Origin of the sequence: Prevotella sp. SGI.167, from assembly GCF_050313615.1 — a bacterium.
GTDB lineage: Bacteria > Bacteroidota > Bacteroidia > Bacteroidales > Bacteroidaceae > Prevotella.
In genome coordinates this window covers 1-57,109 of sequence record NZ_JBNPLT010000006.1, presented here as the reverse complement: position 1 = coordinate 57,109, position 57,109 = coordinate 1, and the positions used below count along the sequence as shown (strand labels likewise).

The following is a 57,109-nucleotide window of genomic DNA, read 5'->3' as shown; positions in this document are numbered from 1 at the left end:
CTAAAATGAAGAAATCTTCTACTTTTTTTGGAAAAGCAATGCAAAAGTAATAAAAAGATTTGGAACATTCAATAGTTTTTTTTATCTTTGCCAAAAAATAATAAAGATTATGCCAGAACTAAGTCGTTTTTTCGGAATTATCATTGCCATGTTTGGAGATGATCACAATCCTCCACATTTTCATGTGAGATATGGAGACTACGAAGCCATTATTACCATACAAGATGGAATCGTAAAAGGAGAATTGCCTAAAAAGGTACTTAAAGACGTATTCAAGTGGATGGAGATTCATCAAAACGAACTTGAAATGAATTGGAAGCGATTACAGGAAGGCAAGGAAATAATAAAAATTGAACCTCTTAAATAAGTTGAATTATGGTTGACATTGATTTAATAAGAATCGTTGATGTTGATTACATTAAGGATTATACCATGGACTTAAAGTTCAGTAATGGCGAAACAAGACGCATTGACTTTCTCCCATTACTAAAAGGCAATAAGCGAGAAGAACTTAAAGACATGAATAAGTTTATTCAATTTGGACTTACCCATTGGACTTTGGAATGGTACAATGGAATTGATTTTGCCCCAGATTTCCTGTACAAACAAGGGAAAAAAGTGGCTTAATAAAAACATCGGTCAAGCAAAGAGCAAGCCAATATGGTTTTGCCTTCGCTTGACCGATTGTCATATATTCATTGTTTTAAGAGAGTTTCTTTCTGTAAAAAGCTACATGAAGCGATTATAATCTCATAAAGAATCCGTGTAATCTCTCCCGATGTCCTTGAAATTACATGGCAACGCAGGAATATCTGTGTCGTGATGTAGGAAAGATTACGTCGCCATGTGGTAAAGTCTACATCGGGACGTAATTTTTGGGGGTATCTATAAGGTTTCATATCAGATTCTTTTTTGATTTAACATCGAGCTTATACGCACACGAAAAAGTATTTTCATATACATCAGTTTTTCTTTTTTCTGTTACTTATTATCTATACAGTTGAGCCAAGCAAAAAACTAAGCAAAACATAGATTATTTTCGAAAAACCTATGCAAAGGTAATAAAAAAACTAGAAAAAGCTTGCCCTTTCGAATAAAAAGTGTACCTTTGCAGCAAGAAACAACATCATTATTATATTATGGGTAAACGAGCCATTATAGAAGCTTTACGCCATTATTTCAGCACCCAACCCGTACTGAAAGCCTGGCTGTTCGGTTCTTTCTCCAGAGGGGAAGAAACGAAGGATAGCGATGTCGATATTATGGTTTCTTTGGACAAGAGTAAACCTATAGGTTTAAAATTCTTCGGCATGTGGAGTGATTTGGAAGAACTCTTAGGTAGAAAAGTTGATTTGGTCTCAGAAGGAAACTTACTTCCTTTTGCACAGGAATCAGTAGAACGTGATAAAATCTTAGTATATGAGAGAACGAAGTAGAGATAAAAACCGCCTAGAGCACATGCTCCAGGCGATAGAAAGAATCTGCCGATATACAAAAGGTAAAAACTTTGAGGATTTTATCGCAGACGACATGATGTATTACGCAGTAGTCAAGAACATCGAAATTCTTGGAGAAGCATCGAATATGCTAACTGAAGAATTTCGGCAAGCGCATCCTAAGACTCCTTGGAAACAAGTGAACGGCATGAGGAACTATAGCGTTCATGAATATTTCCAAGTTGATAACAACGTTGTTTGGGATGTGATTACAAACGACCTTCCGATATTAGAGCAACAAATAAAGGAGTATCTAACTGAAGAAAAATAAAAACATCGGTCAAGCAAAGAGCAAAACAATAAGGTTGTGCCTTCGCTTGACCGATTGTCATATATTCATTGTTGTATTGAGAGGGAAATCTATTTAATCGGCTCTGCATGGATACAATAGTAACTCTTCAAGGGATTTTCCTTATTCTTTTTCAAGATTAAAGCAACTAAACATCCCTCATAATCAGAGTTCCATTGCACAGGCGTATAGCCCTTCCAATACATCACAAGGTCTGCATCGGATGGCAAAGCCTTGAAACGATTGCGGTACTTCTCTCTGTTCGAATCATCTACCACAACACCCTTACCGTACTGACCATAATACATATCCATCAGATCAACCAGCATCCTCTTTTGCTCAGACAGCACAGCCTCATGCTTCTTCATGCTTTCCGGATCCTCAGAATCCAACAGCATCCCTGATACAATGTATTTCAACTCAGAATATGGCTTTTCCGGAAAATCAGGAGAATAACGAGGAGAGACTATCCGGAACCGCTTGCTCTGGTCGAAGATGCAATACAAATCATAGTCTTCATTAGATGGATTCAGCAAATCAGAAGAACCGAAATCGTAACCCATGAAACCAGTATTATAGATATTGAGATAGATGCCGGAAGAATAAACCACACGTCCACCCTTATAGCCATCAGCAACAATCAATGTTCTATCTTCCTCCGTCATAGAAGTATTACGATTGATCTGAAAAAGATAAGTGCTAAGGTTGATTGACACAGCAGACCAATTGTATTCATTTTTGAGACTCACTACCCTATCTGGCATTCCCTTACAAGACCATACAATGGAATCATAATAATGATAATAAGGGTTATCTGATGAGTTATTGTTCAGATAATCTGCCAAATCCAAACTCAAAAGTCTGAATGACTGAAATTTACTATATCCATCACCCATTCCATGCGCATCCTTAGAATTGGCATATACACACCGAATATAATAACGGCAATCATCCGGTACTTTTTCAGTTTCATTTGGCTTGTCTTCTTCATCACTCTTATCAATAGTATAAGTATTCTGCACATCAATCAGTTCTAATGAAGATAAACGCTGATATACCACCAAGCCATAAACAGCTTTTTCCTGATTGTCAGCTACTGTCACCGAACCAATCTTCTCCATCACATACAGGTAAGCTTCATCTTCATGAAACTTCACATCCAGAATTTGCATATAATCATCTACCTTACCAGCCTTATTCGTTTTGATGACAATGCCCGTCGCATCATCATACGACCAATCCTGCTTCTTGAAACAGAATGTACGTGTATCCTCATCACGATAATAAGTCATCAACTGATTCTCAGATAAAAATTCATAGACCTTCGGACTATAATCCTTGATGCCTTCACGATAATCAGTTTTCGCAAGTTTACCGTTTTCCTTCATCTGATAGATGCCGACAGGTTGCCAGCCATAACTTACAAGCCAAGAATTCAGAACATTCCTTTCTATATCACAGACAGGAGCCTTTCCATCTAAGATGCAATACCCGTCCTGATTTAAAACAAAAGACTGGTTGAACAGTTCCTTGTCATTCCAAGGAAGGCTGTCCAACTTATCATCATCACTACTACAGCCAGTTAGCATACAGATGCCAACCACCATGAATATCATCCATAAACAACGCTTCATATACTTTCTGTTTTTTTTATAATCTGTTCTTTTCTGCATTACCAGCACCCGTACCCTTGTACTTGCTTCTACTAACATTAAACTTATAGCTGAATGAGCACATGAACATTCGGGTATCCGTATATTTTCTGGTATAGATATCGCTGGTACCATATACCAATCTTGTGGAATTGCGCATCGTCGCAAAGAGGTCATTGCCCGCCAAAATGACATTCAGGCGGTCGTGAAGAAAACTTCTACGCAAAGAGACGTCCACTCCTCCTTGTGCCATATAAAGCGGAAGCGCAGAATGGCCCTGCGTGTTCCAACTCATATCAAGATTAAGCGTCCAACCGCATGGTAACGAAAACGCATTATTGAAAGAGCCGATGAATATCGGTTTGCTGTATGCCTTACCACCAATGGTCAGGAACTGCTTTCTCATACCAGCGTCCAACGTAGGATGCCACCATTCTATCGTCGGCGATGCTGTCAGTCCCACGTAACAAACCTGAGTATGATTCAAATTACGAAAGGTGTACATACTGATTAACTCATTGTCATGATACGGTTCTATCACCTGATAGCAAGGATCTACAAGATAACGCCAGTTGGCAAAAAACTGGAACCATTTATATCCCAGATTAATCCCTATGCCATGTTCGAAGGTTGGCTTGAGCAATGGATTTCCACCCTGATAATAATAGCGACTATTATATAGCACGTTACTACTTAACTGACTATAGGAAGGACGACTCACCGTCACCTTATAAACCATATTCATTTTCACATTCCCGATAGGAAAGGTCAAGGACACATTCGGAAAGAAATGGTCGTACTTACGACTCTGATTGGGCACGAAATAATCCTTATTCTCCTCGCTCCAATAATCACCACCTGTATTATAGTAATTGGAAGAAACATGTTCGTATCTGAGGCCAGCATTCAGTTCTACCTTGTTCAGTCTCAATCCATAAGAAACAAAGGCTGCAAGATTACTTTCCTTCACCTGGTCGTCCGTCTTGCCTGGCAAGTCAGTTCCCTGTTCATCTATAGTATAAAGATTGGCACGGCAACTTTCGGTAAACTCATTACCAACCTTCAGAGTACCTTTCCATACCGGAAAGCTCAGTACCAGCTTAGATGCATGCATCCAACTATCAGCTGTGAAATCAGATTCTATCGTACGAGAATCTCCGCCCTCAATTCCTGTTTCTTCAGAATATTGAGTCTGTCCTGTTTTGCGAAGATATATTTCCCCATTCCATTCTATGCTCACCTTTCCTATCTGTCCGGCATAATAAGCCGTAATATCCTGCGTAGGTCGGCTTTTGAAACGACAATACATATCATTTGTATAGCTTTCTGTCTTGGAGCCATTCTTCCAGACATCCATCAGCGAATTCCATCCACCCCGACTATAAGGATTGATGTTCACCTCGTAAGTGGTACCCACGGAATGCCTATCATTGAAAACATAATTAAAACCAAGACTTCCACTGGTATAGTAACTCTTGTTTTTGATAATCAAATCTTCGTTGATATTCATGAGCGTCTTGCCGTAGAGTCTGTTATCATTATGCTGATCCTGATAGCCCTGAGACAAACCGCCATACAAATTGGAGAAGATATCCAATCCCCGATAGCGATAGTTCAAATCGAGTACTTCACGATGATTGTCCTGATGATTGCGCTGATAGACTTGCCGATAAGTCAATCCCAAACCTTCTCCCTTTTTTCTTGTCGTCTTGATTCTGATGACTGCCTGATAGGTTGCATCGTATTCAGCACCCGGCTCGGTTATCACCTCTACATGTTTGATGTCAGAAGAACTCAATCTATCGAGATCAATGGTTCCCTTGATTTTCTTGTTATCTATATAAATCAAAGGTTTACCTTTGCCCAAGACTTCTATATCACCGTTCTTCTGCATCACTCTCGGAAGATGTTTCAAAACATCTTCTGCCGAGCCCATTTTCTCCAAGGATGTACCTTCTACCTGAGCCACCAATCCTTCAGAAGTCATTCTGAAAGGCTGTCGATGTCCTTTCACTACAATTTTCTGCAGGTTCATTGTTGCCTCTTTCAGAGTTATTGTCCCTATCTTGCCTATATTAAAGGTATTGCTTGCCGTAATATAGCCCACGCAACTTACTCTTACTATCACCTTTCTCGCCTCGCAGGGAATCACGAACTGGCCGTTCTCATTCGTCACGCCGCCATTTATCAATGAAGAATCACGGACATTCAGCAGGGCTACATTGGCGAAATCTACAGGGCGTTTCTTATTGTCGATGATGCGGCCTATCATCTTAGTGGGAGTCTTCTGCGTACACTCCACTATGATATTATCCTCCACCTGCGTCATCCTGATGGGATAGAATCCTATCAGCTGCATGATGGCATCGGGAACGCTCTGGTTTCGGATGCTCTTGGTTACCCTGAAATCCTCCAGCTCATCATACACGAAGTTGATGGTATACTTATGCTGGCGGGCGTTCAAATCCTTCAACGCCGCAGAGAACGACACATTTTTATATTGTCGGGTGATGCGCTGGGCTAATATGGTTTGAAAAACAGCCACACAAGTACAAATCATAATCCTTTTTTTCATATACATCAGTCTTTCTATTTTCTGTTACTTATTATCTATACAGTTGAGCCAAGCAAAAAACTAAGCAAAACCTAGATTATTTTCGAAAAACCTATGCAAAGGTAATAAAAAGCACCATAAAACCAAGTATTTTGAACTATTATTGCAAGAAAAACCTGCAAAAACTTGGAACATAAAAAATAAAATCGTATATTTGTGGCAAAAATGGAAAGATAATGAAAACGACAAACGATTATATTACCATACTTCGCAAATACCTGAGCACCAAAGCAGATGCTTATGGCATTACAAAGATTGGAATCTTTGGATCTGTGGCTAGAAACGAACAGACCGAAGACAGCGATGTTGATGTTTGCGTAGAAATGAAAAAGCCAGACTTATTTACAATGGTTCACATCAAGGAAGAACTGCAAGAGCTCTTTGGTAAGCCTGTAGATATTGTCCGACTTCGCAATAACATGAATCCGATGCTTTTGAAGCAAATTAAAAGAGATGGAATCTATGCATGACGAAGAACTCTTATACTATTCACTCAAACGAATAGCTTCGACTATTGAAAGAATCATCAATAATTCTCAAGCGATTGATGATTCACAATATTATGTACTTTCTCCTGCTGGCATGGAACGCCTCGAAAGTACCTGTATGTTGCTCCTTGCAATAGGAGAAAGTATCAAAGGTATTGATAAAATGACTCAAAAGCAGCTTCTTCCTAACTACCCAGAAGTAGATTGGAAAGGAGCTATGGGAATCCGTGACATTATTGCTCATCACTACTTTGACATAGATGAATCTATTGTCTTTGATGTAGTCAAAAACAAACTCCCTGGAATGTTAGAAACAATCAATAAGATGATAGAAGAATTATAAAAAACATCGGTCAAGCAAAGAGCAAGCCAATATGGTTTTGCCTTCGCTTGACCGATTGTCATATATTCATTGTTTATTAAGAGAGTTTCTTCCTAACAAAAACTACAAGCGGCTCTTTTCTTCATTACCAGCACCCGTACCCTTATACTTACTGCGCTTGGCATTGAAATTATACGTAACCTGCAAGGAGATGTTGCGTGTGTAGTTGTAGCAGTCTTTCATGGTACCCGAACCCTGTCCATACATCGTCCAACGTTCCTTTGTAGTCTTGAAGATGTCATTTGCAGAAAGATAAATGATCCATGTGCGATTGGCAAACGACTTGTCGAACCGCAGATCGACGCTGTAATTACTCTTCCTCATAAGAAATCCATCTGCATTGGGTGTTGCTGCATTCAGGCTGATAGCTGCGTTCATGGTTTCTGAAAGAGCGAAATTATTGTTGAGCGAACAAGACAGCAAAGGTCTGCTTAATGCCTTGCTGGCACCATACTTCCTGGTATCGAAAAACTGCTGGTTATAATTGAATCCCCACGTAGGACGGAAGATGCCGAACTTTGGCGAAACATTGACAGAAGCATAAAGCAGCTGCTTATGGTCGAAATTCAACGACGTACTATAAGCAAATTCCTTTCCAGGATAGATATACTTGGTCCACTCTATCACATCCTTCAGATATTTATACCCTGTGGAAACATTCAGCCACTTATATGTCATCATTGCCTCAACATTGAACACCTTCTCCGGTTGCAAGGTAGGATTTCCGCCTTCATAAAGGAAACGGTTATCAAACTGCATGAAGTTGCCCAACTGTCGATAACTTGGACGACTTATTTTCTCGTTGACATTCAACTGCCAATTCCAGTTACCTTTGTTCCATGATATGCTGAGGTTAGGAAAGAAGTTGCTGTATCTTCTGCTCACATCATCCTGCTTGACTCCACTAGAGAAATAGTCGCGAATGATATTCTCGTAGCGCATACCCAAACCAATGGTCCACTTGCTGAGGGACAGTTCATATTGTGCAAAGCCAGCAACATTTCTTTCATGGATATCCGTCTCTGTAGATGGCACCAACTGCTCTTCGTTCAGGAACGTTCCATGAGAGTCGGTCTTCGACAGCTCTGTTCCTACAGACATATTTCCTTTCCACAGAGGAATATTCACAACCAACTTGCCTGCCCACATATCGCTATTCTGACGATTGCTTGAGTGTACCTCCTGATTGCCCAACTCCTTGCTGCTTTCAATACTCTCATCACTACGTCTGTCATTAACCGCATAGTATGTGGCATTGAAATCGATGCCTACCTGCCCTATCTTTCCCACATAATAGATGTCCGCCTGATGTGAACCGAGATGAGGTTTTATAACCCCATTCTGCTGAATGCTACCCTGTGCCACACCGTTCAGAAACACATCCTGTTGGCTAGCACTATTCGACCTGCCATTCAACATGCCATAGTAGCGATAAGAGCCACCGATGGAATTGCTATCATTAAACGAATAGTCGGCTGAGAGTTTTTCCGACAAGAAGCGGTGGTTGGTATCCGAATGAAGATGCTGGTCATTGTGATAATGCTTGTCAGGCAAATTTATATCTGTTTTCAGGTGATTATCCTCACCAATATGATAGTCATCCATCCATAAACTATTGGCTATCTCGAATTTCTTGGTCTGATACCGGGTGCTGATAAGCTCGTAATCCGCCATCCATTTGTTGTATTTACCCAAAGCATCCGCGCGTAAACTGAACCCATTGGCACGGCGCTCTTTGGTACGGATACGAATTACCGACTCCACCTCGGCATCATATTCTGAACCTGGACTTGTAATCACGGAAATCGACTTGATATTGTCGGGAGTGATGTTTACAATCTCATTATTGTCATTCACTCGCTTGTTGTTGATATAGACAATCGGTGTGCCTTTACCAAACACGGATATCTTTTGTCCATTCACAGAGACACGTGGCAACAGGTTCAGGACATCAAAAGTGTTTGCCATCTTAGAAAGCAAGGTATGCTCTACGGCAACCTCCACTCCTCCAGGCGACATTTTATACTGAGGTCTTTCACCCTTCACTACAACTCCCTTGATAATCATCGTTTCGGGCTGCAATTTGATGATTCCCATTTCCGGATTGCTGTATATACGTCTGATAGTCTTATAACCAACGTATGTGATACGGGCTAACACCTTCCGGGAATTACAAGGAATGACAAAACTTCCATTCTCATTGCTCACACCATGCCCTACGATTGTAGAATCAATGGGCGACAACAAGGTTATATTTGCATATTCGGCAGCATTGCCACTCTCATCTACAATACGTCCCTTATAACGAAGTGTTGTCTTCTGCATACACTCCACCATGATATTATCCTCCATCTGCGTCATCCTGATGGGATAGAATCCTATCAGCTGCATGATGGCATCGGGAACACTCTGGTTCCTGATGCTCTTGGTTACTCTGAAATCCTCCAGTTCATCATACACGAAGTTGATGGTGTACTTATGCTGGCGGGCGTTCAAATCCTTCAACGCCGCAGAGAACGACACATTATTATATTGTCGGGTGATGCGCTGGGCAAAAGACTGCTGAACTCCAAACAGCAGGAAGAGAAGAAGAAGCTCTCTGATAAGCTTGCCGCTAACGGGCATTGGTTTCCAAAAATCTCTCATAAATATATCCTCCTATCTTATTTCACCATCAATGTTCCGTCAATATACTCTATCTGTATGCGGTCGAAAGCATTCAAAATCTCCAGGTTCTGCTCCAAAGTCTTCGTCTTGTTCCAGTTGAAGAAGAGACGGATGTGCTGGGCACCGGCATCCACATACTCCACCTTGACATGATAGAAACCGGATAACTGAGCCAGGATGGTTCCCAATTCAGCATCATCAAACACCACGGGTTTCATATCAAGCGAATCCTTCTTCTCTGCTGTTGCAGCACGAAGACTGTCATTCGTCAGCGCCTGGGTTGTTGCCATCTGTTCTGTAGCAGCCTTGTTATCCGCTGTCTGATCAGAAGCCGGGAACCCCAACCAGCCATTGTGAATCGCAGCCAAGGCTACCCCCGAAAGGAAGATGATGCCGACGATGGATGCAGCAATCTTCATCCGGTTGCGATAAGCGCCCTTAGAGTTGCCGGCATCTATCTCCATCTTACCCTCGTGATGTGCCTGAACAAATTCCTTCCAAGCCCCATCCACATCCACCTCCTTCGGATTGGCTTTCTTGCCAGCCATTCTCGCCATCGCCAGTTCATGGAAGAACTCCTTCACTTCCTCATCGGCAAGCAGGCGCTCCACCTGCTCGTCGGTATATTTCTCGGGATGCTCCTGCATGTCAAAGAGCATCATCCGCTTTTCTTCTTTACTCATGTTTGTCATTGTCTTGCTCATTTAAATTGTTTCTTAATCCAGTCCATCGCCTTCGAGAGATGGTTGAATACCGTCACCTTGCTCACTCCCACTTCATCAGCCACCTCCTGATAAGATTTCTCCTGAAGATAGCGCAGACGGAAAATGAGTTGCCGGATAGGCGGTTCCAGGTCTTCGATGAGAAGCATCAGCCGGTCGAGCCATTCATCGGTCTCTTCTGAGAGAATCACGTCGGCATCATCCAGCAGCAGCTTCGCCACCCTTTCCTTCACGCTCTTATGAGCTATCAGGTTGAGACAGCGGTTGCGTACGCTCCGCATCAAGTAACCATCCTCACTCCCAGGCACCAGAACCACATCATCGGCAAGAATCTGGGCGAATACTTCACTCACCACATCCTTGCTCTCGTCATCATCCGAAAGAATGCATCTGGCCAGATTGTACATCTTCACATAATGCTGACGGAATAACTGTTCTATGTCCTTTTTTCTGTTCATATACTATCTATACAGTTGAGCCAAGCGAAAAACTAAGCAAAACATCAACTTTTTTGTTTTTTTCTTTAAATCCGAATCGAAATCACCAAGAATCTCCCCGGATTTGAATGCAAAAGTACACAATCTATCGGAGATAGAAGACAAATGGTAAGGATAAATCGATTTTCAATTGATTTATTTGTTCATTCCAACATTTTTTAGTACTTTTGCCCACCAAATTACGAACAAGTAAATAAGATTGGTATAAAAATAGGTATTACCAAAGTAAAGAATAGATTAGATAAAGGAGAATAAGATTATGTCAACGATTATTTATCCATCACCGATATTCGGTCCGGTAAACTCCCGCCGTCTGGGAGTTTCACTGGGCATCAACCTCATGCCATCTGATGGCAAGGTCTGCTCTTTCGACTGCGTTTATTGCGAATGCGGATTCAACGCCGACTTCCGTCCTAAGAAGAAGCGCCCTACCCGTGAGGAGGTAAGAGAAGGATTGGAGAAGGTTCTGAAAGAGCGCCACGACAACAACCAACCTTTGGACGACATCACCTTCGCAGGAAACGGTGAACCTACGGGCCACCCAGACTTCAAGGGAATCGTGGAAGATACGATGGAACTCTGCAAGAAATATTTCCCTGAAGCACAAGTATCCGTACTCAGCAACGCCACCTATATATATAAGGAGGAAGTGAGAGAGGCGCTGATGCTCGTGGATAACAACATTCTGAAACTGGATACCGTGGATATGGATTACATCAAGAAGCTAGACCGCCCTCAGCAGCCTAACTACGACGTGAAGGATGTGATCAAATATCTGAAGATGTTCAAGGGGCACGTCATCATCCAGACCATGTTCCTGAGAGGTGACGGTTTGGACAATACCAGCGAGCATTTCGTAGCTCCTTGGCTGGAGGCTGTGAAAGACATCCAGCCTCAGCAGGTAATGGTTTATACCATCGCCCGTGAAACACCAGACAAGTTGCTGGAAAAGGCACCAAAGGTAGTTCTCGATGCCATCAAGGACCGTGTAGAGGCACTGGGCATCAAGTGTACAGCCAGCTACTAAGAGATAATCAGGATAAGAAAGAAAAGCAAGTAGAAAAAAGAAAGAATGAAAGCGAAAAGTAATATCCTTATTATCAGCGATATGTGTGGCTACGGAAAGGTATCTGCCGCAGTTCAGATGCCTATCCTCTCTTATATGGGACTCGACGTGTTCAATCTGCCCACCATGCTCATCAGCAACACGTTCCCATACGGCAAGTACGCCATTCTGGAATGCACTTCGTATATCGAGGAAGCCTTGCAGAAGTGGAACGAACTGGGCATTCACTTCGATGCCATCACCACGGGTTTCATGGCTTCGGAGCGTCAGGCTAAGCTGGTGGCACGCTATTGCAGAGAACAGGCAGCACTGGGCACCGACATCTATGTGGATCCCGTGATGGGCGATTACGGCAAGCTCTATGGTGGAGCCAGTGAGAGTACCGTGAGATGCATGAAGGAGATGCTGAGCGTATCGCATCTCTGTTTTCCCAACTATACCGAGGCTTGCCTGCTGACGGATTCGGAATACAAGGAAGAGGGAATCTCGGAGAAGGATGCCTATGAACTGATAGATAAACTGAGAGCCATCGGTTCCCACTCCGTGCTCATCACCTCGTGCATCGTAGAGGGTCAGCATGCCGTGGTAGGTTTCAATCATCTTACAGAAGAGTATTTCCTCCTGCCCTACGAAGAAATCCCTGTTCAGTTCCCGGGCACCGGCGACATCTTCTCCAGCATCATCGTGGGCAGACTGAAGGACGGCGATTATCTTCGCCATGCCACCCGCATCGCCATGGATACTCTGCGCAACTGGATAGACATCAACAAGGATGACAAGGACAAGAACCGCGGAATTCCTATAGAAAGACATCTGGGGGACTTGTAGAAGAAATTGAAAGGTAGAAAAACAAGGAATTGATAAAGAGAAAAAAGGGGAACCTGCAAAAACAGATTCCCCATTTTTTATAGTCGATTGATAATAGAGTTATCATTCTGAATCTGACCTTTACGAGCCTTATACTTATTGTGGAAGCTATAAGTCAATGTCAGGCTATAACGGGAGTATGCCTTCTGATAGAACTCATAGTCGAGGACTGGATTGAGCTGATAGCCTTTCTGACGAAGCGTATGGAAGACATCAAATACGCTGAAACCCAGCGACAAGGCATCCTTCAAGAATGTTCGATTATACCCTAAACACACGTAGCCAAGAGGATGACTTTTATAGTTAGCATCTATCGTACTTGTAGAATAATTTCCCTCCACAGAAAAACTACCTATCTTCTTGAAGGTGAGGTCATTGACGCAATTGCCTCTTACCACCCAAATGTGCTTTACATTATAACTCTTTGGAATATCGTCATAATAGCCAGCCAACCCCATGTTGAGATTCCACCAAGGCAAGATTTTCCCATTGAAAGCATAATCAGCCCCCACGATGGTCTCTGAGCCAAAATTGGTTATATCACGATAAGTCTTGTCACCAATCGTCTCAAAATACTCAGCTATCACATCTTTCCTATGCTTATACGAGAAAGACAGAGAATGGTTACCATGCGTCAACTCCCATATAAGGGAGTTACTGATAGATGGCTGCACATTCGGATTGCCAGTTGTATAAAGAACGGCTGAAATACGTTCCTTGTTATTGGTAAGATCACCAAACGAAGGACGGTTGATACTGCTGCTATATGTAAGACTCATACTACTCTTGTCATTGAACTTATAAGACAGGTATGCATAAGGAAACCAATTGGTATATCGCTTATCCACCTCTGTTTTATCAGTCAAGCGATTGATGCCCTTCTGCCAAGTATTCTCCATTCGCATACTCAGATAAGCAAACACCTTCTCTCCAAAGTTCTTCGACAACCCGAGATAAGCAGCCGCAACCTGTTCCTGATACTTCCAATCGCTTGAAGTCAAATCTCCCTCCACAAGATTGTTCCTGATGTTCAATCCTGTGGTTCTGATATTATTCTCATATTTAGAACCTAAGCGAAGCGCCAAACTGCTAGGGAAATTATAACGGAAATCCGTCTGCAAACTTCCTGTATTGGCATTCGAGGTTGATTGATTATACTCATCCGTATGCAAAGGCTCATAATCTTCATAAGATGCTACGAAACTATTGCCCTTATTGGCATGCTTATAATTATAGTTGCCTAATACCTTTAGATAACTGTCTTTCTCATCTATTTTCCAATTGTAAGAAAGCACCGCATTCAGATAATCCGTATTATTACGGTCGTTCATATCAGAAACACCTTGATACAACATTTTATTGGCATCAGTAAACTTACAGTAATCACCCGCACTAACAGCATGCCTATTATTGATATTTCCATTCAGTTCAGCGCCAAAGAGATGATGATGCTTCTTATCAATGGCATAGATACTACCCACACGATAGAAATATAACTTTTGCCTATTATCATACGTTTGAGCAACAAGATGATGGGTATCAGTCTCCATAAAATGATGTTGCGTCTCACCATATAGGGCATTTCTTGCCCAGATATAATAAGTAGAGGCATAAACATTCCAACGCTCCGTTCCCAAATTAAGATTCAACAATGGATAATAGGAATAAAACTTACTCGATTCTGGGCTTAGATTTCCCACATATCCCGTGATACTTCCATTAAAACCAGCCCGAATCCTTGTCCTTATATGAACAATGCCACCCTTAATGTCGGCATCATGCTCAGCACCATGCGTATCTTGTATCTCAATGCTTTGGATATCATCAGCCTTGATGCTTGAAAGGAAAGACTTCAGTTCCGTTCCTGCCAGTTTTCTGTCATTTACGAAAATGGTTGCCTCTGTATTATTCACCTTGATATTCACTCCTCCGGAAGCATCATCCTGCACCATCACCTTTGGAGCATACTTCAACACATCCGTGGCATTCATAGCCCCGATATTCTTCAGTTCACTCACATTGAAAACGGTCTTGTCTTCCTTGCGTTGGAACAAAGGCTTGTAGGCTTTCACCACCACCTTATTTAATGTATAGGCATCATGGAACAACCGAATACTGCCCATCTTGCCCACATTCACCCGTTTATACTGGGTCTTGTAGCCAACATAGGAGAAACGGGCGATGACCTGCTTCTGATGAACAGGAATCACGAAGTCGCCAGAAAGATTGCTCACACCCCCATTCACATAGCTGGAATCCCTGACATCCAGAAGAGCGATGTTGACAAATTCCATCGGTGCGCCCTTATCATCCAACACCCTTCCTATCAGTTTCTGGGGTTCCTTCTGGACACACTCGAAATAGATTTCATCCTTGTCGAAGGTGGCACGGATGGGATAAAAGCCAATTATCTGGGTTACGATATCACGGACATCCTTGTTCTTGAAAGAAGTACTGACGGTGAAATCCTCCAACTCATCGTAGATAAAATTGATTTTATATTGGGGTTGAGCCTTGTCTAGCCAGACCAAGACCTTACTGAACGAAGCCTTGTCGAAAGTATGCGACAAGCGTTGTGCATAGCCTGCCATAAGCGCCATGCACAGAAATATCATAAATATGATTCTCTTCATAGTTTCTCTCTTTTTCACAGTTCCTGTCGGATAGGAACAAATCATGCGTATTTACTCTACAATCAACATCTGATTAGCCTCATCAAAGGAAAGATGTACCTTATCAAAGTGATTGATCTTGTCGATGATATCTTGCAGGGAATCCTTGCTATCCCATTGCAGATAAAAACGGATATGTGCTGCTGCCTGGTTGCGGTACTCCACCTTTACCTGCATCTTGTCAGCAATATACTCCAAGATGCCAGACAACTCAATATCCTCAAAGATAACAGGGGCTTTCTTGGTTGGTTCTATCTTCAGCCAAGCGTCATCTACCGCAACCTTTGCCTTCTGTTTTTGCGGTGTCTTCACGCTATCTGTCACCAAAGCCGTCTCGTTCTTTTCTGCACGGTTCACAATATGATAAGCCGCATACGAAATGCCCGAAAGCATCAGCAATCCCACAAAGGCGGCTGCTATCTTCAACCAGGAAGATTGCCCTGTCGGATGATACGCTTTTTCGGAAATATCCCAAGCCTCATCCCCTTGCTTGGAATCAGTATCAGCAAGTTTTGTCTCAAACTCCTTCCAAGCTTCATCCACATCCACAGAATCTTTCGCCTTCTCATAGGCATAAGCCCGCTTCAGCAGAACTAACTGATCGTCATTACTCTTGTTGGTCATAACTCTGAATCTTTAAATTGTTCTTTAATCATCTTCGTAATGTTGGAAAGATGTTTCCAGACTGCCACTCGGCTGATACCCAGTTCCTCTCCTATCTCTCCATACTTCATCCCTCCCAGGAATCGCATCTTGAAAATGCACTGCTGTTGTGGGGTGAGATGGGTCTTGGCAAAATGCAGCATCTGCTCCAACCGGAGTTCATCTTCTTCTGGAGATGCAGCCATCTGTTGTTCGCTGGCATAAAGCATAGCGATACGCTGCCGGTTCGTTTTTTGTGAAATGCGCTTGAGGCAACTGTTTCGAACACTCGTTAGCAGATAGTGCTCGACGGTATCTGGCAACAATACGGTATCAGATTCGAGCAATCGTTCAAAGATGTCGCTAACCACATCCTTGCTCTCTTGCTCATCGTAGAGGATGCTGACAGCCATCCCATACATCCGCCCGTAATACTGCCTGAACAGTGTTGATATTTCTTTCTTTTCCATCACGATTTTTACTAGCTATTACCCTCGGGTAGAGAAAATGCTAACCTATGAATCCAACTTTTTTTGCAAAAGTACTCATTTTATCCTAAAAAAGAAAAGATAAAGAGGATATTTATTTTGCTGTTTCAAATATTGCACTTGATTATTTGCATATATCAAATAATAATTGTAAATTTGCGGTGGAAATATAAACTTCGAAGATTATGGCAAAGGAAAGAATCTATCCGGTAGGAGTGCAAACCTTCAGCGACATTATAGAGGAAGGTATGATCTATGTAGATAAAACCGCCCTCATTTACAATATGGCAAAGAAATACAAATATGTGTTTCTTAGCCGTCCACGCCGTTTTGGTAAGTCCCTGCTAAGCAGTACGCTGCGCTCTTACTTTGAAGGAAAGAAAGAGCTTTTCAAAGGACTCGCTATCGAAACTTTGGAGAAAGAATGGACAGAATATCCTGTACTCCATTTCGATCTGTCAACCTTCAAGAACTGCGATTTATCTCTCTTTCCTGAAAAATTCGACATGCAATTACGCAGGTTCGAAAAGCAATTCGGAATAGAAGATATGAGGAAAAGTGCCGGTAACCGCTTAACCCAGCTCATAGAACAGGCAGAATCGATAACCGGCAGAAAAGTCGTTATCATTATTGACGAATACGATGCTCCTCTACTTGATGTGTTGCATGATGAGACCAAACTGGAAGCTGTAAGAACTATCATGCAGGAGTTTTATGCGCCTATTAAAGCCAACAGTTCGCATATTCATTTTGCCTTTATCACGGGAATCACAAAATTCTCTCAACTCAGCATCTTCAGCACTATCAATAATCTTACCAACATCAGTATGGATCCGGAGTTTTCTACCATCTGCGGCATCACCAAGGATGAACTGGACACCATTCTGAAAGAAGATATTGCTTTGCTGGCTAGCAAAAATCATGTATCATTCGAAAGAATGAGAGAATTGCTAAGAGAAAACTATGATGGTTACCACTTCAGCCGGGAAGGTGAAGATATCTTCAATCCATACAGTCTCATGAGAAGTTTTGCAGCAGGATTCATCGACAACTACTGGTATGCTTCGGGTACATCAACCTACCTGATTCATCAGATGCAACATTTCCATACAGATGTCACAACACTTGACGATATGTTTGCCTTTTCCTCATCCTTCGACCGTCCTACGGAAAAGATGAGCGATGCCTTGCCTTTGCTCTACCAAAGCGGCTATCTTACCATCAAAAAGTATGACCCGCTGAGCAATGGATATTATCTAGGCATTCCTAACAAAGAGGTAAGGGCAGGATTAATGGAAATACTCCTACAATAAATATAAATGGAAAAGAAAGAAACAAATACACTCAGTATATTTCAGCGCCCGGTATGGGTAAGCCTGTTCGCCCTTACGGCTGCTATCTCGTGGGGATGGGCTTACCCATTGATAAAAATGGGAATGGAGGAATATCAGATTACAGCAGACATGACCGGAAGCAAGATGCTTTTTGCAGGCATCCGCTTCTTCATTTCCGGCATCATCATCCTGGCCATCGCCAGAAGCTCGCATCGTAAATTCGGATTCAAAAAGAATGCTGTTCAAGAGAATGTCTGGTTCCTTCTCCTCTATGCACTCCTCAACACCACCCTTCATTATGCTTTCTTCTATTTCGGACTCTCGCATAATGCAGGAGCACGTTCGGCGATACTCAATTCTATGAGCGTCTTCACGGTGGTTATCTTTGCCTGCATCTTCTTCAAGAGCGACAGGATGACGTGGCGAAAGGCATTGGGCTGCATCATCGGATTCCTGGGCATCCTTGCCTTGAACCTTGGCGGAAAGGAAAGCGGAAGTTTCACATTCCTGGGCGATGGTATGATTATCCTCAATGCCCTGTGTGGAGCCAGTGCTTCCCTGCTGACCCGAGGATTGAGCAAGAGGGTGGATGTTTTCGTAGGAACCGGTTATTCGTTGAGCATCGGTGGAGCCTTGCTGGTGATTCCTGCATTGTTAATGGGTGGATATCTGCCAGTCATCAGCTTCTGGGGCATCACTATCCTTCTGCTGCTCATTGCCATCTCAACCATCAGTTTCGCTCTCTACAACAAACTATTGAGCTGCAATCCCGTAGGAAAGGTAGCGATATACAATTCGCTCATCCCCGTAGTAGGAGCCATCACCTCCTGCCTCTGTCTTGGCGAAACCTTCTACTGGAAGTATCTGATAGCAGGCGCATTGGCTACTGCCGGAATTTATATCATCAATAAAGGGAAGAAATAAATTCCGGCTGTTGCCCATGCAACCTATATAGAAACAAAACCAACTTTCCTAAAAGCGAAAAATATGGCTGACATGAGTCTGACATTTATCAATTAACGAATATTATATCTAGTTTTATACCATCTTTCATAGAATTTCTGTACTTTTGCATTTGAATCTTTAAACAGTATATCATTTAAACAGAATAGATAATATGAAACTGAAAGCATATCATTCCATCCTCATCTTCGCCATCCTTGTGATGTCTGCAGCATTCTCCAGCATAAGCAACTACCGCAAGGCACAGTATGCCATTGTACAAGATATGAACAAAGCTTTGGCTCTGACTCTTCAGGAAAATAAATATCAATGGATTACGCCTGATACCATCCAGAGCTACCGCTCACATCTCAGCATCGACCTGCTGAAATCGACCAGCAATCTCTGCTATGTGATGGAAGACAGAAGAAGAGGCAAGAACAATTCCCAGTTGGTAAATAGCGCCAACCTGCTCAGCAGCAAAGAGATGCTTCTCAACGAGCATTCTATCCAAAGTTATGCTAACTGTTCGATGGCAGATGTTTTGAGTATGAGCAACCAGCGGACATCTTTGACGCTTACCCTCATGGCTATGATTTGGGCTATTGCATCGTTATACTATCATCTCAGAAAACAACCCTGGAATCATGAGGCTGATATGTTCGGCACCATGTGCTATTCTCAAGACGAGGATTCCTTCTACAATCAGGAAAACGGACAAGCCATCAAGTTTACTCCGATGCAGCATCAGCTGATGCAACTCTTCTTCAACAATACGCATCATCAACTCTCCAAACAGGAGATATGTGATGCTCTTTGGCCCAAGAAACCGGATGCCAGCGAAACGCTCTATACCTTGATTCGCCGTATCAAACCGGTGATTGAGCAGAATAGCAACCTCATGATTGAGTCGGAAAGAGGCAAGTCTTACCGACTGATAATCAGATAAGTTCAGAAATGTCAGCCAAATGTCATACTTATTATTTGGCTGTTTCCCATCTTCTTCATACCTTTGCTGCTAAAATATAAAAGTGGCAAAGATATGAAGAAGATTTTTTTGATAGCAGTTGTCTTGCTGATGATGATAAACTTCATCATCAACTATCACCATGAGGTTACGAAAGAGCAGCATACACCGATGGCGGATTTCAAAACCAAGGTAGAGATGGCACCCATGAAGGAATACAATGACCCTGACTTCGGCTACGTTATCAAGTATCCTTGCTTCTTCCAGCAGGAGGATACTTCGGTATCGGGATACCAGGGCTATGCCCGCTTCTCATTCACTAATCATGCCAACATCATCCTGGAGAGTTACGTTACCCCCAACAATAGCAACACCCTCCAGGCTTGTGCAGATTCTCTAGCCCAGAAGCTTCATTCGGAGCGGACGATGCAGGCATCGAATAAGGCATTCATCCTCTCCGGTCCTGTCTATGAAAACGGAGTAAGAGTAGATGGCTACAGTCATTACGATAAATTCATCAAGAGTGGCAGAATACTCTTCGTTTATTCCCTCACCTATCCCGACAGTTACAAGCCAGCCATGCCCCGACTGTTCAAACTCATAGACGACTGGAAGGTTTTAGGGGCATATTAATCTGCCTTGAAGATATCCTCACGAGCCTCTTGGGATTGTATAAAAACAGCTTTCAAAGAAGATAAAAGCGCTTGATTATTTGCATATATCAAATAACAATAGTTCGTTAATAATTCAATAATGTGCTAAGCAGCTATACGCTGTAAGCACGAGAGATCTTTGAAAATCTTGCTAATTAAAGTTCGGTTCGGGGTGTACCCACTTGCTTTAAAAATTCGTTTCACCAGATAAATGTTGGTCATCAGTGACTTGAATGAAGACATAGAATATTCCATTCCCATCTCCTTCATAGTTACCTTGGCAACATTTAGTGATGTGAACGAAGCATTGAAAGCAAAATTCGATCTGGAACCTGGTTCTATAATAAAGAAGTACCTCTTCACCCGAAAGTGAGGTGTCTGTAGAGAAGAATAGTTTCTTCTTGCCATTCGGCATCTGCCAGATGACAAGTCTAACTTTACACCTGAGTGCCTTGGAATAGGCAATCAAAGTATAAGCTGTTCCTTCTATATCTTTCATCTCCATCTTCTCCATTCGAGTGAGGTCAAGATTCTTCATATCAATCTTGCCATCCTTGGTCTTGGGGCGACCACGTTTTCCAGTACGTGGACCAGCATAGACATAAAAGAGACAAGCATTGTCACGAAAGCGGCTTATCAAAGAGAACCCTTCTTTCTTTATCCCATTAACAAATGTACTTGTAGAGAAGTAAGCATCTGCAACTATGAGGGTTGAGAGTTTGAGAAGTTCCTTGCGATAACGCTTAATGAGTTACTGAAAATCAGCGACTTGACCAACTTTTTATAGTTAAGTTTTCATAAGCATTTCTTAATATAAGTTATTGATTTACAGACGATTAAATGTTAATTTAACGCAGTATTGCTCTATGGTATTGTTTTATTATAGATAATTAACTCAACTTTCGCGTGTACGAAAGTTGAGTAACCATACTTTCAGAAATTGAATCTTCCAAGATTAAAATTTTCTTAATATTTTTTGTCATTTCAAATAAAAGCCGTAACTTTGCGATGTGCTTGTAAGAAAAGGCAAAGAATTGCCATTCTTCATATATGGTACCAACAAAAAGTCTAACCCATTAAATTTAGAAAACCATGCTAAATAAGAAAGTAGAAGAGGCGCTCAACGCCCAGATTAATGCAGAGATGTGGTCAGCTTACCTATATTTGTCTATGGCGGCATATTGCCATGCCAACGGCAACCCAGGTATGGGTAACTGGTTCCAGGTTCAGTTTCAGGAGGAGCAAGACCATGCCAAGATTATATTCAATTACATCATCCAGCGTGGCGGTCACGTGGAATTGAAGGCTATAGATGCCGTTCCTACCACATGGGAGAATCCATTGGATATCTTCGAGTCAACCTTGGCACACGAGCAGAAGGTTACCTCCCTCATCAACAACCTCTTCGCTCTCACTACCCAGGAGAATGACTATGCCACACAGAGCATGCTCAAGTGGTTTGTAGATGAGCAGGTGGAGGAAGAGGAGAACGCCCAGAACATCATCGACAACCTTCGCATGATCAAGGACAACGGCTATGGTCTATACATGCTCGACAAGGAGCTTGGCGCAAGAGTCTATACCCAGGCAGCGCCATTGGCCAACAAGGCGTAAAATGACTGAACTTTCGCATATGGGGAAGTTAAGTGAAGTTAGGGAAGTTAGAAGGAAGTTAAGGGACAAATGTCCTACGTTTTACGCTAGAATACTATTGTCCCTTAACTTCCCGAACGACCGTAGGGAGTGATAACTTCTTTAACTTCAATCAATTCCCTCACTTGCGAAACTTGAATAAAATGAGTATATAATTTTGCGGTGAAATAGTGAATGATTGCGTATGAAGAAGAACAAAATTATAGAAGCGATGCACAACAAATTGTATGAGATAGACCCTCACGCAAAGGCTATCCTTTTCGGTTCTCGCGCCAGAGGTACAGAACACGAAGGAAGCGATTGGGACATTCTTATTCTTCTCGACAAGCCAAAGGTCACTCTGCAAGATTACGACAAGTATTCCTATCCACTAAGAGAATTAGGATGGGATATTGATGAAACTATCAATCCTGTACTATTCTCACAAAAAGAATGGGAAGAAAACCGTCATACCTTATTTAATCATAATGTAACAAGGGAAGGGATTGCAATATGATAAAGGGAGTTACAAAAATTACTGCACAACAGCCGCTTTACGAGCGCACAACACGTGGCAGACAACCGCACAACAGCTGATGTGCGATTGCATAACAGCTGTTGTGCGGCTGATGATACTATCTCTTTCGACAACTATTCCTATCTTTTCCAACAACTATTTCTGTCATTTCAAACCGCCAATCACAGTATTTCCAAATTCTATCTGTATTTCTTTCCTCCTTTCTTCTTGATTCTCAGAATAATTGTTTATCTTTGCGACGTCAACCAGACAATAATGGGTGATAACAAGAACATTTTATTCTTGCTGACATAAAACTGAGAATACTATGGCTATAAAATATGAAATACATTATCTTCCCAATGCTGGAGGAAATGAAGAGACACGCCGATTCGCCCATATCTTTGAGCAACCTGCGATGACAGACAAGCAGATGATAGAACGAATAGCCCAACATAGCTGTTTGGGAAAGGGAGAAGTGGCTACTGTCTTCATGCAACTGCGTGACATTATCGAAGAAGACCTGCAGGATGGAAAGCGTATCAACATCCCGGAAATCGGATACCTCTCACTCTCGGTAAATCTGGATATGGATGAACTGAAGCCTGACAGCAAGGTGAGAGCCGACTACGTTAGCGTAAGGGGCATCAAGTTCCGCCCCAATGAAGACCTGCTGAAACAGGTGAAGCATCATACTCATTTCGAGAAATCGCAATATACTTCCCGCTCCTACCCTTTCTCTGAAGATACCTTGAAGGAGAAAATAAGAGAGTATATGAAAGACCATCGCTCCATCAACCGCAGAACCCTGGAAATGGAATTTCATATCCGCAAACAGACTGCACTCAACTGGTTGAAGCAACTGGAAAAATCCGGTTTCCTGATTAAAGAAGGTTCACGCAATGCTCCGGTTTATTTCCTGGCAGAAGAATAGAAACCTGCATCAGGATTATCGGCTATAGCCATAGGAAATAGCCTGAAATCAAGCTTTTCGTAATCTACAACCAAAAGATAAAATAATATGCCAAATAAAGAAGAAAAGAGAATAACAGAGCAGAGCTCGCTCTACGAACATCTGGAAAAGATGAGCGTGGAAGAACTCACCGCTCATATCAATGCAGAAAACAAGAAGGTGGCTCTGGCAATAGAAGAAGCATTACCCGCCATCAACCAACTGATTTCCGCCATCGAAGGGCAGCTGAAGAAGGGCGGAAGACTCTTCTATGCCGGTTGCGGAACGGGCGGAAGACTGGCTACCCTCGATACCATAGAAGTACAGAACACCTATGGCATCGACGGTTCGCAGATACAAGCCATCTTCCCTGGAGGCATCGGCTGCCTTACGCAAACCAGGGAATCAAGAGAAGACGACCTGGAGAATGGTTGGCACCAGCTCTGCGATAAACATATCTCAAAGCAGGATTTCGTACTCGGTTTTTCTGCCAGCGGCACAACCCCATTCGTGCTTTCCATCTTGCAGCATTGCAAGAAAGAAGGCATTCCTACGGGTTGCATGGTCAACAATCCCCACTCTCCCATCGCCCAAGCAGCCGATTATCCCGTAGAAGTCATCACAGGACCGGAATTTGTAACGGGAAGCACTCGCATGAAAGCAGGCTCATCGCAGAAGATGATTCTGGACATGATAAGCACTTCCCTTCAGATCAGGCAAGGACGGGTGGAAGGCAACAAGATGGTGAACGCCAAACTCATCAACCATAAACTCATCGACCGTGCCTGCCGCATCTTCATGGAACGCAATCCGCAATATACGGACTACGAAGAAGTGAAACAGCTGATTCTGGAATCAGGAAGCGTGAAGAAGGCAGAAGAGAAATTACATCTTCTCGGTGCCGTACATATCGTTCCACCAACTGGCATCATCCTGTAACCACTTGGCAAACCAGGCGAAGATAGTATCTTGCCACTTGAGGCGCTTCTCGTAGTCTATGATGTGATGATCCTGGTCTTTTACCAATACCATCGCTGTTGGACGGCCGAGGAGCTTCAATGCATTATAGAGCTGGATACTCTCGCCCACTGGTACATTGTTATCGGCAGTACCATGCACAAAGAGCAATGGTGTATGAATCTTATCAGCATTATAGAGCGGACTCTGATCTACGAAGAGATGCTTGTTGGTCCAAGGATACTCATTCGCCATGGAAACTTCGCTATAGCTGTAGCCCCAATAACCCTCGCCCCAATAGCTGGTATGATTGCTGATACCGGCATGAGAGATGGCTGCAGCAAAGAGGTCGGTCTTGGTCTGCAAGTACTGGGTCATGAATCCACCATAGCTTGCACCGATACATCCTATCTTCTTACTGTTCACGAAGTTATGTTCCTTGCAGAAAGCCTTTGTGCTGGCAATAATGTCTTCTGCCACGCCCTCGCCTGCCGTATCCACGTGGCGGGCAGAGAACTTCTGACCGAAACCGGTAGCACCGCTAGGATTAACCACCAGAACAACATATCCCATCGCTGCATATACATGATGAGGATAGTGACCCAGGAACATACGGGTGGTAGGACTGCAACCGCCGTAGTAATACACAATCATAGGATATTTCTTCGCAGCATCGAAGTGAGGAGGCAGATAGTAACGGCAGCAGAGTGTATCGCCACGAGAGTTCACATAGTTCCATGCCTTGCATTCGCCCAGCTCGATGTCCTTCAGCAGTCGGGCACTGAGATCATCCACCAGCAGAGCCTTCTGTGCCTTGGTATTCATCTTGTAGAGACGGTCGGCATTGGAAGCACTCTGACCAGAGAACGCCATTTCCGGAGCAGCCGCTGCAATGGAGAAGCTCTTGATATTCTCTTCCGGAGTCTTCAGGAGAGTGAACTTTCCGGTCTTAGGATTGAGCTGGAAGAGATGCATGCAGTCTTTATCCTCGGCAGTAAAATAGATGTTTCCATCCGCCATGCTCCAATCCACGCTCTGCACGTTAGGGTTGAAATCCCTGGTCATCGGTTTCACCTTCTTGTCTGCCAAAGTCATCAGATAGAGCTGTGTATCTATCATGCTTGGTGTCTGTCCCTCTTCTACATTCTTTCCGATGCCATTGAAAGCCTCAGGCGAACCGGTTATGAGGATGCTCTTGCCGTCTGGCGAGAACTGGGCACTATTGATGAATTCTCCCTTCTCTACCAAAGTCTCCACGCTCATGTCGTTCAGATTGAGACGATAGAGGGAATTGAGCGTTGTTGGACGCTTGGTAAGACGCTCCTCGCTCTTGCCGATGAGCAGATAGCGGGAGTCGGCAGAGATATCATTGAGATATACATTGTGATAGCCGAAAGTAAGCGGCTGGAGAATGCCCGATACCAAATCATACTTGGCAAGATAGCTGCGGTTTCTCCATCCAGGCTGGCGGTCATCAGGCTCCTTTACATCAAACACCTGAGCATCCTGCTTTCTACCCTCTATATAAAGCGTATAGATAAGCGATTTCTCATCAGGAGTAAACTGGAACCAGCCTTCCGGAATATTAGCCGCCATCACCTCACGCTCCATATTCAGCGGATTGATGGTGATAAGCTGCATGGCTCCGTCTGCCTTTCCTTCACCGGCGATGGCATTGTCGCCCGCCTTCTCGGTAAAGTACATCTTGTTGGTGCGAGGCATCCATCTTATGTTCTCCTCAAAGGAAGCAACGACCTTGTTGGTCTGGCTGTTTCTCAGCTCGTTGATGCTATGCTTCTTGCCCTGACGGTCTACCCAAGTCTTGCGCACAATCATAAACTTGCCATTTGGCGAAAGTGCCACACTTGAATAGTTTGGCATGCAGATTGCATCATATATATTAAGGTTGCGCTTGGTATTGGCAGAAGCCTCGCCCACGCTCAGCTGCTTGCCATCGGCAGCAGTAACGCTCACCTTGAAATCGTTGGCAGCATCCTTGTCTGCAGTCTTATCGGAAGACGAATCAGATGCGGTGAGATATTTGATGACCACAGTATGGGTAGAAGGCAGCAAGACGGTCTCGGCCTTGTCAGCATTCACCTTCACCTGCTCGCCATCTACGAAGAGGCGGTATTGCTTCAAGCCCTTTACCTCTACAGTAGCCTTGGTACGGCTGGTGTTAGATACGGTGAAGGAAGCCAGATGGAGTGCATTCTGCTTGGCATTATCAGCCAAGAGCTGAGAAGCAGCCACTTCCTTGCCATTATTCAATAGGCTGAACGATAATGGAGAGTCTAATACCCCCTCCATTGCAAACTTTTCTCCCTTCACATTTACGCTGTCTGCCATCCAGGGAGTAGACACAGGGAATGGACCCACATGCTTCAGTTTCTGCACCTCGATAGTATCGGCATTGGCAGAAAGCGAAGCACAGAGAGCTGCGCTGAAAGTGAGAGCCAAGAGGCTCTTTCTTGTTGTTTTCATCATGATTTATTTCAATTATATTAAATTTTCTGCGAAATTACAAATAAAAGTTGAGATAAGCGAAACTTTCGCTTACATTTTTTGCTTTTTATCGGGATTATTCTGTTTTTATGTTATCTGAACGTTAAGAAGAGCTTTCAGAAAGTTATAGTTGGGTTAAACCCCTATTCCGTTCATTGTCATTCCAAAAAATCCATTTACCTTTGCATCGTCAAACAGAAAAAGAAAGAAGTATTAAAACTAAAAAAAGATTGTTATGAACAAGAAAAATATGATAATACTGAGCTCTTTGCTCGTATGTTCGCTCGAAAGTTTCGCACAGAACCAGGTTGAGGCTACTGATTCCATCTGGAAGGATATGGACCTGGATGCTGTAACCGTGGTTGCCTCCAAGCCTTTGGTTAAGATGGAGACCGACAAGATGACCTACAACGTAGAGCAGGATGCCGATGCCAAGGCTTCTACCGTACTCGATATGCTGCGCAAGGTTCCGATGGTAACTGTAGACGGACAGGACAACATCACCGTGAATGGTTCTTCCAGCTTCAAGGTATACGTAGACGGAAAGCCGAATCCCATGTTCTCTGCCAACCCATCGCAGATATTCAAGGCGATGCCTGCCAACATGGTGAAGAACATAGAAGTGATTACCAACCCTGGAGCCAAATATGATGCAGAAGGAACGGGCGGCGTGCTCAACATCGTACTCAACAAGCAGACCTTGGGCGGAGCTGGAAGCAGCGACCTCAGCAATGGATATAACGGCAACATCAGTGCTGCTACCGGCAATCAGGCTCAGCGCATCTCTGCCTTCATCAGCGGTCAGCAGGGCAAACTCACCTACAGTGCCAACGGTATGTACAACTACCAGAAGATGAACGGTACAACCATCTCCTTCGACCGTACGCAGAAAGACGGAAGCCTGATGAACTACTATCAGAAATCAGACATGAAGCAGCCGTTCTCGATGGGTAACATCAGTCTCAGCTTTGAACTCGATTCGCTGAGCAACATCAGCGCCACGGCTGGCTTGACCACCTTCGGTCAGAAGCTGAACGGTCATCCGCTTACCCAGATGTCTGGCGGCATCTATGGCAAGGGCTTCGAATATGGCAACGAGATGAAGCAGAATCTGGACAACACTTCTTTCAATGGAAGCATCGACTATCAGAGATTCTTCAACAAGGAGCGAACCAACTACCTCATCCTCAGCTATCTCTTCAGCAACAACCCTACCCATATCGACAACTATACGTTCTATGATGACATCAGTCAGGTAACGGGAATTCAGCTCCACGACCTGCTCTCAAAGAGCAAAACCCGTGGCACTGAGCATACCTTCCAGGCAGACTTCACCCACTCGCTCAGCGAGACACAGCGCTTGAACTTCGGCGCCAAATACATCGCCCGCACCAACAAGAGCGATTCCCGCTACTATGATGTAGCAGCCGATAAGACCGAGACTCTGAACCCAGCCAACAGCATGGAATACAAGAACACCCAGAATATTCTGGCTGCATACGCTGAATGGAAAGGAAACTTCGGAAAATGGGGAACGATGATGGGAACCCGCTACGAGCAGACCTGGGAAAAGGTGAAGTTTGAACAGGGCAAGGGCGATGACTTCGACAAACAGTACGGCAATCTCGTACCTAGCGCCAGCCTTTCCTACAACATCGCTCCAGGCATGAACATCGGACTGAACTATCAGCTGCGCATCACCCGTCCTGGCATCACTTATCTGAATCCATACATAGACCGAAGTAATCCTACTGCCATCTCCTATGGCAATACAGATCTCGACGTGGTGAAGTCGCATCAGCTGAACATGGTATTCAATTACTATAACCAGCGATTCATGTTGAGCACCACCCTGGGTTACGGATTCTGCGACAACAAGATAGAGCAGTATTCCTTCCTCGATGCCGACAACCTGCTCAACACCACCTACGGCAATGTTTCGAAGACCCGCAACGCCAGCATGAATGTATTCATCAATTGGCTGATGTTCAAGAAAACAAGACTGATGCTGAACGAGAGCTTGAGCTACAACGATTTGCGCAGCGATGCCCTGGGATGGAAGAACAACGGATGGAACAGCAGCACGATGATCAACCTGCAACAGACCCTGCCTTGGGAACTGCAATGGACCGTGGGTAGCATCATCCAGACCAAGCAGCATAATCTGCAGGGCTATCAGAGCGGTATGTCGTTCTTCTATACCACCCTCTCCAAATCTATCGTGAAGGATAAGCTTGACCTGAGTCTGATGTTCCTCACTCCTACCGACGACAAGCTCAACATCAAGCAGAAGACCGTGGGTTCGGATTACGTACAGAACATGACCGTAAAAGTGCCATTGCGCCAGATCAGTCTTACCCTGACATGGAAGTTCGGAAACACCAAGAAGCAATTCCAGCAGGCGAAGTCAAACATCAAGAATGACTTCCAGGAAGAGCAACAGGGAATCCAGACAGGAGGAATGGAGAAATAATAAAAACGGAAAAATCAGCAGGAAGACTCTTTTCTGCTGATTTTTCCGTTCTATACAACTGATTGTTTTTTATAATCTGATAGCTAAATCAATACCTGTCGGAGCTACCGAAAGACTGATATTGTCATTGATATCCTTCTCTTTCTCTCCATCACTCTCCTTTCCTTTCTTCTTGTTCTTTCCCAGAATCCAATCGCCTATCAGATAGCCGGCTTCTGCTGAGGCTACACCGATGGCAGCACCCGCCACGACATCTTCCCAATGATGGCGATTGCGGCGCACTCTATCCACAGCCACTCCCGTAGCCACCGCATAGCCCGCCACACCAATCCAAGGAGAAACCTTGCGATATTCGTGCATCAATGTGGTGGCACCGCAGAAAGCCACAGAGGTATGTCCGGAAGGAAACGACTCATTATCAGTCCCATCGGGTCTCATCTTGTGTATCGACTTCTTGAGCGAATAGGTTACAGCCGCATTGACGCCGAACGAGAGCACCGAAACAGCAATCCTTCGCTTCCAGGAACTCTCAGCCTCCACGCCCAACATCTTCAATCCGAAGACAGATGCCGTTGGCACCAGGCGCAGGACATCATCGATTCCATCACCATGATAGCGCTTGTAATGGGTAGTCTGCTCTACAGGAACCGTTGTATTCTGCCCCATGGGCATCATCATATTCTGCGAAAAGACAGGGGCAGGAATCATCATGATTCCACCTATTAATATCTTTCTTATTCTTTTCATATTCATGTTAATATGGCGTACCCGGCATGTATGGCGAAAAGGGAAGCCATTTCCATTTTACATCCATTTTTATCCTAGATTTCTTCTACTATCTCGCTCATGTCCTTGCGCTTTTTCTCGGCATGAGGACAATCTTCTGCAATATGCCCGATAGGAATAATAACAACTGCCTCATAGCCCTCACGAGGGAAAAGCTGCTGCATCTTATCGGTATCGTAATTGCATACCCAGCAGGTTCCAAGTCCACGCTCGGTGGCTGCCAGACAAAGATGCTCTGTAGCGATGGCTACATCAATATCTCCATGAGGCTTCTCATCATATCTGCGAACCCAGTTTTCATTCACGTTTTTCATGCCCACGATATACATCGGTGCTGTTTTAAACCACTCACGATCGTAGCATTCCTGCAATTTCTCCTTAGCCTCTGCAGAACGGACGATGAGCCAGAGCCAAGGCTGTCTGTTCACAGCAGACGGTGCCAGCTGCACACACTGCATGATATAATCCAAATCCTCCTGGCTTACAGCCTCAGAGGTAAACTTACGAGCCGAGAATCGCTCTTGACTCAATGATAACATATCTTTCATATCGTTCTGATTTTACGATTATTCTAATCTAAATTATGGGCACAAAGTTAAGAAAAAATTACGGAACAACCAAAAAACAAGGATAAAAGATAATAGGTTTCGGAATATTTTTCGTAATTTTGCAGATTGTACAAGAAATCGTTGTTAATTTTAAAGGAAATGATAGGATTAGCAGATTGCAACAACTTCTACTGTTCGTGCGAACGAGTGTTTCGCCCCGACCTGATAGGGAAGCCCGTGGTTGTCTTGAGTAACAACGACGGGTGTATTATCGCACGCTCCGAAGAAGCCAAGGCTTTAGGCTACAAGATGGGCGACCCATTCTATCAGGTAAAGGAAAAGCTGGAGGCTGAAGGCGTAGCTATCTTCTCCAGCAACTACACGCTTTATGGTTCACTTTCCAATAGGGTGATGTCGATGCTATCGCACTACTCACCCCATATCGACCAATACTCCATCGACGAGAGTTTCTTCGAAGTGGACAGTTCTATGGCAGAGTCATTCTTCAGGGAATATCTGAAGAAAACTTCTACTTCTCCTGATTATGAATCTTCAGATCACGAATCTCTCCTCCACCGATATGGAGCCAGGATTTCGGCTGATGTGTTCCGAGCCGTGGGCATCCCTATCTCCATCGGAATCGCAGAAACGAAGACTCTGGCAAAAATCGGTTCTAAATTCGCCAAGAAATACAAGGGATATCAGGGCTGTTGTCTCATCGACACAGACGAACGGAGACGCAAGGCGCTGTCTCTCTTCCCCGTAGAAGACGTATGGGGAATAGGCAGGCAGATAGCCCGGAAGCTCGACTATATGGGAATCCGAACTGCTGCCCAGTTTGCGGAAAAGAAAGAAAGTTGGGTGCGCAGCCATTTCAATATCACCACCGTCAGGACCTGGAAGGAACTGAACGGAGAGAGTTGCATCAGCATCGAGGAACTGCCGCAGAAGAAGAGCATCTGCACCAGCAGGAGTTTTGCCGACGAGGGCATTACTGACAAGAACGTGATAGAAGAAGCCGTGGCTAATTTCGCAGTACGCTGTACTGAAAAATTAAGGAGGCAAGGTAGCGTATGCCAGGGTATTACCGTGTTCGCATGGACCTCCAGATTCAATGAGAACGTGCCCGAATATACCATCCACGACTCCCTCACCCTACCCATCGCCACCAATGCGCAGGACGAGATTGTGGGTGCCGCCCTCACTATTCTCCGCGCCAAATATCCGAAACCAATGACAGACAGCAGAGCTGACCGCCCAGGAATGTCATTCAATTTCAAGAAAGCAGGCGTTATCCTGTGGCAAATCTCCCCCGACAATCCTCGCCAGCAGGACCTCTTCGACCCTATCGACCGAAGCAAGCAAAAGGCACTGATGGAAGCCATCGATGCCATCAACCGGAAGAACGGCTATGGAACCATCCGTCAAGCCGTACAGGGAAACGGTTGCCGATTCGACTTGAAGCGGGAATATATGTCGAAACGGTTCACTACAGACATCAATGAAATTCTGAAAGTAAAGAGCAAATAAACGAAATGGAGAATAAAGACAAGATAAAACTGACATTTCACCCTGCGGAATTCGGATCCGAAATGCCGATTCCGCTGGCTGAACAAAGCGTAAAAGCCGGCTTCCCTTCGCCGGCACAAGACTATATGGAGGGAGAAATAGACCTCAACGATATTCTGATTCGCCATCGTGAGGCAACTTTTTACGTGCGCATTTCGGGCGACAGCATGAAGGATGCAGGCATTTTTGACGGTGACCTCGCTGTGGTTGACCGGCAGATAGAACCCTCTAACGGCAACTTCGTCATCGCCTTCGTGGATGGCGAATTCACCATCAAACAGTTCAAAATGGACGAAAGCGGAACCTTTGGCTGGCTCATCCCATGGAACAGTGATTTCTCTCCTATCCGGGTAGATGAAACCAACCGGTTCATGGTTTGGGGCGTGGTGACCTATGTGATTCATCAGATTGCTGAATAGTTTTAAGTTAAAGAACGTAAAATAATTAATCGCTTTCGGTATTTTTTATTACTTTTGTTGGCTAAAATGTGGCATTTCAATACTGCATTAAACACAAATTAATAAAAAATAATAAAACAAAATCATCAAAAAAAGCCATGGAATACGCTTTATATAGATACGAGTTTGAGGTCATAGAGAAGAAAGACTCCTCCATAAACCTATTCCCCGAGCTATCGGAGAGTTTTAACCCAAGACAGGCGTTCGAGAAAAAGAGCGAACTGCTCAACTATCTGCTAGAAAATGACTATCAGATGCTCCTTGCAGAACAAAATCAGCAGGCTGCCGAACCAAATCAGCAGGTTGCCGAGCGTTGTCCCTTTCCTGTTAATCCGGCTAGCGCAAAAACTGAGCTAGCCTTTCCATTTGATTCGGCTAGCGTAAAACCAACGCTAACCTTTACCAGCAGCAGAAAGAAAAAGCTCTACCACAAATACACTTCTGCACCGAAGGATGGATTTGCCATCCTGGAACTAGCCCGCTGTAGAAGCATAAGCCATCGTCCGAAACCCTTTTTGGATAAAGCCGTGATAGAAGACGACTACGAGTCACTTCACATCATCATAGACAACCGCGGCACCTATCAGCGTGTAGCCATCGAAGTGAAATCTTCCGTATTCAAAAAGACCGATACCGTGGCCGATTCACTTGCCCGTGCCCTGAGCAAGGCTTTTGCCCGCTATGGACTCCTGGTGAAAGTGGTGCCCATCCGCGATGACAAGCACTTCTGGAGTTTAGTGAGCGACAGAAAGCAGTTTCCACGTGGTTTCAATAAACTGTGTGTAAAGTTCCCGCAAATCAACGACCCAAAAGTAACCGAAGCTATGAGACGTGCCAATATCATCTATCGTGAAATGTTTCATTCCAATCTCGTTATCATACAAGAATCGTCTGAGGGAGAAAAACTCAGTTTCAACGAAGAAGACGAGAAACAGCGAGAATACATGAAACTTTGCGCAGAAAATGCCGACAGCATCCAGGTATCGCCAATAGGCGCCCGCCCTATCACGCTTGGAGGAAAAACTGCCAAGACGCAACAGATGACTGATGCGGAACGTAAAAACATCGAGGATGTGAACCACGAGATAGGGCTCTTTGATGGCGACCCAATTCAATCCACCCAATCATTCATGGACAAAGCATACGGTAAAGCATGACACAAAACGACAGAAGGCGCAAGAACCTCAGAAAAGAAGAACCGATTTATAGACAGCAGGCTCAATACCTACGAATAATGGGAGAAAAAAAAGCCTCTGACACAACAAATGACGATGTGGCAGATAAACTCCGCAACCTAGACCTCCTGGCTTGGGATGAAACCGAACGATACTTAGCCCGATTCGCCGAAGACCTGGATGATGCGAGATATGCGGTGACCGACTTGCTTATAGAAACAGCCTGCCTAGGCAGAACTATAGGAATGGAAAGGGAATTGCCTCCCCTGACAGCTGCCCTGACTTTCGCAAGATTGATGGCAGCCGGCGACGAGGTGTTTGAGAAATATCAGGACATCTGGATAGCCATCATGAGCTCACAAGACCGCAACCCAGAAGCCAAGCCCCTCTTCGAGAAATTCTGTCAAGAGATAGAGGCCAACAAGTTCGACCCATCCACCGGCAAGGAGACCATCTACCGCCGTGGCGACCCGATAGAGCGATTCAGAAGCACTGGGGTGGCTAAGACGGACGCCCGGCAAGAGGCGCTGCTCTACGGGATACTGGAAGCCACCAAGGGCTGGAACAGAAAGGAGGCTTTCAAGGCTTGCTGGCCCCTATGGGAGGAGCTGTGGAAGTACTTGCTGGAGAAGGAGGAGCTGGTAGAGGAAATCTCCCGAAAGCATCCCAAAAGCAGCTCAAACAACACTTCTATCAACATCACGCTGGTGTGCAATGTGGCTGGACTTCTGAACAGTCATTTAAAAACCCTGGGCCACGATGTAGCATCCTGCTCAAGACTTGCAGACCTGATCAAGGAAAATTGGAACTCCTCGCAGAGCCACAAGGAATTGAGCAAAACCACCAAACTCTCAGATGAGCAAGCAAAGCTGATAAAAGCCTGGCTCACCATGAACATGAAATAAAGATTACCCCAGAAAATTACCAACAAATTACCATTTTTTCGCTAACTATCTGAAAGTGAGCGGGTAATTTGGTGGTAATTATTTTTTTGAAAGTACCTATTACCACCTTTTGACCATCCACCATCTATTACTACCTTTGCACCCGTCGAAAGGACAAAACAAATTGTTGAATCTGAGTTGATACGAGTCTATCAGAGAGAGAGTTCCCGGGAAATAAGTGTCGACACCTTTCTTTTCTTGAAAAGGCTCTCTTCTACTCGTAAAACGTTAAGATTATGTATAACAATGATTTTAAAATGGATGGTGTGAAGCACACCGAGTTCTTAACCGCTGCCCAGCAGCACTCCGAGTTCTTAACCGCCCAGCAGCACACACTGCTCTCTGGCATGGCTTCTTACGACGGTGGCAGAAACTTCCTCTTCTCGCCCGATGAGCCTGTGGCAGGCCTGTTGCCACGATTCCGATGCCATGGCATCGCTCAGCAGATGACCGACGGCACCTTCGACTTCGTGGCCAAGCCCAAGGTTAAGCCGCAGTCGCAGCTCATCAAGAAGCTGGCGCACGGCAGAGTGAGCAAGACCAAAGATGAGGCCATACAACTCACACTCAAAGTGTATTGCGACGAGGGCGAAAACATCGCCGAGGCTATCTACAAGGAAGCAGCCATCGCCAAGGACGCCATCGTGGACTATCAGATGAAGAGATGATTTTCGGGGGCCAAAGCTGCTTGACAAGCTCAGCTTGCAGGCAGCAAAACCGTCTCAGCGTCTCAGTCTCAGTTAGGAAAAAAGTCACAAATCCACTTCATACCCCCTTTCTTATGTCTTATAACTTATTGATAATTAATTAGTTATATAACATATAGATAGAAGTGGATACCCCTTTTAAAACAACTGAGACACTGAGACTGAGACGCTAAGCCCCCCAAGTAACAAACCAAAAATTGATTTAATTCTCTAGAAAGCAATGAATTACAACATTTTTAGCAGCACCGCTCCAGCGATGCCAAAACCGGGCAAAGGCACAGAATTTGTGAAACTTGCCCTCTCACAAGCCTCAAAAGACATGCGAGAAGTGCTCATTCCGATGGCAATTCCTGCCTTGGCAGCCCATCTCACGGACGTAAGATTCATGTATTGCGACAACAAATTTTATGAAATGTGCGGCCAAATGGGGCATTTGATAGGTCCTTCGGGCATCGGAAAGGCGCAATTGAGCCATCTTGTAGAGGCAATCATGCGGCCTTTTCGCAAACACGATGAGATAGAGTATAAGAAACTCGTGGACTGGCAACGACAGATGAAGACCAAGGGTGCCAACAAGGAAAAACCCGAGCGTCCGGACGTGAGCTTCTGGTTTCCACCTGCCGACATCACCAACCCTGCCTTCATACAGAACGCCATGGCTCTGGAGAAGCTGGGCGAGCGAACCCAATACCTCAACCTGCCCGAGGTGGAGATGGCAGACAAGATGTGCGGCGGTCACAGACAGGTGAGCCAGATGGTGAGAAACATCTACGACTGTCAGCGAGCTGGTGCCCTGCGTGCCACGGCTGATGGCGTGACGGGTAACCCCGTGCTGCGGGTGAACCTCACTTTTACTTCCACCCCCGATGCCGCCCGCCTCTTCTACAAGAAAGACTTGACCAACGGTTTCTTCGGCAGAATCCCCTTTGCCTACAAGGCTCGCGGCGAGCGACTGGGCAGGATTCCACGCCAAGGCACCTATGGGCAGGACTTCATGGAACAGCTGGACAGCTATCTGCTCAGGTTGGACAACTGCAAGGGCGCATTCACCGTGAAGCCGCTCAACAAGATAGCTGACCAGCTGGCAGAGGAGATGGCGAAGCTAGCCGACCTAGCCGACGACGACATGCTCTGGGAGCTCTCCCACCGCAGCATCTTCTCGGCATGGAAGAAGGGGGCAGTGCTGTGGATTCTGAACGATCAGCAGTGGGCTCGAAGCATCGGCGACTTCGTGGTATGGTTTTGCTACTATGACCTGTGGTCGAAGGTAAAGGTATTCGGCGACATGTTTAAGGGCGCAGATGCCAACGAGGAGGAGACTCAGAAGAGCGGACCAAAGAATATGCTCGACAGCCTGGATAATTCCTTCAACGAGCAGCAGCTGGAGGCATTGCGCCTGAGCCTGGGCAAGAGCAAGGAGGGCACCAAGCATCAGCTCAGGGTTTGGAAGAACCGTGAGTTTATCACCTACTGTGCCCAGACTGGACTTTACACCAAGACGCAGGAGTATCTGAAAAAGTAAAAAAAGACTTTTGCTTGAAAAAAGACTTTTGCTTGAAAAAAGACTTTTGCTTGAAAAAAGACTTTTGCTTGAAAAAAGACTTTTGTTTGAAAAAAGTAAAAAAAGACTTTTGTATGGAAAAATATGAAATTCAAAAGCTCCGCGACCTTCCAATAGAGGAGGTCGCAGAGCGACTGGGAATGCAGGTGTCGAAGCACAAGTGCCTCTGCCCTTTCCACGACGATCATCACGCCAGTTTCTCGTTCAACACGAGGAAGAACTATTGCCGCTGCTACGTATGTATGGACCACAGCATCGGCACCATCGACCTTGTGATGAAATATACAGGCAAGGATTTTCTCTCGGCTTGCCGTTGGCTGGCAGATGCGCATCAAGTTTATATAGCAGATGGAAAGGAGAAATATTCTCCGGAGAAAGCACCCACCTCGAAAGCACCCTCCTTTGATGCCAGCAAGTACGCCCGATTCTTCGAGCATCCTTGGCTCAACGAGGCGGCACGTAGATTCCTCTTCGAGGAGAGACGGATTGATGCGAGAGTGGTAAACTGGTGCCGACTGACATCATGGACGGATAAGGAGGGCATCAGTTGGCTACAGACTCCGTACTATGACGTGGACGGAAAACTCATCGGCATCCAAAACCGAAATCTCGGCAAGGCGAATCTTAACAAAGAAGCTTCGGGAAAGAGCGATTTAGGCAAGGCGAATCCAGATAAAGAAGCTTCGGGAAAGAGCATTCCCCGCTTCCGATTCCCCTACGGTTCGCAATGCGGCATCTATAATCTGCCCGTCACAAGACAGCTTTCGCCTGGTGAACCTCTTTACATCACCGAGGGGTGCAGCGACTGCTGGGCGATGCTCTCTGCCGGACACAAGGCGATAGCCATTCCGTCTGCCACGCTCTTGAAACCAGCCGACAAGCAATGGTTGGCAGAAATGGGAGAAAAGCTCAAGATAGAATGGCACATGTATCCCGACAAGGATGCGCCGGGCGAACATCTCTACATGCAGTTGAAGGAGATTCTGCCCTCGCTGGTGCATCACCAGTTGCCCCCTGGATGCAAGGATTTCAGCGACTATTTTCTGAAAAGCTTTGTATATTGCCCAGTATTTTGAAGCTTTTGCCCTTACAGGGTGCCTTGCTGATTGCCATTATACCCAGGGCGTGCCCTGAGCTAGGAGCTTTTGGGCCTTCAGCCCGTTCTTGAACCACATAAGAAACTTGAGTCAGTTATTAATTTTTAAAGCAAAATAAATATGGAAGAATTTATCATTCACACGTACACCAAGAAGGAACTTGCCCTGATGTACTTTCCCGAGAGCATGCCACGCACTGCCGTCAACCATCTGATGGCTTGGATTCGACTTTGTACCCCTCTGTGGGATGAACTCCAGAAGATGGGCTACAAGAAGACCAGCAAGGCTTTCTCGCCTAAACAGGTGAAGGCCATCGTGGAGTATCTGGGCGAACCGGGATAATACCGTTTCAGAAATTTACGAAAAAATATTCTGAAAAATGTGCCGCCATCTCACGGCATCAGCCGCCAACGCATAACCGCTGGCGGCTGTTTTTGTATCTTTGCATCGTGATTCAGAAAGCGCTGGAAAATCACTTTCCTAGTTGGAGAAAAATATTTCTCCAGTTGGGAAAATGAAAAAGAGCATCTGGAGTAAGTCTCAGACAAGAAAGAGTAAGTCTCAGACAAGAAAGAGAAAATCTCAGATGCATCAAGTTATAACCTAGACTCCATGTCCCGATACGAGTCCTTCTTTTCCTTTTTTTATAAGAGGACGGGAAGTTAAAAGGGGGCAAGAGAAACGTATGAACCCAAACATGAAAGCATTCATCAAGTATCTCATCGTGGCCGTGTGCTCTGCCATCGTCACCTACCTCACCAGCTCGTGCACCGCAGGACTGGTAATAGGAAAGAACCAACGACAGCAACAGGAGAACAATATCTCCACCCGAGCCGATTCCACTCACTTCGTGCCTACCATCACCATTAGATAAATGGTAAAAAGAATTTTTTAAAGGTAAAAAGGTAAAATTACGAAGGGAAAGATATTGACAACCAAGTCTCTATTTAACTTGGAAATTACGATTATCAATTCTCTAAATTATTAATTATAAATTATTTAAAGTATTATGGCAATTAATCTGAAAGCAAAGGAAACCCTCATCCAGGTGGGTGAGTTGAAAGGTAAGTATCGTTACGTGCTCGGCACCGAGCTTTACAACAAGCTCTCTGAGAGCAAGGTTATCAAAGAGGCTGCTCTGCGCAGCGGAGTGAGCCGAGGCGTGATGCAGGCATGTTGGGATGCCGCAGGCGAGGTAATCAAGGCTTGGACCACCGAAGGTCACTCCGTGGCTATTCCAGGACTGGGCACCATGAGATTTGGCGTAAGAGCCAAGAGCGTGGAAACTGTGAACGAGGTGGCAAGCGGACTCATCACTGCCAGACGTGTCATCTTCACGCCTAACGTGGAAATCAAACAGGAACTGATGGACACTGCCATCCAGATAACCTGCTACGACCGCAACGGCAAGGTTATCAAGAACGTTACCTCTGGCGATAAAGGCGATGTGGAAGACCCAGACAACAACCCAGGCGGAGGCGAAGGCAACAACCCAGGTGGAGGCGAAGGCAACAACCCAGGTGGAGGCGAAGGCAACAACCCAGGCGGAGGCGAAGGCAACAACCCAGGCGGCGATATGGGTTTGTAATAGCCCTATAATCATACGATACAGACTGGCGGCTGTGCTCAAGCAATTGGGTACAGCCGTTTTTTTGTAAAAAAACCTTGCAAACGTGCCCGAAAAACCAGCCACGAAAATCTCTTCCGGTACCCGCTTACCCAAAGCGCGGAGCCGATTCTGCGCACCTATCGCCAAAGTATCAGTAAAGGCGAAAACGGCATCAAAAAGATGGAAGAGCTCCTCAAAATGCTATCTGTATATTACATTTTATAACATCAGTTACCCGTTTCTAAAATGGAAACGATTGCAACAGTCTTCTACCCTGTTTTTCTACACTTCTTTCTTTGCCGTCTCAATTAAAAGCTGTACCTTTGCAAGCGAATTTCAGCGATGACTAGGCTAAATGCCTATAATATGAAAAATCAGTAGCAAATATATGTAATTAATTATACAAAAAACAGCAGTAGTTATGAGTATTAATATCAAGAGAAATCAGTTGAAGAGAGTTGTGATTGTAGGTGGTGGACTCGGTGGTCTTCGTTTGGCAGAAGACCTCTGCAATGCAAACCTGCAGGTGGTGTTGATTGACAAGAACAACTTCCATCAGTTCCCTCCACTTATCTATCAGATTGCCTCGGCAGGTATCGACCCAAGTTCCATCTCCTTCCCGTTCCGCCAGATTTTCCGCAAGCGCAAGAACTTCTACTTCCGCATGGCAGAAGCAAGAGCCGTGTTCCCAGACAAGAAGATTCTGCAGACTTCCATCGGTAAGATTGAGTACGATTACCTGGTGTTCGCAGCAGGAACCACCACCAATTTCTATGGCAATGCCAACATCGAGAAATGGGCAATTCCGATGAAGACCGTTTCTGAGGCAATGGGATTGCGCAACGCCGTGCTGAGTAACCTGGAGCGTGCATTGACCTGTGCCACGGAAGCAGAGCGACAGGAACTGCTGAACGTAGTGATTGTAGGCGGTGGTGCTACAGGTGTGGAGATAGCCGGAGCCCTCTCTGAAATGAAGCGCTACGTGATTCCTTATGATTATCCTGATATGGACTCATCTCTGATGCACATCTATCTCCTGGAAGCGGGCGACAGACTGCTCGCCGGAATGTCACAGGACTCTTCTAAGAAAGCATACGAATTCCTTACCAGTATGGGTGTGGATGTACAGTTTGGCAAGATGGTAACCGACTACAAGGACCACAAGGTTCTGATGAAGGATGGTCAGGAGATTCCTACCCGTACCTTCCTCTGGGTATCAGGTGTAAAGGCACAGCCTATCACAGGTATTGATGGCGATCATCTGGGCCGTGGTTTCCGAATCGTAGTAGATGAATTCAACCGCATCCCAGGCATGGACGGTCTCTTTGCCATCGGCGACCAGTGTATCCAGACCACAGACCCAGCTTATCCTGGCGGTCATCCACAGTTGGCACAGGTAGCCATTCAGCAGGCAGCACTCCTGGCTAAGAATATCCAGAAGATTGCCGAGGGAGCTGCTGATTCCCAGCTCAAGCCTTTCCGCTACAAGAACCTGGGCTCTATGGCTACCATCGGAAGACACAAGGCTGTGGTAGAGCTTGGCAAGTTCCACAGCCAGGGCTTCTTTGCCTGGGTATTGTGGCTGGTAGTTCACCTCCGCTCTATCCTTGGCGTAAAGAATAAGGTAATGGTAATGCTCAACTGGCTCTGGAAGTACGTGAGCTACAACGATTCTATCCGAATGATTACCTACGCCACCAAACCTAAGGAGGTGCGCGACCGTTTAAAGCGTGAACAGACCACTCACCTCGGCACCGACTTGCTGGAAAATGAAGAAGATTAATATGAAGAAATAAAAACGATGAAAGTCCAGCTTGGATCCTTTCAGAGAGAGAGGCATCCGAGTTGGACTTTCTATTTTTCATTTTCCTCAGGAGGAACATGATGTGTTTTTCCCTGATACTCCAGGGATATTAATGATGCTCAGGCACAATGGCGAGATACACCAGATCATGGTCGGTGAGATTCTCCATATAATGAGCATGGTTCATCGGGCAGTAATGCACCTGTCCCTGTCGAACCTCCTCCACGGTATCATCATAATGGAAAGTAGCAGTGCCGCTTACCACATAGATAATCTCGCAGTTGCCCTCATGAGTATGAAGACCAGTTGATGCACCCGGACGCAAGGTAGAATACATAATCTTCACCTTGTCATCCACATAGTTACGAGTATCGAGCTTACCCTGTCCACCCTTGAAGCCCTCCAAATGAGCCTCAGCAATTTTTTCGAAATCTATTACCATCTTTATAATGTTTATTGTTTAATATCTATTGCTTACAGTCTATTGTCTGCTGTTTACTTGGCTTTTATAAATGAAGCCCTGCAGCTTACTTTGCTTTCGCAAAATACTTCCATAGGGGAGCCGCCATCAGGCTTTGCCAGATTTCTCCCTTCTCCAGCATTTCCATCACTTCATCCCTGGAGAAGAGGCGAACCTCGATATCCTCAGCCTGGTCAAGATGCTGCACATCCATGCGCTCCACATCCGTAGCCAGATAACAATGGGTTAGATTGGTATGCGTGCTTGGGTTGGCAGAAATCGTCATCCACTTCTGCCAGTTACCGCCTCCGAATCCAGTCTCTTCCATCAGCTCTCGCTTGGCAGCCGCCATCGGGTCCTCGCCCTTCTCTATCACTCCGGCACAGAGTTCATTCACCGTCTTACCTATCGCATAGCGATACTGGCGAACGAATACGAACATTCCGTCCTTCGTGATGGCGATGGTGTTCACCCAATCGGGATATTCCAGCACGTAATATTCATCGATGATGGCACCCGTAGGCAATTCCACCTTATCCACTCGTGCCGTGAGCCAAGGCTTCTCTATCAGATACTTCTGCGAGAGCGTCTTCCATTTCATATCTTTATCAGCCATTTTCTTACTTCATTTAAAAAACTGAATTTTCTTTATTTTAATTGATGGTGCAAAAGTACGAAAAAAGATTGAAAGGATAGAAATATTTCTAAGAAAATGACAGTTTTTCATTTTTTTTGCCGTACTGGATATTGACAGCGAATACCTCAGCACCTTCGATGATATTGATAAGAATTGGCTGGAGAAGGTAGCAGAACTGTTCACCTGATTCCTTAATATTCATTTCCCTCTTGCTTGATTACACTCGGACCATCGATGAGTTCAGGCTGAGGGGCATTTCGGTTCACATCACCATACGCCATTCCCAGATCGCTCATCGTAATACTGATGTTGCGGTTCACGGGTCTGTCTTTATCTGAAAGACTGTGCGAAAAGAGCCACTGATAGGTTTTCTTCAGATAAAACACTCGGGCAGGGGTACCGTGATTGGCACCCTTCCACCAGTCGTATATCAATCGGGTATCCTTGCCATCCTTCACCAGTTTATCTACCACCACCTTCGATTGCTTGACCGGTACTGCCCTATCTGCAGTTCCATGGATAATCCAGAAAGGCAAATCGCCCAATCCGCTCACATCTTTATACGAACAGCCGCCACACAGCGCCATGCCGGCAGCTATTCTGTCGGGATAAGTGGCGCAGACATCCATGGTTCCATAACCGCCCAAGCTCATGCCCAAGACATAAACCCGGGTAGAATCGCACGGATAATTCTTCTTCACCCAATCGAGCATATCCATGATCTTCTTCGGATTCCAAGCCCCGCCCGGATTCTGCGGAACGATGGTCAGCGCATCGATATCGCGCCCCTTGACGATGGCATCAAGCGGTCCATACCTTCTCACCTTATCCAGATTCCTGCCGCAAAGACTGGCACCATGCAAAAAGATGATGACCGGTGTATGCTCTTGCGAATAAAAATAATCTACTGGCGTATAAACCCAGAAGTTGTAGCCTCCCGGAATCTCATCTTTCACGGCTCGCAGAAAGTCGTAAGCCGACATGCTGCATACGGAAAGACAGAATAATATGAACAAAAATATCTTCTTCATTTTTCTACTTTATTTTTTCTTTATCACAATTGTTTTAAAACAGTCTCTTAATACTCCCGCATATTGATTTTGTGAATCAGAAAGCAGGATAAGTACTTGAGAACCATCTTCCAATTTGGGGCCAAGACACATTCCTTCGTAATTTGCAAAAGAACGCTCTACGAGCGACAGACTAGTCTTCCATTCGGTAAGCAATTGCTTTTTGACAAAGGGCGAATCTTGATAGAGATGATCATAATCAGAAAGACTCATCTCATTTGAAGGATTCACCAAATAAAGCTTGCACTTGCAAAATGCGCCCAGTTTAACTTTCGGAATGAAAGCCTCACGCTCTAATACCAGAAGTTGCCCATCCGGCAAAACGCAAAGTTCACTTACTCCCATCACATACGTCTCGGCTTTTCTACGAGTAGAAGGTGCATCCATCTGATAAGCGTACATTGTCATGCCAGATCCGATAGAATCTTGTAAACCATGAGACCAGGAATAAGCCATTAACCGCAACTTATTAGCTAATCCATTCTCCGGGGTAGCCGGTACACCATCCTTCCGAAGCGTACTTTCAGGAATTGTCCAAAGCAGATGGCGGATAGAATCGAAAGCCAGTGACTCGAAATTATAATTAGGATAAAAATTATATGGCGGCCAAACATTCTCCCAACCCTTCAGATATAATTTCGCTGGATAATCCTTTATGAGATATTCCTTCAATCTACATTTTCCTTCACTGGCTATTACCACTGTAGAATCCGAAACCTTAGTTATAGCCTCATGATCAAAACCTTTTTCCGTTCCATGCCATGGTTTACCATCAAAGCGACTACCATCCACCATAAAAGTATATCCCAGGTTCTCCACCTGCTCCAAATCGCCCGTCACAGGATTCACTTGAATGCGAAAATTAAAGTAGAGGGCACTATCCGACTTATCACTCACCACCGCATATATATCATCATGCAAATGGGTAATGCCACTATAGTTGCCAGCAGGTACAGTCTTATGAAAAGACTTCTGAACATTCTCTCTCACCACCTGCCACTCTTGAGCATAGCCCATGAAACTAAAAAAAAGAAGAGTACTCAGCAGTACTCCTCTCCCCATTATTATTTTCATAAAACTTTCATTTTTTAGGAATTTACATAGCTGCATAAGTTAAGACAAACTCCATGGTCAGTTCAAAGTCAACATGCGCTACCTTCTTATTTTTCAAGTTCTCTACATCACAAGCCCAATCAGACATCGTATCAAAAGGCTTCACGCGCATATCATCAAACTTCAAGTTTTCTTCAGAAAACAATTTGTAAACCGTTTCCTTGGCACACCAATGTACCAACTTGGAATCCAAATCAGAAGCATTCTCATCCATTCTTAAGAATTTAGAAGAAATACGTTCTACCCTATCGCTGAAATATTCTATGTCAACAGCTACTTCCTGATTTCTGGAAAGAATAAGCGCTGCGTACCCCTTGGTATGACTCACACTGATATGATAACCGCGAAACAAAGGTTTACCCGCCTCATTATGGATGATATCACCAGCATGAAACAGCAATCCCTTGGATGCCCCATTCGCCTTCAACATCTCATACATCAATGCACGAATGGCAAGAAACTCAAGTTTCCTGCCATCATTCTTATATTTTTCCTCCAATGATGATCTATAGGCTTGAAGATGAGGATACTGTTCGAACAACTGCTCTACCTCCTCATCCATCTGCCATAAGCCTAAACTCACACCTGGATAAACTTCACGTATATTGACTACTGCCATACCATGTTATTTTTTTTCTTCTTCCAGATTTCTTACGGGATGCACCGTAACCTTAATCTTACTGATACGGCGCTCCTCTACATTCATCACCTCGAAAGTATAATTCTTATAATCTATCTTCTCATGAATACTAGGGAAATCTCCCTTTATCTCAAGCAACAGACCTGCCAAAGTATCAGCATCACCCTCTACCTCTTCAAACTCCTCATCATCTACATTCAAGATACGACAAAGGTCTGTAAGCAGGGTTTTTCCTTCGAAAATAAATGTGTTGTAATTCAATTTCGAATAGAACTTCTCTTCCTCATCATATTCATCATTGATTTCGCCAACGATTTCCTCCAAGATGTCTTCAAGAGTAACAATGCCGCTTGTACCACCAAATTCATCTACCACAATGGCGATATGCACCTTATTTTCCTGAAATTCACGCAACAAATCATCAATCTTTTTTGTTTCAGGAACGAAATAAGGAGGACGAATCAAACTCTGCCAACGAAAATTGGAACTCTTCGTAAGATGAGGCAGTAAGTCCTTGATATACAGAATGCCACGAATATTATCCGTATTATCCTGATAAACAGGAATACGGCTATAATTATTGTCTTCAATGCATTTCAAGACATCTGCATAATTACTTCGTATATCCAAATCTATAATATTCTGTCTACTGGTCATCACCTCTTTGGCTGTTTCATCTCCAAAACGGATAATACCCTTCAGCATGTTCTGCTCATCCTTGATATCGTTCTTATCAGTGAGTTCCAATGCCTGTTCCAGATCATCAACACTTAGAACATGATTCTCTTTCTGTATGATTTTTTCTGCCATCATTCCGCTCTTGAGCAAAATATTTTCAATAGGCCAAAACAGCTTACGGGCAAACATAATTCCTCCCACACAACGACGACAAAACTTCAACGGATCCTGACGGGCATAAACCTTTGGCATAATTTCACCAAAAAGCAAGAGTAAGAAGGTGAGAATTACTGTAGTAAAAAGAAACTGAAGTAAAAGTGCTCTTTCACCGAACGAAATAACGCCAGCAATCACATAGTTCAAGAGCATGATAATTGTAACATTGACAAAATTATTTGCAATAAGAATTGTTGCCAATGTACGCTCAGAATCATCACGAAGATTCTGAATTTTCTTGTCTGCCCCAAACTTTCCGTCTTCCAGCTCAGCGACATCAGAGGGTGACAAACTGAAGAATGCTATCTCCGAGCCGCTGGCAAAAGCAGACATAAGTAACAATACAGCAGCCAGAATGGCTGCTATAATCACTCCGGTAGTGGGCTGTTGTAAAACCACATCTCCGAAAGCATCTGTTATGGTTGAAATATCCAATTTCTGATCTTAAAATTTAATAACAACAAAATAGCACTAGCTAGAATGGGAGTCCATCTTCACTTTGTGACGTCTGAGAAGAACCACTTGCTCCCTGTGTAGCAGGCTGAGGTGTTGGGGTAACAGTCTGAGAAGCCTGAGATGCTGACGATGACATTGATTTCGGCGTAAGCATCTCCATATTATCAACATAAATCTCAGTTATATACCTGCGCTTTCCTTGCTTGTCATCATACGAGCGATAACGTATCTTTCCTTCCACATAGAGTTTATCACCCTTATGAACATATCTCTCCACTATTTTTGCTAAAGCCCGATAAAAAACCAGATTATGCCAATCAGTATGGTCAGGCACCTGAGTTCCATTAGTCAGAGTATACCCCTTCTCTGTCGTTGCCAATACCACTTGAGCTACAGCTTGGTCGGCATCATAATAATGAACATCAGGCTCTTTACCCACATTGCCTATTAACATGACTTTATTCATAGCCTACCTCCTCAAATTTGAAACTTATCTACATTACTTTATTTCCACATACCCAAATAACGGTATGCAAAATTCTTGCCCTTTGCCGACGGGAACTGGCTACGGGAATCTACTCGCTGACGCAAATACTCAACGATACGATTATAGCAGTCCAAAGCAGAGAGCGCCTTGACATTAGCAACGAAATGGGTATCACGATATTCGAACTTACCAGTGGCAGGAATCATAACGACACGCTTAAAATCAAGCGCACCTTCATACCAACCCGGCTGTTGCTGGTTCAATCGAACAACAGAAGGGCTCACATTTTCACGATGTTCCTCAGAAGGAGTTGAACGCAACGCCTTCTTGTCTTTGAAGTCACGCATGCTAGCTGCAGTGGTTTTTATAACGATGAAATAGACACGGGGGCGAACCTTATAACGCTTAGGATAACAAACATCACTAGCAGCATAATCGCGTACATCAGCCTCTAATGATTCGTCCATACCAATTTCAGGAATACTCTTCAAAAAATCTATTGCTTGATCCACATTTGTTGCAAATGCTTCCTGATCAAAATATCTTAAATATAAATTCATAAATTAGGTATGTTTCTCTATTTAAACAAATAAAATAGAGCGGAAAACGGGACTCGGACCCGCGACCCCAACCTTGGCAAGGTTGTGCTCTACCAACTGAGCTATTTCCGCTTATTAATCTACAAAAGACGTGAAGAGGAGGAGACTCGAACTCCCACGACACAATTGTCACTACCCCCTCAAAGTAGCGCGTCTACCAATTCCGCCACCTCTCCAACATTAAGCAATTAATCATTGTGCCCAAGACAGGACTCGAACCTGCACGTTGTGAAACACACGCACCTGAAACGTGCGCGTCTACCAATTCCGCCACTTGGGCCCGATTTCAATATCCTATCTCAAAGATATCAAAATATGAGCGGAAAACGGGACTCGGACCCGCGACCCCAACCTTGGCAAGGTTGTGCTCTACCAACTGAGCTATTTCCGCTTATCAAATAATAACAGTGAAGAGGAGGAGACTCGAACTCCCACGACACAATTGTCACTACCCCCTCAAAGTAGCGCGTCTACCAATTCCGCCACCTCTCCAGAAATTATTATTCACCAAATATCTTAATAAAGATAAAGCTTGATGTTGTCTTCAAAAAAATCTGAGCGGAAAACGGGACTCGGACCCGCGACCCCAACCTTGGCAAGGTTGTGCTCTACCAACTGAGCTATTTCCGCTTATTTCCTACTCTTCATAGGAGCGTTCCTCTGAATGCGAGTGCAAAGGTACTACTTTTTTCCGAATTACCAAACTTTTCTTGAACTTTTTTTGAAAAAAAGATGCATTTTGCCCATTTTTCAGGCAAAAACGCACCTTTTTCCGTAGTTATTGTACCTTTTTACTGGTTTTCTTCATTCTTTTATCCCGTTTTTAATCCATACGCGAAAGATAATCCTCATATCCAAATTCGCGTAAGATTTCCAAATTTCCATCCAAATGAACGATACCTATAGCCGGATGGGAGATTCCGTTAAAGGTATTTGTCTTCACCGTAGTGTAGTGAAGCATATCTTCAAAGATAATATTTTCACCCACTTCCAGTTCATGGTCAAATTTCCAGAAGCCCATAAAGTCACCACTGAGGCAGCTGTTTCCACCTATTCTATATATATACTCCCCCTCTGGAGCCTTCATCGGATCATCAACCTCTAATGTTTCAGCATTTCTGATAGCAGGCATATATGGCATCTCAAGGCAATCGGGCATATGACAAGTAAAACTTGCATTGATAATAGCCGTCTTGATTCCCTTATCTTCTACCACATCTACAACTTGTGTAACCAGCGGACCTGTTTGCCATCCAAAAGCACTACCCGGCTCCATGATTACCTTCAGAAGTGGATAACGGGCATGGAAATCCTTCAATATATTAATAAGGTGTTCCACATCATAGTCTTTACGGGTCATAAGATGGCCTCCACCAAAGTTTATCCATTTCAACTGCGGAAACCATTTGGCAAATTTTTCTTCAATATGCTTCAAAGTACGCTCAAATACATCAGCCCCACTCTCGCAATGACAGTGACAATGGAATCCTTCTATGTCAGAAGGCAATTTTTCCGGCAATTTATCTGCAGAAACACCAAATCGCGTACCCGGTGCGCAAGGATTATATAATAAGGTGGAAACCTCAGAATATTCAGGATTCACCCGCAACCCATATTTGATAGAAGGATTTGCTCGTCGGGCACGTTCATGATATCGCTCATACTGAGAAAGCGAATTGAACGAAAGATGACTGGAACACCGAGCTATCTCGTCAATTTCATAATCAGTATAAGCAGGAGAGAACGTATGAGCAGGACTCCCGAACTTTTCAAAAGCCAATTTTGCCTCACTCAAGGAACTAGCCGTTGTGGAATTGATATACTCTCTAAAGATAGGAAAAGTCTTCCACAAAGCATATGCTTTAAAAGCAAGAATAATTTCCACATCGGCACGCTCAGCCACACTTTTGATGAGCGATAAATTGCGGCGCAGAAGTTCCTCCTCCAAAACGTAAATTGGTATGTGAACTTCGCAAAAAGATGATAAATTTACTCTCATTTCTTGATAAATATTAATTTTATGGTGCAAAGATAGCTTTTTATCCCGATATAATTGCATGTTTGCGAATTTTTTAATACTTTTGCAGTATAAAATGCATTTTGACGATGAAATTAGCAATAATGACAAAGTCCACATTCTTTGTGGAAGAAGACAAGATACTCACCTCGTTGTTCGACGAGGGCATGGACAACCTGCACCTTTTCAAGCCAGGTTCCTCACCCATGTATTCAGAGCGATTGCTCACTTTATTGCCAGAAGACTACCGTAGCAAGGTTACGGTTCACGACCATTATTACCTCAAGCAGGAATACGACTTGGCGGCAATACATATCGATGATCCACTTGCATCTGTACCAGATGGCTATAAGGGTAAGTACAGCCGTACCTGTACAGACCTCTCCATGTTGAAGGAGATGAAAAAGAAATCAAACTCCGTTTTTCTGAAGAATATCTTCGACTGTATTGAGTTTAAGGATGAAAAATCATCTTTCTCCATGCAGCAGCTGGAGATGGCAGCAAAGGCTGGACTCATCGACAAGAAGGTATACGCTTTGGGAGGAATGAGTTTGGAAAACATCAAGGTAGCCAAAGAACTTGGTTTCGGTGGTGTTGTTATCTGTGGAGACTTGTGGAACCGATTCGACATCCACAATGAGAAAGACTTCAAAGAGCTGATTCTCCATTTTGAAAGATTGAGAAAAGCAAGCAGCTAAGGTTCTTTCTCCATAAAAGTACATTTGTAGTAAATAACTATTAATACACATAAACACTAATAGAAATGAGTGACAAAAACTCTTTTTTGGTATTCTCTGGTACTAATTCGAGATACCTTGCAGAGAAAATCTGCGCTAGTTTAGGTTGCCCACTGGGTAATTTGGTAGTAACCAAGTTCTCTGATGGTGAATTTGGCGTATCTTTCGAGGAGTCTATCCGCGGACGCGATGTTTTCCTCGTACAGAGCACATTCCCTAATTCAGACAACTTGATGGAGTTGCTCCTGATGATTGACGCAGCAAAGCGTGCTTCTGCCCGCAATATTATTGCTGTTGTTCCTTACTTCGGATGGGCCCGTCAGGATCGCAAGGACAAACCACGTGTCAGCATCGGCGCTAAACTGGTAGCCGACTTGCTCAGCGTTGCCGGTATCGACCGTCTCATCACCATGGACCTCCACGCAGACCAGATTCAGGGATTCTTCGATGTTCCTGTCGATCACCTCTATGCTTCAGGCGTTATTTTGCCATACCTGCAGAGCTTGCGCCTCAAGGATATGGTAATTGCTTCTCCAGATGTTGGTGGTTCTAAGCGTGCCAACACTTATGCTAAGTACTTCGGCTGCCCTCTCGTTCTTTGCAACAAGACTCGTGCTCGCGCTAACGTGGTTGCCAGCATGCAGATTATTGGTGATGTAAAGGACAAGAATGTTGTCATCATCGATGACATGGTTGACACTGCAGGTACTATTACCAAGGCTGCCGACATCATGAAGCAGGCTGGTGCCAAGACTGTTCGTGCTTGTGCTTCTCACTGTGTAATGAGTGGTCCAGCTTCAGAACGCGTACAGAATTCTGCTCTCGAGGAGATTGTTTTCACTGATTCAATCCCTTACACCAAGCGTTGCGACAAGGTTAAGCAGCTCACTATCGCTGATATGTTTGCTGAGACTATCCGCCGCGTAGAAGACAACGAGAGTATTTCTTCTCAGTATCTCGTATAATACATATATAAAAGGACAGGATTTCTAAGTTGTTGAAATCCTGTCCTTTTATGATATAACCAATCCCCCATTATGAAAACATTATTAAAACTCTTTATCGGATTTTTCTTTATTCTTTATGCCCTTTTAGGTTTAATATTTTGCTTTGATTCTCCTGACACTCTTACCAATATCGAACTCTTAGTTGGCTATATTGTCATATTGTGTGGAATTTATTACATTATCAAAAAAAGTAAGAAATAAAAAATCCCACACCTCCTTGCGAGATGTGGGATTAAATATATGATGCGAATAGAAATCCGCTATCCTATTAGTTCAACCACTTAACGTAGCAGAAGTCCTGACGGTGTGGCAACTTATCATTCTTAGGATACATACGTACGCCTGTCTTGAATGAACCAGCATTGATTGGCTCAATCTCAGTCTCGAATGTAAAGTTGTTACCCTCGTGACCAACCATCTTGAATGGATAAACAGCATAAATCTGCTTACCATCCTCTGGCTGATCCTTCAATACAACAAGCTCCAAGCCTACTGCATCGTTCAAGCCCTGCTCATCAATAACATACTGAACCTTGATCTTCTGACCAGTCTCAGCAGCCATCAGCATGCAGTCGTCCTTAGATACAACGTGGATACCATCCCAACGCTCTGCAACGCTCTCCTTCCAGAGTGCAATCTCCTTAGCAAGTGCATTGTCGTTAGCACTCAACTTCTTGAAGCGGGCAGCCTCCTTATTGTAGAACTTATCATAGTAGTCATCCAACTGGCGCTTCATTGTATAGTGAGGAGCAATAGTAGCAATAGAGTTCTTTACTACCTGGATCCACTCCTTGCTGAAGCCTTCCTTATTCTTGTTGTAATACATAGGGATGATGTCGTTCTCCAAGAGGTTGTAGATAGTAGCAGCATCAAGCTGATCCTGGTAACCCTGGTTCTGGTATGTACGCTTCTCTGGAAGAGCCCAACCAGCACCCTCGCGGTAACCTTCTACCCACCAACCATCAAGTACAGAGAGGTTGACAACACCATTCATCTCAGCCTTCTCGCCAGATGTACCAGAAGCCTCCAATGGACGTGTAGGAGTATTCATCCAGATATCAACACCTGAAACCAGGCGACGAGCCAAAGTCATATCGTAGTCCTCGAGGAAGATGATCTTGCCGAGGAACTCTGGACGCTGACTGATCTCGAAGATCTTCTTGATCAAGCCCTGACCAGCACCATCAGCAGGGTGAGCCTTACCAGAGAAGAAGAACAATACTGGGTGCTCTGGATCGTTAACGATCTTAGACAAGCGATTCAAGTCTGTGAAGAGCAAGTGAGCACGCTTGTATGTAGCGAAACGACGGCAGAAACCAATCATCAAAGCGTTAGGGTTGATACGCTCGAGCAAAGATACTACACGAGCTGGATCACCCTGGTTCTTCAACCAAGTCTGTGTAAACTTCTCACGAATATAAGCTACGAGCTTCTTCTTCAATGTCATACGGGTATTCCAGATTTCAGCGTCTGAAACATTGTAGATGGCATGCCAGATTTCCTCGTTGCTCTGATCGTTCATGAAGTTCTTGTCGAAATATTTATCGTAGAGCTTACGCCATTCTGTTGCTGTCCAGGTTGGGAAGTGAACACCATTAGTTACATAACCTACGTGGTTCTCCTCTGGGAAGTAACCCTTCCAGATGTTAGAGAACATCTGCTGGCTTACCCAACCATGGAGCTTACTTACACCATTAACCTCCTGACAAGTATTGCAAGCGAATGTAGAGAGGCAGAAACGCTCGTTATGATCGTCTGCGTTCTCACGACCCATACCGATGAACTCATCCCAAGAGATACCAAGACGCTGTGGATAGCCACCCATGTACTTGCCGAAGAGAGCCTCGTCGAAGTAGTCATGACCAGCTGGCACTGGAGTATGAACAGTATAGAGAGAAGAAGCGCGAACCAACTCGAGAGCCTGGTTGAAGTTCAAGCCATCCTCCTCGATGTAGTCGCAGAGACGCTGCAAGTTGCAGAGAGCAGCATGACCCTCATTGCAGTGATAGATATCCTTCTTGATACCCATCTTCTTCAATGCGAGCATACCACCGATACCGAGCAAGATTTCCTGCTTCAAGCGGTTCTCCCAGTCACCACCATAGAGTGAGTGAGTGATAGGACGGTCGAACTCAGAGTTCATATCATTATCTGTATCCAGGAGATACAACTTGATACGACCAACGTTCATCTGCCATACGTATGCATGTACCTGATAGTTTGTGTAAGGAACATCAACTACCATTGGGTTACCATTCTCATCATATACTCGCTCAATAGGGAGAGAGTTGAAGTTCTGAGCGTCATAGTTAGCAATCTGCTGACCATCCATACTCAAAGACTGCTTGAAGTAACCAAATCTGTAGAGGAAACCAACGGCACACATATCCACGTTGCTGTCAGATGCCTCCTTCAAGTAGTCACCAGCAAGCATACCAAGACCACCAGAGTAGATTTTAACCACCTGGTTAATACCATACTCCATACAGAAGTAAGCTACAGAAGGGCGCTTTGAGTTTGGCTTAACATCCATGTACTCGCGGAACATCTTATAGACGTTCTTAACCTTAGCCATTGTCTCCTTATCCTTAACAATAGCCTCCTTGCGGTCGTAGCTCAAACGCTCCAAAAGCAATACAGGGTTAGCGTTGCACTTCTCGTACAAATCAGCATCAAGGCTCTTGAACAAGTCACGACCCTCATAGTTCCATGCCCACCACATGTTGTGAGCAATCTCGTCCAAGCACTTCAACTCCTTAGGAAGGCTAGACTTAATAGTAGTCTCCTTCCATTGAGGAGCATTAGCATAGTCTGCTTTAATTTTCATTGTGTTTCGATTTATATTAAAGTATTTATATTCTCTATAACTATATTGTGATTTCTCACTACCAAGAGAGAGATTTCTTTATTTTCCCATGCGGGCTTCAGCCTTTCTCAAAGCGAAATCGTAAGCATCATAATAGTACTCGATAAAGTGCTTCCACAAAGCCTTCTCTGAGAGTTTTTCTGCATTCTTACGACACTTGTTCACCTGAGTTTTAGTAAATCCAGAGTACTTAGCAACAGTATCCTTGATGGCATCAGCCACCTCTGAATAATTGTAGTCAGTACGCTTGATTACCTTCACACCATCCTCAATCTCGCTATACCTTCCCTTCTCCGAGTTAGCCCAGAGACCAAAACCTGCCAAATCGGTGGTGATACATGGCACCTTGAATGCAACAGCCTCCAAAGGCGTGTAGCCCCAAGGCTCATAATATGAAGGATAGATGCAGAGGTCGTTACCCAACACTACATCATAGTAACTCTTACTGATGATACCATCATCGCCTGTCAGGTAGCAAGGCAAGAAGATCAGTTTCACCTTGTCTTCCTTATTATTATGCATATTGAAGTACTTCAACATACCCAATACATTGTCATGGCTCATATTATGCAGCCAATGAGTAATTTCTGGAACCTCCAATGGAGTGTCAAACTTCTTGCCACTATTCAGACGGTCCAACAGATCCTGACGTGGATCGCCTACCCAACCAGGTACATCGATGAATGCCAGGACATTCTTCTTCAAGTTGCTATCACGAAGCAAACGATTCATTGCCTCGATATAGACATCGATACCTTTGTTGCGGAACTCGTAACGACCACTGGTAGAGACAATTAATGTATCATCGTCTAAATCTGTACCCATCAAGGCATTAGCCACATCGAGCAAACGCTTTCTTGCCTCCTTACGCTTCTTGGTAAAAGCAGTAGTCTTAGGAACAAAACTATTGTCAAAACCATTAGGCAAAACGAAGTCAACTGGTTTGTCCAGCAGCTCTTTGCACTCATTGGCAGTAATGTCGCTCACTGTTGTAAAACAGTCCACATACTTAGCAGTCTGCTTCTCAATAGAATGCTTGCTCTGCATATTAAGCTCCTGCGCCATCTGATCGCCATTATAGGCAAAGAGATAGTCATAAAGAGGCTTATTGTTGCCAGCAATACTTCTACCGATACTAGTTGCATGAGTAGTAAACACTGTAGCCACCTCAGGAAGATGCTTGTTAACATAAAGCACACCAAGACCGGTCATCCATTCATTGCCATGATAGATAACTTTCTTGCCTTTTCCAACAACATGTTTGTAGAAACTCTCTACTACCAGAGCGGCAGCATAAGAGAACATCGATGCTTCGTCATAGTCACCATAAGCATGAAGACTATCAACCTGATAGTCCTGCCATAGTTGTCCATAGATCTGGTCTTTAACAGCATAGTAAGGATTGAAATCTACCAAAACAGCTACTGGCTCTCCCGGTATATTCCATCTACCTACTTTAACCTTTAAGCCCTCTTTCAGAGCTTCTGCTTTCCACTCCGCATAAAGCGTATCATCTTGAGAGAAATAAGGATTCACCTTGTCTCCCCAACAATCAGGACCAATGAAGATTAGCTGATCCTTTAACCTTTCCGTAAGAGTCTTAGCTCGTGTTGAAAGAACGGTGTAGATACCACCAACTTTATTACACACTTCCCAACTAGACTCAAATATGTAATCTGGAAATAATCTTTTCTTTTCCATATATAATTATCAATAAACACCGCAAAGATAGATAAATATTTGCAAAAAAACGAATTAATCTTATTAAAATCCTAAAAAAAATGCAGTTTTCTTGATTTAAATGAATAACTTTGTCGCAGTTAATTGAAAAAAGAGATGAAAAGAAAGATTTTAGCAACATTATTATGCCTAATTAGTATATCTAGTATGGCACAAACAGACAGCACCCTATTCAAGGGGAAGATTACAAACAAAGAGTATGATGTCTATATGAATATAGACTTCTACCATAAGAACCTCAAGGTTCCAGGACAGGAACTGTTCGGTAAAATGCCCGGATATTTCGGTGACAGACGTGATAGTCGCAAATGGCTGATTACAGATGCTGACATAGAAGGAAAGACCGCTCATCTATCCATTATCAATGATTACGGGAGCGAAGATCTTACTGCCGACCTCATAGCCTTGCCCGATGGTAGTTACGAGTTGCAGCAGAAAGAAGGAAGTAACCTGAAAATTGCCCGAAACCGGAAATGGGTGAAGATTCCTAAAAATCTGAAATTCACCAAGCAGTAGACAAAACACTCAGAATATCGCAGAAATACCCCTCGCTATTATGGTAAATAGCGAGGGGTAATTATATTATATAGCAAGGGTAATTATACTAAATAGCCAGTGTTATTAAACAGAAAAGCCCCGACTACTTTCGTAATC

General features: G+C 44.2%; 55 protein-coding genes, 6 tRNA genes and 1 pseudogene. 31 read left to right on the top strand and 31 right to left on the bottom strand.

Annotated elements, in window-relative coordinates:
- The first annotated feature begins 109 nt into the window (after positions 1-109).
- From ACQRBJ_RS04810 to ACQRBJ_RS04795, 4 genes are all read left to right on the top strand, one after another.
- Complete coding sequence (locus tag ACQRBJ_RS04810; RefSeq protein WP_294967729.1) at positions 110-367, top strand: DUF4160 domain-containing protein; 258 nt, start codon at positions 110-112, stop codon at positions 365-367.
- A gap of 5 nt (positions 368-372) precedes the next feature.
- Positions 373-627: a DUF2442 domain-containing protein gene (locus ACQRBJ_RS04805; protein WP_155814079.1), complete on the top strand. Its 255-nt coding sequence runs from the start codon at positions 373-375 to the stop codon at positions 625-627.
- Between the two features lie 512 nt (positions 628-1,139).
- Positions 1,140-1,436 (top strand): nucleotidyltransferase family protein, encoded by a 297-nt coding sequence (locus tag ACQRBJ_RS04800; protein WP_296974497.1) that lies wholly within the window; start codon positions 1,140-1,142, stop codon positions 1,434-1,436.
- Complete coding sequence (locus ACQRBJ_RS04795; protein ID WP_006849313.1) at positions 1,420-1,767, top strand: HepT-like ribonuclease domain-containing protein; 348 nt, start codon at positions 1,420-1,422, stop codon at positions 1,765-1,767. Before ACQRBJ_RS04800 ends, ACQRBJ_RS04795 begins: the two co-directional genes overlap by 17 nt.
- A gap of 89 nt (positions 1,768-1,856) precedes the next feature.
- Here ACQRBJ_RS04795 and ACQRBJ_RS04790 read toward each other — a convergent pair whose 3' ends face one another.
- Both ACQRBJ_RS04790 and ACQRBJ_RS04785 read right to left on the bottom strand, forming a co-directional pair.
- Positions 1,857-3,419, bottom strand: coding sequence for a hypothetical protein (locus ACQRBJ_RS04790; protein WP_445302980.1), 1,563 nt, complete (start codon positions 3,417-3,419; stop codon positions 1,857-1,859).
- A 16-nt stretch (positions 3,420-3,435) separates the two neighbouring features.
- A complete protein-coding gene (locus ACQRBJ_RS04785; protein ID WP_445302979.1) occupies positions 3,436-5,997 on the bottom strand; it encodes an outer membrane beta-barrel protein in 2,562 nt (853 codons plus the stop codon).
- A 230-nt stretch (positions 5,998-6,227) separates the two neighbouring features.
- On the opposite strand from ACQRBJ_RS04785, the gene ACQRBJ_RS04780 reads away from it, so the two are divergent.
- Positions 6,228-6,521: a nucleotidyltransferase family protein gene (locus ACQRBJ_RS04780; protein ID WP_089544535.1), complete on the top strand. Its 294-nt coding sequence runs from the start codon at positions 6,228-6,230 to the stop codon at positions 6,519-6,521.
- Positions 6,514-6,882, top strand: a complete 369-nt coding sequence (locus ACQRBJ_RS04775; protein WP_153125216.1) for a HepT-like ribonuclease domain-containing protein — start codon at positions 6,514-6,516, stop codon at positions 6,880-6,882. Before ACQRBJ_RS04780 ends, ACQRBJ_RS04775 begins: the two co-directional genes overlap by 8 nt.
- 102 nt (positions 6,883-6,984) lie before the next feature.
- On the opposite strand, the gene ACQRBJ_RS04770 is transcribed toward ACQRBJ_RS04775, so the two are convergent.
- The 3 genes from ACQRBJ_RS04770 to ACQRBJ_RS04760 are packed head-to-tail and all read right to left on the bottom strand — an operon-like array spanning position 6,985 to position 10,768.
- Complete coding sequence (locus ACQRBJ_RS04770; protein ID WP_445302978.1) at positions 6,985-9,567, bottom strand: TonB-dependent receptor domain-containing protein; 2,583 nt, start codon at positions 9,565-9,567, stop codon at positions 6,985-6,987.
- Positions 9,568-9,584: 17 nt separating this feature from the next.
- A complete protein-coding gene (locus tag ACQRBJ_RS04765; protein WP_445302977.1) occupies positions 9,585-10,271 on the bottom strand; it encodes a DUF4974 domain-containing protein in 687 nt (228 codons plus the stop codon).
- Between the two features lie 17 nt (positions 10,272-10,288).
- Positions 10,289-10,768: a sigma-70 family RNA polymerase sigma factor gene (locus ACQRBJ_RS04760; protein ID WP_445302976.1), complete on the bottom strand. Its 480-nt coding sequence runs from the start codon at positions 10,766-10,768 to the stop codon at positions 10,289-10,291.
- 298 nt (positions 10,769-11,066) lie between these two features.
- Between ACQRBJ_RS04760 and ACQRBJ_RS04755 the strand changes: the two genes are divergently transcribed.
- Together ACQRBJ_RS04755 and ACQRBJ_RS04750 are read left to right on the top strand one after the other, a co-directional pair.
- A complete protein-coding gene (locus ACQRBJ_RS04755; protein ID WP_295347878.1) occupies positions 11,067-11,834 on the top strand; it encodes a radical SAM protein in 768 nt (255 codons plus the stop codon).
- Positions 11,835-11,879: 45 nt separating this feature from the next.
- Positions 11,880-12,701 (top strand): bifunctional hydroxymethylpyrimidine kinase/phosphomethylpyrimidine kinase, encoded by an 822-nt coding sequence (locus tag ACQRBJ_RS04750; protein WP_445302975.1) that lies wholly within the window; start codon positions 11,880-11,882, stop codon positions 12,699-12,701.
- Between the two features lie 77 nt (positions 12,702-12,778).
- Here ACQRBJ_RS04750 and ACQRBJ_RS04745 read toward each other — a convergent pair whose 3' ends face one another.
- The 3 genes from ACQRBJ_RS04745 to ACQRBJ_RS04735 are packed head-to-tail and all read right to left on the bottom strand — an operon-like array spanning position 12,779 to position 16,524.
- On the bottom strand, positions 12,779-15,373 hold the full coding sequence (locus ACQRBJ_RS04745; RefSeq protein WP_445302974.1) for a TonB-dependent receptor domain-containing protein: 2,595 nt from the start codon (positions 15,371-15,373) through the stop codon (positions 12,779-12,781).
- A gap of 51 nt (positions 15,374-15,424) precedes the next feature.
- Positions 15,425-16,036, bottom strand: a complete 612-nt coding sequence (locus ACQRBJ_RS04740; protein WP_445302973.1) for a hypothetical protein — start codon at positions 16,034-16,036, stop codon at positions 15,425-15,427.
- Positions 16,033-16,524 carry a sigma-70 family RNA polymerase sigma factor gene (locus ACQRBJ_RS04735; protein ID WP_119228474.1) on the bottom strand — a complete coding sequence of 164 codons (492 nt, stop codon included), beginning with the start codon at positions 16,522-16,524 and terminating at the stop codon, positions 16,033-16,035. Before ACQRBJ_RS04735 ends, ACQRBJ_RS04740 begins: the two co-directional genes overlap by 4 nt.
- Before the next feature lie 203 nt (positions 16,525-16,727).
- Here ACQRBJ_RS04735 and ACQRBJ_RS04730 point away from each other — a divergent pair, with 203 nt between their 5' ends.
- The 4 genes from ACQRBJ_RS04730 to ACQRBJ_RS04715 all read left to right on the top strand — a co-directional run bounded on the left by ACQRBJ_RS04730 (position 16,728) and on the right by ACQRBJ_RS04715 (position 20,418).
- Entirely contained in the window at positions 16,728-17,855 is a 1,128-nt protein-coding gene (locus ACQRBJ_RS04730) for an AAA family ATPase (protein ID WP_445302972.1), read from the top strand.
- 6 nt (positions 17,856-17,861) lie between these two features.
- Positions 17,862-18,800 carry a DMT family transporter gene (locus ACQRBJ_RS04725; RefSeq protein ID WP_441936907.1) on the top strand — a complete coding sequence of 313 codons (939 nt, stop codon included), beginning with the start codon at positions 17,862-17,864 and terminating at the stop codon, positions 18,798-18,800.
- 193 nt (positions 18,801-18,993) lie between these two features.
- A complete protein-coding gene (locus ACQRBJ_RS04720) occupies positions 18,994-19,767 on the top strand; it encodes a winged helix-turn-helix domain-containing protein (protein ID WP_445302971.1) in 774 nt (257 codons plus the stop codon).
- A gap of 93 nt (positions 19,768-19,860) precedes the next feature.
- Positions 19,861-20,418, top strand: coding sequence for a hypothetical protein (locus ACQRBJ_RS04715; protein WP_441934270.1), 558 nt, complete (start codon positions 19,861-19,863; stop codon positions 20,416-20,418).
- Between the two features lie 207 nt (positions 20,419-20,625).
- On the opposite strand, the gene ACQRBJ_RS04710 is transcribed toward ACQRBJ_RS04715, so the two are convergent.
- The gene (locus ACQRBJ_RS04710) at positions 20,626-21,078 is read right to left on the bottom strand and encodes a hypothetical protein (RefSeq protein ID WP_445302970.1); all 453 of its coding nucleotides are present in this window, start codon (positions 21,076-21,078) and stop codon (positions 20,626-20,628) included.
- 452 nt (positions 21,079-21,530) lie between these two features.
- Between ACQRBJ_RS04710 and ACQRBJ_RS04705 the strand changes: the two genes are divergently transcribed.
- The 4 genes from ACQRBJ_RS04705 (at position 21,531) to ACQRBJ_RS04690 (ending at position 24,478) form a co-directional block, all read left to right on the top strand.
- On the top strand, positions 21,531-22,052 hold the full coding sequence (locus ACQRBJ_RS04705; RefSeq protein ID WP_445302969.1) for a ferritin: 522 nt from the start codon (positions 21,531-21,533) through the stop codon (positions 22,050-22,052).
- 223 nt (positions 22,053-22,275) lie between these two features.
- The gene (locus ACQRBJ_RS04700) at positions 22,276-22,587 is read left to right on the top strand and encodes a nucleotidyltransferase domain-containing protein (protein ID WP_445302968.1); all 312 of its coding nucleotides are present in this window, start codon (positions 22,276-22,278) and stop codon (positions 22,585-22,587) included.
- 328 nt (positions 22,588-22,915) lie between these two features.
- The gene (locus tag ACQRBJ_RS04695; RefSeq protein WP_287561323.1) at positions 22,916-23,521 is read left to right on the top strand and encodes an HU family DNA-binding protein; all 606 of its coding nucleotides are present in this window, start codon (positions 22,916-22,918) and stop codon (positions 23,519-23,521) included.
- Between the two features lie 87 nt (positions 23,522-23,608).
- Complete coding sequence (locus tag ACQRBJ_RS04690; RefSeq protein ID WP_445302967.1) at positions 23,609-24,478, top strand: N-acetylmuramic acid 6-phosphate etherase; 870 nt, start codon at positions 23,609-23,611, stop codon at positions 24,476-24,478.
- Here the strand turns inward: ACQRBJ_RS04690 and ACQRBJ_RS04685 are convergent.
- A complete protein-coding gene (locus ACQRBJ_RS04685; protein WP_445302966.1) occupies positions 24,425-26,983 on the bottom strand; it encodes a S9 family peptidase in 2,559 nt (852 codons plus the stop codon). The two genes, ACQRBJ_RS04690 and ACQRBJ_RS04685, sit on opposite strands and share 54 nt — an antisense overlap.
- A gap of 253 nt (positions 26,984-27,236) precedes the next feature.
- Here ACQRBJ_RS04685 and ACQRBJ_RS04680 point away from each other — a divergent pair, with 253 nt between their 5' ends.
- Positions 27,237-29,474 (top strand): TonB-dependent receptor domain-containing protein, encoded by a 2,238-nt coding sequence (locus tag ACQRBJ_RS04680; RefSeq protein ID WP_445302965.1) that lies wholly within the window; start codon positions 27,237-27,239, stop codon positions 29,472-29,474.
- A gap of 69 nt (positions 29,475-29,543) precedes the next feature.
- On the opposite strand, the gene ACQRBJ_RS04675 is transcribed toward ACQRBJ_RS04680, so the two are convergent.
- Positions 29,544-30,221, bottom strand: a complete 678-nt coding sequence (locus tag ACQRBJ_RS04675) for a phosphatase PAP2 family protein (RefSeq protein ID WP_295346915.1) — start codon at positions 30,219-30,221, stop codon at positions 29,544-29,546.
- 74 nt (positions 30,222-30,295) lie between these two features.
- Positions 30,296-30,808 carry a nitroreductase family protein gene (locus ACQRBJ_RS04670; protein WP_295346914.1) on the bottom strand — a complete coding sequence of 171 codons (513 nt, stop codon included), beginning with the start codon at positions 30,806-30,808 and terminating at the stop codon, positions 30,296-30,298.
- Between the two features lie 159 nt (positions 30,809-30,967).
- On the opposite strand from ACQRBJ_RS04670, the gene ACQRBJ_RS04665 reads away from it, so the two are divergent.
- From ACQRBJ_RS04665 to ACQRBJ_RS04620, 10 genes are all read left to right on the top strand, one after another.
- Complete coding sequence (locus ACQRBJ_RS04665) at positions 30,968-32,338, top strand: Y-family DNA polymerase (RefSeq protein ID WP_445302964.1); 1,371 nt, start codon at positions 30,968-30,970, stop codon at positions 32,336-32,338.
- A 5-nt stretch (positions 32,339-32,343) separates the two neighbouring features.
- Positions 32,344-32,796, top strand: coding sequence for a LexA family protein (locus tag ACQRBJ_RS04660; RefSeq protein ID WP_445302963.1), 453 nt, complete (start codon positions 32,344-32,346; stop codon positions 32,794-32,796).
- A 137-nt stretch (positions 32,797-32,933) separates the two neighbouring features.
- Entirely contained in the window at positions 32,934-33,992 is a 1,059-nt protein-coding gene (locus ACQRBJ_RS04655; protein WP_295346911.1) for a hypothetical protein, read from the top strand.
- A gap of 77 nt (positions 33,993-34,069) precedes the next feature.
- Complete coding sequence (locus tag ACQRBJ_RS04650; protein WP_445302962.1) at positions 34,070-34,915, top strand: hypothetical protein; 846 nt, start codon at positions 34,070-34,072, stop codon at positions 34,913-34,915.
- A gap of 275 nt (positions 34,916-35,190) precedes the next feature.
- Positions 35,191-35,622 carry a hypothetical protein gene (locus ACQRBJ_RS04645; protein WP_445302961.1) on the top strand — a complete coding sequence of 144 codons (432 nt, stop codon included), beginning with the start codon at positions 35,191-35,193 and terminating at the stop codon, positions 35,620-35,622.
- A 259-nt stretch (positions 35,623-35,881) separates the two neighbouring features.
- Positions 35,882-37,183 carry a hypothetical protein gene (locus ACQRBJ_RS04640; protein WP_445302960.1) on the top strand — a complete coding sequence of 434 codons (1,302 nt, stop codon included), beginning with the start codon at positions 35,882-35,884 and terminating at the stop codon, positions 37,181-37,183.
- Between the two features lie 113 nt (positions 37,184-37,296).
- Positions 37,297-38,298 carry a CHC2 zinc finger domain-containing protein gene (locus tag ACQRBJ_RS04635; protein WP_295346906.1) on the top strand — a complete coding sequence of 334 codons (1,002 nt, stop codon included), beginning with the start codon at positions 37,297-37,299 and terminating at the stop codon, positions 38,296-38,298.
- A 141-nt stretch (positions 38,299-38,439) separates the two neighbouring features.
- A complete protein-coding gene (locus tag ACQRBJ_RS04630) occupies positions 38,440-38,661 on the top strand; it encodes a DUF4248 domain-containing protein (protein WP_153125180.1) in 222 nt (73 codons plus the stop codon).
- Between the two features lie 343 nt (positions 38,662-39,004).
- Positions 39,005-39,193 carry a hypothetical protein gene (locus ACQRBJ_RS04625; RefSeq protein WP_153125178.1) on the top strand — a complete coding sequence of 63 codons (189 nt, stop codon included), beginning with the start codon at positions 39,005-39,007 and terminating at the stop codon, positions 39,191-39,193.
- Between the two features lie 135 nt (positions 39,194-39,328).
- Positions 39,329-39,907: a DNA-binding protein gene (locus tag ACQRBJ_RS04620; RefSeq protein WP_445302959.1), complete on the top strand. Its 579-nt coding sequence runs from the start codon at positions 39,329-39,331 to the stop codon at positions 39,905-39,907.
- Positions 39,908-39,991: 84 nt separating this feature from the next.
- Here ACQRBJ_RS04620 and ACQRBJ_RS04615 read toward each other — a convergent pair.
- Positions 39,992-40,105: pseudogene (locus tag ACQRBJ_RS04615) on the bottom strand (LacI family DNA-binding transcriptional regulator); the annotation flags it as partial.
- Between the two features lie 244 nt (positions 40,106-40,349).
- Here ACQRBJ_RS04615 and ACQRBJ_RS04610 point away from each other — a divergent pair.
- The gene (locus ACQRBJ_RS04610) at positions 40,350-41,711 is read left to right on the top strand and encodes an NAD(P)/FAD-dependent oxidoreductase (RefSeq protein WP_297077002.1); all 1,362 of its coding nucleotides are present in this window, start codon (positions 40,350-40,352) and stop codon (positions 41,709-41,711) included.
- 130 nt (positions 41,712-41,841) lie between these two features.
- Here ACQRBJ_RS04610 and ACQRBJ_RS04605 read toward each other — a convergent pair whose 3' ends face one another.
- The 16 genes from ACQRBJ_RS04605 to nspC all read right to left on the bottom strand — a co-directional run bounded on the left by ACQRBJ_RS04605 (position 41,842) and on the right by nspC (position 50,087).
- Positions 41,842-42,174: a cupin domain-containing protein gene (locus ACQRBJ_RS04605; protein WP_022122055.1), complete on the bottom strand. Its 333-nt coding sequence runs from the start codon at positions 42,172-42,174 to the stop codon at positions 41,842-41,844.
- A gap of 85 nt (positions 42,175-42,259) precedes the next feature.
- A complete protein-coding gene (locus tag ACQRBJ_RS04600; protein ID WP_119227869.1) occupies positions 42,260-42,808 on the bottom strand; it encodes an NUDIX hydrolase in 549 nt (182 codons plus the stop codon).
- An 88-nt stretch (positions 42,809-42,896) separates the two neighbouring features.
- A complete protein-coding gene (locus ACQRBJ_RS04595; protein WP_254954897.1) occupies positions 42,897-43,031 on the bottom strand; it encodes a hypothetical protein in 135 nt (44 codons plus the stop codon).
- A complete protein-coding gene (locus ACQRBJ_RS04590; RefSeq protein WP_445302958.1) occupies positions 43,021-43,860 on the bottom strand; it encodes a phospholipase in 840 nt (279 codons plus the stop codon). Before ACQRBJ_RS04590 ends, ACQRBJ_RS04595 begins: the two co-directional genes overlap by 11 nt.
- 9 nt (positions 43,861-43,869) lie before the next feature.
- Positions 43,870-44,961 carry an esterase-like activity of phytase family protein gene (locus ACQRBJ_RS04585; RefSeq protein WP_445302957.1) on the bottom strand — a complete coding sequence of 364 codons (1,092 nt, stop codon included), beginning with the start codon at positions 44,959-44,961 and terminating at the stop codon, positions 43,870-43,872.
- 34 nt (positions 44,962-44,995) lie between these two features.
- Positions 44,996-45,631, bottom strand: a complete 636-nt coding sequence (locus ACQRBJ_RS04580; RefSeq protein WP_295346901.1) for a 4'-phosphopantetheinyl transferase family protein — start codon at positions 45,629-45,631, stop codon at positions 44,996-44,998.
- 6 nt (positions 45,632-45,637) lie between these two features.
- Positions 45,638-46,981 (bottom strand): gliding motility-associated protein GldE, encoded by a 1,344-nt coding sequence (gene gldE / locus ACQRBJ_RS04575; protein WP_295346900.1) that lies wholly within the window; start codon positions 46,979-46,981, stop codon positions 45,638-45,640.
- A gap of 40 nt (positions 46,982-47,021) precedes the next feature.
- Entirely contained in the window at positions 47,022-47,468 is a 447-nt protein-coding gene (locus tag ACQRBJ_RS04570; RefSeq protein ID WP_153123858.1) for a single-stranded DNA-binding protein, read from the bottom strand.
- Positions 47,469-47,506: 38 nt separating this feature from the next.
- On the bottom strand, positions 47,507-48,049 hold the full coding sequence (locus ACQRBJ_RS04565) for a hypothetical protein (protein WP_153123856.1): 543 nt from the start codon (positions 48,047-48,049) through the stop codon (positions 47,507-47,509).
- Positions 48,050-48,087: 38 nt separating this feature from the next.
- A tRNA-Gly gene (locus ACQRBJ_RS04560) sits at positions 48,088-48,160 on the bottom strand.
- Between the two features lie 20 nt (positions 48,161-48,180).
- Positions 48,181-48,264, bottom strand: a tRNA-Leu gene (locus tag ACQRBJ_RS04555).
- Between the two features lie 22 nt (positions 48,265-48,286).
- Positions 48,287-48,368 (bottom strand) — tRNA-Leu (locus ACQRBJ_RS04550).
- A 38-nt stretch (positions 48,369-48,406) separates the two neighbouring features.
- Positions 48,407-48,479, bottom strand: a tRNA-Gly gene (locus ACQRBJ_RS04545).
- Positions 48,480-48,496: 17 nt separating this feature from the next.
- A tRNA-Leu gene (locus ACQRBJ_RS04540) sits at positions 48,497-48,580 on the bottom strand.
- A 65-nt stretch (positions 48,581-48,645) separates the two neighbouring features.
- Positions 48,646-48,718, bottom strand: a tRNA-Gly gene (locus ACQRBJ_RS04535).
- 193 nt (positions 48,719-48,911) lie between these two features.
- The gene (nspC, locus tag ACQRBJ_RS04530) at positions 48,912-50,087 is read right to left on the bottom strand and encodes a carboxynorspermidine decarboxylase (RefSeq protein ID WP_294972241.1); all 1,176 of its coding nucleotides are present in this window, start codon (positions 50,085-50,087) and stop codon (positions 48,912-48,914) included.
- Positions 50,088-50,194: 107 nt separating this feature from the next.
- On the opposite strand from nspC, the gene ACQRBJ_RS04525 reads away from it, so the two are divergent.
- Both ACQRBJ_RS04525 and ACQRBJ_RS04520 read left to right on the top strand, forming a co-directional pair.
- Positions 50,195-50,803, top strand: coding sequence for a thiamine phosphate synthase (locus ACQRBJ_RS04525; RefSeq protein WP_294972239.1), 609 nt, complete (start codon positions 50,195-50,197; stop codon positions 50,801-50,803).
- 65 nt (positions 50,804-50,868) lie between these two features.
- Positions 50,869-51,807, top strand: coding sequence for a ribose-phosphate pyrophosphokinase (locus ACQRBJ_RS04520; protein WP_153124226.1), 939 nt, complete (start codon positions 50,869-50,871; stop codon positions 51,805-51,807).
- Positions 51,808-52,117: 310 nt separating this feature from the next.
- On the opposite strand, the gene glgP is transcribed toward ACQRBJ_RS04520, so the two are convergent.
- Both glgP and ACQRBJ_RS04510 read right to left on the bottom strand, forming a co-directional pair.
- Entirely contained in the window at positions 52,118-54,676 is a 2,559-nt protein-coding gene (gene glgP / locus ACQRBJ_RS04515) for an alpha-glucan family phosphorylase (RefSeq protein WP_294972236.1), read from the bottom strand.
- A 78-nt stretch (positions 54,677-54,754) separates the two neighbouring features.
- Complete coding sequence (locus ACQRBJ_RS04510; RefSeq protein ID WP_441933372.1) at positions 54,755-56,416, bottom strand: glycogen/starch synthase; 1,662 nt, start codon at positions 56,414-56,416, stop codon at positions 54,755-54,757.
- Between the two features lie 186 nt (positions 56,417-56,602).
- On the opposite strand from ACQRBJ_RS04510, the gene ACQRBJ_RS04505 reads away from it, so the two are divergent.
- Positions 56,603-56,971, top strand: coding sequence for a hypothetical protein (locus ACQRBJ_RS04505; RefSeq protein WP_445302956.1), 369 nt, complete (start codon positions 56,603-56,605; stop codon positions 56,969-56,971).
- Positions 56,972-57,109 lie beyond the last annotated feature (138 nt).

What these genes read in the sequence shown, in the direction of transcription:
- ACQRBJ_RS04745 (WP_445302974.1), bottom strand. Translation starts at nt 15,373, where the DNA reads ATGAAGAGAATCATATTTATGATATTTCTGTGCATGGCGCTTATGGCA.
- ACQRBJ_RS04665 (WP_445302964.1), top strand. Translation starts at nt 30,968, where the DNA reads ATGATAGGATTAGCAGATTGCAACAACTTCTACTGTTCGTGCGAACGA.
- ACQRBJ_RS04730 (WP_445302972.1), top strand. Translation starts at nt 16,728, where the DNA reads ATGGCAAAGGAAAGAATCTATCCGGTAGGAGTGCAAACCTTCAGCGAC.
- ACQRBJ_RS04750 (WP_445302975.1), top strand. Translation starts at nt 11,880, where the DNA reads ATGAAAGCGAAAAGTAATATCCTTATTATCAGCGATATGTGTGGCTAC.
- ACQRBJ_RS04590 (WP_445302958.1), bottom strand. Translation starts at nt 43,860, where the DNA reads ATGAAGAAGATATTTTTGTTCATATTATTCTGTCTTTCCGTATGCAGC.
- ACQRBJ_RS04655 (WP_295346911.1), top strand. Translation starts at nt 32,934, where the DNA reads ATGGAATACGCTTTATATAGATACGAGTTTGAGGTCATAGAGAAGAAA.
- ACQRBJ_RS04505 (WP_445302956.1), top strand. Translation starts at nt 56,603, where the DNA reads ATGGCACAAACAGACAGCACCCTATTCAAGGGGAAGATTACAAACAAA.
- ACQRBJ_RS04650 (WP_445302962.1), top strand. Translation starts at nt 34,070, where the DNA reads ATGGGAGAAAAAAAAGCCTCTGACACAACAAATGACGATGTGGCAGAT.
- ACQRBJ_RS04520 (WP_153124226.1), top strand. Translation starts at nt 50,869, where the DNA reads ATGAGTGACAAAAACTCTTTTTTGGTATTCTCTGGTACTAATTCGAGA.
- ACQRBJ_RS04715 (WP_441934270.1), top strand. Translation starts at nt 19,861, where the DNA reads ATGAAGAAGATTTTTTTGATAGCAGTTGTCTTGCTGATGATGATAAAC.
- ACQRBJ_RS04780 (WP_089544535.1), top strand. Translation starts at nt 6,228, where the DNA reads ATGAAAACGACAAACGATTATATTACCATACTTCGCAAATACCTGAGC.
- ACQRBJ_RS04610 (WP_297077002.1), top strand. Translation starts at nt 40,350, where the DNA reads ATGAGTATTAATATCAAGAGAAATCAGTTGAAGAGAGTTGTGATTGTA.
- ACQRBJ_RS04570 (WP_153123858.1), bottom strand. Translation starts at nt 47,468, where the DNA reads ATGAATAAAGTCATGTTAATAGGCAATGTGGGTAAAGAGCCTGATGTT.
- ACQRBJ_RS04740 (WP_445302973.1), bottom strand. Translation starts at nt 16,036, where the DNA reads ATGACCAACAAGAGTAATGACGATCAGTTAGTTCTGCTGAAGCGGGCT.
- ACQRBJ_RS04680 (WP_445302965.1), top strand. Translation starts at nt 27,237, where the DNA reads ATGAACAAGAAAAATATGATAATACTGAGCTCTTTGCTCGTATGTTCG.
- ACQRBJ_RS04635 (WP_295346906.1), top strand. Translation starts at nt 37,297, where the DNA reads ATGGAAAAATATGAAATTCAAAAGCTCCGCGACCTTCCAATAGAGGAG.
- nspC (WP_294972241.1), bottom strand. Translation starts at nt 50,087, where the DNA reads ATGAGAGTAAATTTATCATCTTTTTGCGAAGTTCACATACCAATTTAC.
- ACQRBJ_RS04705 (WP_445302969.1), top strand. Translation starts at nt 21,531, where the DNA reads ATGCTAAATAAGAAAGTAGAAGAGGCGCTCAACGCCCAGATTAATGCA.
- ACQRBJ_RS04770 (WP_445302978.1), bottom strand. Translation starts at nt 9,567, where the DNA reads ATGAGAGATTTTTGGAAACCAATGCCCGTTAGCGGCAAGCTTATCAGA.
- ACQRBJ_RS04620 (WP_445302959.1), top strand. Translation starts at nt 39,329, where the DNA reads ATGGCAATTAATCTGAAAGCAAAGGAAACCCTCATCCAGGTGGGTGAG.
- ACQRBJ_RS04720 (WP_445302971.1), top strand. Translation starts at nt 18,994, where the DNA reads ATGAAACTGAAAGCATATCATTCCATCCTCATCTTCGCCATCCTTGTG.
- ACQRBJ_RS04670 (WP_295346914.1), bottom strand. Translation starts at nt 30,808, where the DNA reads ATGAAAGATATGTTATCATTGAGTCAAGAGCGATTCTCGGCTCGTAAG.
- ACQRBJ_RS04810 (WP_294967729.1), top strand. Translation starts at nt 110, where the DNA reads ATGCCAGAACTAAGTCGTTTTTTCGGAATTATCATTGCCATGTTTGGA.
- ACQRBJ_RS04755 (WP_295347878.1), top strand. Translation starts at nt 11,067, where the DNA reads ATGTCAACGATTATTTATCCATCACCGATATTCGGTCCGGTAAACTCC.
- ACQRBJ_RS04675 (WP_295346915.1), bottom strand. Translation starts at nt 30,221, where the DNA reads ATGAAAAGAATAAGAAAGATATTAATAGGTGGAATCATGATGATTCCT.
- ACQRBJ_RS04525 (WP_294972239.1), top strand. Translation starts at nt 50,195, where the DNA reads ATGAAATTAGCAATAATGACAAAGTCCACATTCTTTGTGGAAGAAGAC.
- ACQRBJ_RS04795 (WP_006849313.1), top strand. Translation starts at nt 1,420, where the DNA reads ATGAGAGAACGAAGTAGAGATAAAAACCGCCTAGAGCACATGCTCCAG.
- ACQRBJ_RS04735 (WP_119228474.1), bottom strand. Translation starts at nt 16,524, where the DNA reads ATGGAAAAGAAAGAAATATCAACACTGTTCAGGCAGTATTACGGGCGG.
- ACQRBJ_RS04660 (WP_445302963.1), top strand. Translation starts at nt 32,344, where the DNA reads ATGGAGAATAAAGACAAGATAAAACTGACATTTCACCCTGCGGAATTC.
- ACQRBJ_RS04765 (WP_445302977.1), bottom strand. Translation starts at nt 10,271, where the DNA reads ATGAGTAAAGAAGAAAAGCGGATGATGCTCTTTGACATGCAGGAGCAT.
- ACQRBJ_RS04785 (WP_445302979.1), bottom strand. Translation starts at nt 5,997, where the DNA reads ATGATTTGTACTTGTGTGGCTGTTTTTCAAACCATATTAGCCCAGCGC.
- ACQRBJ_RS04725 (WP_441936907.1), top strand. Translation starts at nt 17,862, where the DNA reads ATGGAAAAGAAAGAAACAAATACACTCAGTATATTTCAGCGCCCGGTA.
- ACQRBJ_RS04695 (WP_287561323.1), top strand. Translation starts at nt 22,916, where the DNA reads ATGGCTATAAAATATGAAATACATTATCTTCCCAATGCTGGAGGAAAT.
- ACQRBJ_RS04685 (WP_445302966.1), bottom strand. Translation starts at nt 26,983, where the DNA reads ATGATGAAAACAACAAGAAAGAGCCTCTTGGCTCTCACTTTCAGCGCA.
- ACQRBJ_RS04580 (WP_295346901.1), bottom strand. Translation starts at nt 45,631, where the DNA reads ATGGCAGTAGTCAATATACGTGAAGTTTATCCAGGTGTGAGTTTAGGC.
- ACQRBJ_RS04800 (WP_296974497.1), top strand. Translation starts at nt 1,140, where the DNA reads ATGGGTAAACGAGCCATTATAGAAGCTTTACGCCATTATTTCAGCACC.
- ACQRBJ_RS04760 (WP_445302976.1), bottom strand. Translation starts at nt 10,768, where the DNA reads ATGAACAGAAAAAAGGACATAGAACAGTTATTCCGTCAGCATTATGTG.
- ACQRBJ_RS04595 (WP_254954897.1), bottom strand. Translation starts at nt 43,031, where the DNA reads ATGAATATTAAGGAATCAGGTGAACAGTTCTGCTACCTTCTCCAGCCA.
- glgP (WP_294972236.1), bottom strand. Translation starts at nt 54,676, where the DNA reads ATGAAAATTAAAGCAGACTATGCTAATGCTCCTCAATGGAAGGAGACT.
- ACQRBJ_RS04600 (WP_119227869.1), bottom strand. Translation starts at nt 42,808, where the DNA reads ATGGCTGATAAAGATATGAAATGGAAGACGCTCTCGCAGAAGTATCTG.
- ACQRBJ_RS04605 (WP_022122055.1), bottom strand. Translation starts at nt 42,174, where the DNA reads ATGGTAATAGATTTCGAAAAAATTGCTGAGGCTCATTTGGAGGGCTTC.
- ACQRBJ_RS04700 (WP_445302968.1), top strand. Translation starts at nt 22,276, where the DNA reads ATGAAGAAGAACAAAATTATAGAAGCGATGCACAACAAATTGTATGAG.
- ACQRBJ_RS04565 (WP_153123856.1), bottom strand. Translation starts at nt 48,049, where the DNA reads ATGAATTTATATTTAAGATATTTTGATCAGGAAGCATTTGCAACAAAT.
- ACQRBJ_RS04690 (WP_445302967.1), top strand. Translation starts at nt 23,609, where the DNA reads ATGCCAAATAAAGAAGAAAAGAGAATAACAGAGCAGAGCTCGCTCTAC.
- ACQRBJ_RS04625 (WP_153125178.1), top strand. Translation starts at nt 39,005, where the DNA reads ATGAACCCAAACATGAAAGCATTCATCAAGTATCTCATCGTGGCCGTG.
- ACQRBJ_RS04790 (WP_445302980.1), bottom strand. Translation starts at nt 3,419, where the DNA reads ATGAAGCGTTGTTTATGGATGATATTCATGGTGGTTGGCATCTGTATG.
- ACQRBJ_RS04510 (WP_441933372.1), bottom strand. Translation starts at nt 56,416, where the DNA reads ATGGAAAAGAAAAGATTATTTCCAGATTACATATTTGAGTCTAGTTGG.
- ACQRBJ_RS04645 (WP_445302961.1), top strand. Translation starts at nt 35,191, where the DNA reads ATGTATAACAATGATTTTAAAATGGATGGTGTGAAGCACACCGAGTTC.
- ACQRBJ_RS04585 (WP_445302957.1), bottom strand. Translation starts at nt 44,961, where the DNA reads ATGGGGAGAGGAGTACTGCTGAGTACTCTTCTTTTTTTTAGTTTCATG.
- ACQRBJ_RS04775 (WP_153125216.1), top strand. Translation starts at nt 6,514, where the DNA reads ATGCATGACGAAGAACTCTTATACTATTCACTCAAACGAATAGCTTCG.
- ACQRBJ_RS04630 (WP_153125180.1), top strand. Translation starts at nt 38,440, where the DNA reads ATGGAAGAATTTATCATTCACACGTACACCAAGAAGGAACTTGCCCTG.
- ACQRBJ_RS04640 (WP_445302960.1), top strand. Translation starts at nt 35,882, where the DNA reads ATGAATTACAACATTTTTAGCAGCACCGCTCCAGCGATGCCAAAACCG.